Annotated in this window: 48 protein-coding genes and 1 riboswitch (1 of these 49 running past the window's edge); of the genes, 30 read left to right on the forward strand and 18 right to left on the reverse strand. The window is 40.6% G+C overall.

What is annotated here, in order from left to right; translation table 11 throughout:
• Window positions 1–262: 262 nt before the first annotated feature.
• From AAW12_RS07165 to AAW12_RS07190, 6 genes are all read left to right on the forward strand, one after another.
• Window positions 263–1576, forward strand: a complete 1314-nt coding sequence (locus tag AAW12_RS07165) for a PDZ domain-containing protein (RefSeq protein ID WP_084823099.1) — start codon at window positions 263–265, stop codon at window positions 1574–1576.
• 529 nt (window positions 1577–2105) lie between these two features.
• On the forward strand, window positions 2106–3497 hold the full coding sequence (locus tag AAW12_RS07170; RefSeq protein ID WP_046673025.1) for an RtcB family protein: 1392 nt from the start codon (window positions 2106–2108) through the stop codon (window positions 3495–3497).
• 5 nt (window positions 3498–3502) lie between these two features.
• Window positions 3503–4126 (forward strand): peptide chain release factor H, encoded by a 624-nt coding sequence (gene prfH / locus AAW12_RS07175; protein WP_046672933.1) that lies wholly within the window; start codon window positions 3503–3505, stop codon window positions 4124–4126.
• A 366-nt stretch (window positions 4127–4492) separates the two neighbouring features.
• Window positions 4493–5368 carry a methylisocitrate lyase gene (gene prpB, locus AAW12_RS07180; RefSeq protein ID WP_046672934.1) on the forward strand — a complete coding sequence of 292 codons (876 nt, stop codon included), beginning with the start codon at window positions 4493–4495 and terminating at the stop codon, window positions 5366–5368.
• A gap of 10 nt (window positions 5369–5378) precedes the next feature.
• On the forward strand, window positions 5379–6530 hold the full coding sequence (gene prpC / locus AAW12_RS07185; protein ID WP_046673026.1) for a 2-methylcitrate synthase: 1152 nt from the start codon (window positions 5379–5381) through the stop codon (window positions 6528–6530).
• Window positions 6531–6651: 121 nt separating this feature from the next.
• Entirely contained in the window at window positions 6652–8103 is a 1452-nt protein-coding gene (locus tag AAW12_RS07190) for a bifunctional 2-methylcitrate dehydratase/aconitate hydratase (protein WP_046672935.1), read from the forward strand.
• 201 nt (window positions 8104–8304) lie between these two features.
• Here the strand turns inward: AAW12_RS07190 and AAW12_RS07195 are convergent, their stop codons facing one another.
• Window positions 8305–10416 (reverse strand): 3-hydroxyacyl-CoA dehydrogenase NAD-binding domain-containing protein, encoded by a 2112-nt coding sequence (locus tag AAW12_RS07195; RefSeq protein WP_046672936.1) that lies wholly within the window; start codon window positions 10414–10416, stop codon window positions 8305–8307.
• Window positions 10417–10445: 29 nt separating this feature from the next.
• Window positions 10446–11621: an acyl-CoA dehydrogenase family protein gene (locus AAW12_RS07200; protein WP_046672937.1), complete on the reverse strand. Its 1176-nt coding sequence runs from the start codon at window positions 11619–11621 to the stop codon at window positions 10446–10448.
• 322 nt (window positions 11622–11943) lie between these two features.
• Between AAW12_RS07200 and AAW12_RS07205 the strand changes: the two genes are divergently transcribed.
• Window positions 11944–13122 carry a thiolase family protein gene (locus AAW12_RS07205; RefSeq protein ID WP_046672938.1) on the forward strand — a complete coding sequence of 393 codons (1179 nt, stop codon included), beginning with the start codon at window positions 11944–11946 and terminating at the stop codon, window positions 13120–13122.
• Window positions 13123–13245: 123 nt separating this feature from the next.
• Here the strand turns inward: AAW12_RS07205 and AAW12_RS07210 are convergent, their stop codons facing one another.
• Window positions 13246–13464 (reverse strand): hypothetical protein, encoded by a 219-nt coding sequence (locus tag AAW12_RS07210; protein WP_046672939.1) that lies wholly within the window; start codon window positions 13462–13464, stop codon window positions 13246–13248.
• Window positions 13465–13766: 302 nt separating this feature from the next.
• Here AAW12_RS07210 and AAW12_RS07215 point away from each other — a divergent pair, with 302 nt between their 5' ends.
• From AAW12_RS07215 to AAW12_RS07225, 3 genes are all read left to right on the forward strand, one after another.
• Window positions 13767–14507: a histidine kinase gene (locus AAW12_RS07215; protein WP_046672940.1), complete on the forward strand. Its 741-nt coding sequence runs from the start codon at window positions 13767–13769 to the stop codon at window positions 14505–14507.
• On the forward strand, window positions 14497–15219 hold the full coding sequence (locus AAW12_RS07220) for a LytR/AlgR family response regulator transcription factor (RefSeq protein ID WP_046672941.1): 723 nt from the start codon (window positions 14497–14499) through the stop codon (window positions 15217–15219). Before AAW12_RS07215 ends, AAW12_RS07220 begins: the two co-directional genes overlap by 11 nt.
• Before the next feature lie 177 nt (window positions 15220–15396).
• Window positions 15397–17664, forward strand: coding sequence for a cation:proton antiporter (locus AAW12_RS07225; protein WP_046672942.1), 2268 nt, complete (start codon window positions 15397–15399; stop codon window positions 17662–17664).
• A gap of 62 nt (window positions 17665–17726) precedes the next feature.
• On the opposite strand, the gene AAW12_RS07230 is transcribed toward AAW12_RS07225, so the two are convergent.
• Together AAW12_RS07230 and AAW12_RS07235 are read right to left on the reverse strand one after the other, a co-directional pair.
• Window positions 17727–18851 (reverse strand): DEAD/DEAH box helicase, encoded by a 1125-nt coding sequence (locus AAW12_RS07230; protein ID WP_046672943.1) that lies wholly within the window; start codon window positions 18849–18851, stop codon window positions 17727–17729.
• A gap of 186 nt (window positions 18852–19037) precedes the next feature.
• Window positions 19038–19229: a cold-shock protein gene (locus AAW12_RS07235; protein ID WP_046672944.1), complete on the reverse strand. Its 192-nt coding sequence runs from the start codon at window positions 19227–19229 to the stop codon at window positions 19038–19040.
• Window positions 19230–19803: 574 nt separating this feature from the next.
• Between AAW12_RS07235 and AAW12_RS07240 the strand changes: the two genes are divergently transcribed.
• Window positions 19804–21087 carry a Gfo/Idh/MocA family protein gene (locus tag AAW12_RS07240; protein WP_046672945.1) on the forward strand — a complete coding sequence of 428 codons (1284 nt, stop codon included), beginning with the start codon at window positions 19804–19806 and terminating at the stop codon, window positions 21085–21087.
• Window positions 21088–21169: 82 nt separating this feature from the next.
• Here the strand turns inward: AAW12_RS07240 and AAW12_RS07245 are convergent, their stop codons facing one another.
• From AAW12_RS07245 to AAW12_RS07255, 3 genes are read right to left on the reverse strand one after another with little or no spacing between them, the layout of a single operon-like run.
• Window positions 21170–21787, reverse strand: a complete 618-nt coding sequence (locus tag AAW12_RS07245) for an alpha/beta hydrolase (protein ID WP_046672946.1) — start codon at window positions 21785–21787, stop codon at window positions 21170–21172.
• A 23-nt stretch (window positions 21788–21810) separates the two neighbouring features.
• Complete coding sequence (locus AAW12_RS07250; RefSeq protein ID WP_046672947.1) at window positions 21811–22110, reverse strand: GNAT family N-acetyltransferase; 300 nt, start codon at window positions 22108–22110, stop codon at window positions 21811–21813.
• A 38-nt stretch (window positions 22111–22148) separates the two neighbouring features.
• On the reverse strand, window positions 22149–23075 hold the full coding sequence (locus AAW12_RS07255; RefSeq protein WP_046672948.1) for a ring-cleaving dioxygenase: 927 nt from the start codon (window positions 23073–23075) through the stop codon (window positions 22149–22151).
• 364 nt (window positions 23076–23439) lie between these two features.
• Here AAW12_RS07255 and AAW12_RS07260 point away from each other — a divergent pair, with 364 nt between their 5' ends.
• From AAW12_RS07260 to AAW12_RS07300, 9 genes are all read left to right on the forward strand, one after another.
• Window positions 23440–23925, forward strand: a complete 486-nt coding sequence (locus AAW12_RS07260; RefSeq protein ID WP_046673027.1) for an ester cyclase — start codon at window positions 23440–23442, stop codon at window positions 23923–23925.
• Window positions 23926–24055: 130 nt separating this feature from the next.
• Window positions 24056–24880 carry a glycoside hydrolase family 16 protein gene (locus AAW12_RS07265; RefSeq protein ID WP_053003562.1) on the forward strand — a complete coding sequence of 275 codons (825 nt, stop codon included), beginning with the start codon at window positions 24056–24058 and terminating at the stop codon, window positions 24878–24880.
• A gap of 162 nt (window positions 24881–25042) precedes the next feature.
• On the forward strand, window positions 25043–25621 hold the full coding sequence (locus tag AAW12_RS07270; protein ID WP_046673028.1) for a helix-turn-helix domain-containing protein: 579 nt from the start codon (window positions 25043–25045) through the stop codon (window positions 25619–25621).
• A gap of 183 nt (window positions 25622–25804) precedes the next feature.
• On the forward strand, window positions 25805–27145 hold the full coding sequence (locus tag AAW12_RS07275) for a DUF5690 family protein (protein ID WP_231585224.1): 1341 nt from the start codon (window positions 25805–25807) through the stop codon (window positions 27143–27145).
• Between the two features lie 32 nt (window positions 27146–27177).
• On the forward strand, window positions 27178–28332 hold the full coding sequence (locus AAW12_RS07280; protein ID WP_046672950.1) for a TIGR03364 family FAD-dependent oxidoreductase: 1155 nt from the start codon (window positions 27178–27180) through the stop codon (window positions 28330–28332).
• A 326-nt stretch (window positions 28333–28658) separates the two neighbouring features.
• Complete coding sequence (locus AAW12_RS07285; RefSeq protein ID WP_046672951.1) at window positions 28659–32582, forward strand: response regulator; 3924 nt, start codon at window positions 28659–28661, stop codon at window positions 32580–32582.
• Window position 32583: 1 nt separating this feature from the next.
• A complete protein-coding gene (locus AAW12_RS07290; protein WP_046672952.1) occupies window positions 32584–32937 on the forward strand; it encodes a response regulator transcription factor in 354 nt (117 codons plus the stop codon).
• A gap of 13 nt (window positions 32938–32950) precedes the next feature.
• A complete protein-coding gene (locus AAW12_RS07295) occupies window positions 32951–34018 on the forward strand; it encodes a HEAT repeat domain-containing protein (protein ID WP_046672953.1) in 1068 nt (355 codons plus the stop codon).
• Window positions 34012–37434 carry a sulfatase-like hydrolase/transferase gene (locus AAW12_RS07300; RefSeq protein WP_046672954.1) on the forward strand — a complete coding sequence of 1141 codons (3423 nt, stop codon included), beginning with the start codon at window positions 34012–34014 and terminating at the stop codon, window positions 37432–37434. The genes AAW12_RS07295 and AAW12_RS07300 overlap by 7 nt, the downstream gene beginning before the upstream one ends.
• Here AAW12_RS07300 and AAW12_RS07305 read toward each other — a convergent pair.
• The 8 genes from AAW12_RS07305 to thiS all read right to left on the reverse strand — a co-directional run bounded on the left by AAW12_RS07305 (window position 37431) and on the right by thiS (window position 44690).
• On the reverse strand, window positions 37431–38672 hold the full coding sequence (locus AAW12_RS07305) for a YaiO family outer membrane beta-barrel protein (protein WP_053003574.1): 1242 nt from the start codon (window positions 38670–38672) through the stop codon (window positions 37431–37433). The genes AAW12_RS07300 and AAW12_RS07305 overlap by 4 nt on opposite strands.
• A gap of 146 nt (window positions 38673–38818) precedes the next feature.
• A complete protein-coding gene (locus AAW12_RS07310) occupies window positions 38819–39526 on the reverse strand; it encodes a HesA/MoeB/ThiF family protein (RefSeq protein WP_046672955.1) in 708 nt (235 codons plus the stop codon).
• Window positions 39527–39530: 4 nt separating this feature from the next.
• Window positions 39531–40655 (reverse strand): 2-iminoacetate synthase ThiH, encoded by a 1125-nt coding sequence (thiH, locus tag AAW12_RS07315; RefSeq protein WP_046672956.1) that lies wholly within the window; start codon window positions 40653–40655, stop codon window positions 39531–39533.
• Between the two features lie 9 nt (window positions 40656–40664).
• A complete protein-coding gene (locus AAW12_RS07320; protein ID WP_046672957.1) occupies window positions 40665–41435 on the reverse strand; it encodes a thiazole synthase in 771 nt (256 codons plus the stop codon).
• A complete protein-coding gene (gene thiE, locus AAW12_RS07325) occupies window positions 41432–42049 on the reverse strand; it encodes a thiamine phosphate synthase (RefSeq protein WP_046672958.1) in 618 nt (205 codons plus the stop codon). The genes AAW12_RS07320 and thiE overlap by 4 nt, the downstream gene beginning before the upstream one ends.
• Window positions 42010–42627 carry a thiamine phosphate synthase gene (locus AAW12_RS07330; RefSeq protein WP_046672959.1) on the reverse strand — a complete coding sequence of 206 codons (618 nt, stop codon included), beginning with the start codon at window positions 42625–42627 and terminating at the stop codon, window positions 42010–42012. The genes thiE and AAW12_RS07330 overlap by 40 nt, the downstream gene beginning before the upstream one ends.
• Window positions 42624–44438: a phosphomethylpyrimidine synthase ThiC gene (gene thiC, locus AAW12_RS07335; RefSeq protein ID WP_046672960.1), complete on the reverse strand. Its 1815-nt coding sequence runs from the start codon at window positions 44436–44438 to the stop codon at window positions 42624–42626. The genes AAW12_RS07330 and thiC overlap by 4 nt, the downstream gene beginning before the upstream one ends.
• A 45-nt stretch (window positions 44439–44483) precedes the next feature.
• Window positions 44484–44690: a sulfur carrier protein ThiS gene (gene thiS / locus AAW12_RS07340; protein WP_046672961.1), complete on the reverse strand. Its 207-nt coding sequence runs from the start codon at window positions 44688–44690 to the stop codon at window positions 44484–44486.
• Between the two features lie 59 nt (window positions 44691–44749).
• Window positions 44750–44845, reverse strand: a riboswitch (TPP riboswitch).
• Between the two features lie 160 nt (window positions 44846–45005).
• On the opposite strand from thiS, the gene AAW12_RS07345 reads away from it, so the two are divergent.
• Window positions 45006–47648: an alpha-L-rhamnosidase gene (locus tag AAW12_RS07345; protein WP_046672962.1), complete on the forward strand. Its 2643-nt coding sequence runs from the start codon at window positions 45006–45008 to the stop codon at window positions 47646–47648.
• A 66-nt stretch (window positions 47649–47714) separates the two neighbouring features.
• On the opposite strand, the gene AAW12_RS07350 is transcribed toward AAW12_RS07345, so the two are convergent.
• Window positions 47715–49127, reverse strand: a complete 1413-nt coding sequence (locus tag AAW12_RS07350) for a PLP-dependent aminotransferase family protein (protein ID WP_046672963.1) — start codon at window positions 49125–49127, stop codon at window positions 47715–47717.
• A gap of 111 nt (window positions 49128–49238) precedes the next feature.
• On the opposite strand from AAW12_RS07350, the gene AAW12_RS07355 reads away from it, so the two are divergent.
• The 7 genes from AAW12_RS07355 to AAW12_RS07385 all read left to right on the forward strand — a co-directional run bounded on the left by AAW12_RS07355 (window position 49239) and on the right by AAW12_RS07385 (window position 54661).
• Window positions 49239–50129: a DMT family transporter gene (locus AAW12_RS07355; RefSeq protein WP_046672964.1), complete on the forward strand. Its 891-nt coding sequence runs from the start codon at window positions 49239–49241 to the stop codon at window positions 50127–50129.
• 139 nt (window positions 50130–50268) lie between these two features.
• Window positions 50269–50871, forward strand: a complete 603-nt coding sequence (locus tag AAW12_RS07360; protein WP_046673031.1) for a GrpB family protein — start codon at window positions 50269–50271, stop codon at window positions 50869–50871.
• Window positions 50872–50995: 124 nt separating this feature from the next.
• The gene (locus AAW12_RS07365) at window positions 50996–51424 is read left to right on the forward strand and encodes a DinB family protein (RefSeq protein WP_046672965.1); all 429 of its coding nucleotides are present in this window, start codon (window positions 50996–50998) and stop codon (window positions 51422–51424) included.
• Window positions 51425–51500: 76 nt separating this feature from the next.
• On the forward strand, window positions 51501–52355 hold the full coding sequence (locus AAW12_RS07370) for a GNAT family N-acetyltransferase (RefSeq protein ID WP_046672966.1): 855 nt from the start codon (window positions 51501–51503) through the stop codon (window positions 52353–52355).
• 202 nt (window positions 52356–52557) lie between these two features.
• Window positions 52558–53196, forward strand: coding sequence for a hypothetical protein (locus AAW12_RS07375; RefSeq protein WP_046672967.1), 639 nt, complete (start codon window positions 52558–52560; stop codon window positions 53194–53196).
• Window positions 53197–53369: 173 nt separating this feature from the next.
• Window positions 53370–53837: an SRPBCC family protein gene (locus AAW12_RS07380; RefSeq protein ID WP_046672968.1), complete on the forward strand. Its 468-nt coding sequence runs from the start codon at window positions 53370–53372 to the stop codon at window positions 53835–53837.
• A 53-nt stretch (window positions 53838–53890) separates the two neighbouring features.
• On the forward strand, window positions 53891–54661 hold the full coding sequence (locus AAW12_RS07385; RefSeq protein ID WP_046672969.1) for a hypothetical protein: 771 nt from the start codon (window positions 53891–53893) through the stop codon (window positions 54659–54661).
• A gap of 78 nt (window positions 54662–54739) precedes the next feature.
• Here the strand turns inward: AAW12_RS07385 and AAW12_RS25360 are convergent, their stop codons facing one another.
• Window positions 54740–55849 carry a serine hydrolase domain-containing protein gene (locus tag AAW12_RS25360; RefSeq protein ID WP_053003563.1) on the reverse strand — a complete coding sequence of 370 codons (1110 nt, stop codon included), beginning with the start codon at window positions 55847–55849 and terminating at the stop codon, window positions 54740–54742.
• A gap of 290 nt (window positions 55850–56139) precedes the next feature.
• Between AAW12_RS25360 and AAW12_RS07395 the strand changes: the two genes are divergently transcribed.
• A complete protein-coding gene (locus AAW12_RS07395; protein WP_046672970.1) occupies window positions 56140–56703 on the forward strand; it encodes a dihydrofolate reductase family protein in 564 nt (187 codons plus the stop codon).
• A gap of 102 nt (window positions 56704–56805) precedes the next feature.
• Window positions 56806–57671: the 5' portion of a spondin domain-containing protein gene (locus AAW12_RS07400; protein WP_046672971.1), read on the forward strand. 433 nt of this gene lie beyond the right edge of the window; the window shows 866 of its 1299 coding nt (coding positions 1–866); the start codon lies at window positions 56806–56808; its stop codon lies beyond the right edge, outside the window.

The raw sequence follows: 57671 nt of genomic DNA on the forward strand, positions 1-57671 counted from the left end.
ACTGAACAAGCACTGAACAAGCAGTGTCTAAAGAGTTAATACGATTGCTCTTTGATCCGAATTTGCTACTGTTAAAAATGAAAAGAGAAAAATGAAAGGAGCAATACTTATATCACAAAAAGGCGGCCGTTGTATGTGGTGTAATAAAAAGGGTAAATCGACTACCGTCAAATTTGGCAATACACAATATCAGCTTTTTTTTATAAACTTTCGTTAATCTGAATAATCTTGTTTAAATTGGAAATACCAAATATAAACTTGGATGAAAACAGTTTTTTTATCGCTGGCACTGTTGTGTTTTTTCATGACGCAGGGACAAGTGGGCTTTGTCTTAAACGAGAAAAAGAATGTTAAATTTCCTTTTCTTTTTGTCCATAACCTAGTCATTATACCTGTGCAGGTAAACGGATATATGATGAACTTCCTGTTGGATACAGGTGTTAAAGAAACCATGATATTTGGGGAAACATTAAAATCAATTGATAGCGCTGTTTTTGTTAACAAGTTTCAGGGCTTGGGTCGGGAAGAGGGGTTGGACGGCTATTTATCCGTCAGCAATCACGTGAATATTGCAGGCGTATATGAAGATTTAGATCAACCGATCTATATTCTTCAAAATGCTCATATTGATATTTCTACCCGGATAGGCGTGGAAGTGAATGGAATTATGGGTAGTCGTTTCTTTGAAAACCAATTGATCGAAATGGATTTTCAAAAACATCGCATCACCTTATATCCTCGGGCGAACAAGCCTAAGGGGCTTGAGAAGATGCAGCGTTTGCCCTTGGATATTTTAAACAGTCGTCCCTATACTTCGGTCGCTTTTAAACAGGGCGATGTGGCTATTGATGGTCGTGTATTGATCGATATGGGAAATAGCGATGCCTTAATGCTTATTCCTTCCAAGCTAAATAATTTTGATATTAAGCCACCATTTATTGATGACTACATAGGGCAAGGGTTTAACGGTGAGATTTACGGTAAAAGAAATCGAATCCGATCGCTCGAACTTGGGCCGTTTACAATGGATTATCCTCTCGTAGCCTATCCCGAATTGAGTTCGTTACAGCATGCAACATTTGTGAGCGAAAGGGTAGGGTCCATTGGAAATGAGTTGTTACGTCGATTTAAGGTCGTATTCGATTACCCCAACAAGTCCATGTATCTTCATAAGAATAAAGATTTTGATCGCTTTTATTATTTGAATATGAGTGGCTTAGAAATTATCCACGATGGCATTAAATACGAAAAAGAAGAAATACCCGTGGTGCTGCAAAAAGATGGCGGTACAGAGGTAAGATTGGGCAACAGCGTGCAGTATCGCTTTGTACTACGGAATATGTACAAAATTGCGACGGTTCGTGATGGTTCGCCTGCAGCAATCGCAGGACTAATGCCCGGAGATAAGGTCGTAAGGATTAATGGTAGACCTGCATCTTCATTTTCCCTGGAGTCGATCCACAATCTTTTTAAATCAGAAGAGGGAAAGGAAATGCGTTTCCGCGTAACCAGAGGCGGGAATACACGCGACTTTAAATTTGTGCTAAAGGATCCACTTCCATTTAACCCGAATTAAATTTTCGCAAATATGAAAAGTTTAAATAAAACTTATTTATCTTTGCTGTCAATAATAGTATTTTAACAATTAAACACGAAGAGATATGTTGGTCGCCAAGATTATAACACCGCAAGCTTTTAAGGCAAATGGATTTGCTGAAAGCAATCTTCGTGCTTTTTGTCATATTTAAGACATTCTTCAAAATTGGAGCACATCGCGTTTGTTCAATCCGTCGGAATGAATAATCGGATCGCTTCACTTCTTTTGGAAAACCAATTAATACAGATGAAAAAGCCGAAGTTCATTCGGGCTTTTTATTTTTCCGGATTTTCGTTTCTATTCATATAACTTAGACTCTTTAGGGGCATATGGCTTTCTGAAAAGGTGTTTGCAATCCGCTCTTTCGCAGTAATCAACTGTGCATAATGAAGAGCGTTTGTTTAATAGATTCGTTATCTCTAAAAGAATATTCCCGAAATTTTTTCAAAAAGGCTGCCGATTTCCACGATGGAATTGGGGGCTAATTATGTATGTTTTTTATAAAAAAATGGGAAGTAAACTATCTGGAAAAGACTTAATAAAAATAGGTTTTCCACAAAATAATATAGTTAACACAGCTTTAGGACTGATTACAAGGTATCGAAAGAAGGAGAATAAAGAAACCATTCTTCTTGAACTTGCTGAGCTGTTAGAAGCTCCGGAGCGATTTATGGAGCATAAAATATGGGGAAAGCTTTCTGAAGGGCTGGTGCAGCCCATAGAAATACGTGTCCGGGAGCTGCGCTCGCATGGTGCTCCATTTAATATATTTGGTGAAAATGAAATTGATGAGCAGGCGAAAAGACAATTGTACGATGCATTGCGTTTGCCTATTTCAAGGCGAGGTGCATTGATGCCAGATGCACATACAGGTTATGGGCTTCCCATCGGTGGGGTGCTGGCTACAGAAAATGCCGTTTTACCCTATGGTGTGGGGGTGGATATCGGTTGCCGGATGAGCCTGTCGATATTCGATTTACCTGGCAGTTATTTTAAAGGACGAGAATTTCAACTGAGAAATATATTGAAGGAAAATACCAAATTTGGTTTAACCGACACGCATCGTGAGAAGTCTGATCACGTCATTTTCAGCCGGACGGAATTTCAGGAAATACCGCTGTTAAAATCCCTGCTGGGGAAAGCTTATAGGCAATTCGGGACTTCTGGCAGCGGAAATCATTTTGTCGAAATGGGCATTGTTGAGCTTCATACCGTGCGGAACGAATGGGGGATGGATCCAGGGCAGTATTTGGGGATTTTATCCCATAGTGGTTCTCGCGGCCTGGGAGCACATATCGCTAAACATTATACGAGTCTGGCTGCCCAATTATGTCCATTACCTCGTCATGTGCAGCATTTGGCCTGGTTGGATTTAGCAACCCAAGAAGGACAAGAATATTGGATGGCAATGAATTTGGCAGGGGACTATGCCCAGGCCTGTCATACGGATATCCACCGACGTTTGGCTAAAGCACTTGGAGGTAACCCCGTGGTAACGATCGAAAATCATCATAATTTCGCATGGAAGGAATTCGTGAATGGTGAGGAATGTATCGTTCATAGGAAGGGAGCAACTCCTGCTGGAAAGGGTGTGTTGGGGGTGATTCCCGGCTCGATGACAGCACCGGGGTTCATTGTTGAAGGGAGGGGAAACCCCTTAAGTTTACAGTCGGCATCCCATGGAGCTGGGCGTGTCATGTCGAGATCTGCCTGCAAAAATAATTTAACAAAAAGCGCCATGTTGAAAGATCTGGAAGCATGTGGTGTGGAGTTGATCGGGGGCGCGTTGGATGAGTCGCCACGTGCTTATAAAGATATTCATCGGGTGATGAAATTGCAGGAGGAACTGGTGAATGTTCTCGGAACGTTTAGTCCGAAGATTGTGCGTATGGACAAATAAAGGTGATGGAAGAAAGGTATTTACAGGTTTCTTCGGGACGAGGTCCTAAGGAATGTAATATGGCTGTCAGGTTAGTCTTCGATAGACTCTCTATTGAAAGCCGTAAAGTTGGCGCAGAAATTAAGGAAATAGAAAGAGAAGACATTGATGGACTTCCTTGTTCGTTAATCGTCAGATTGAGCGGAAAAGATATAGATCAATTGATTGATCATTGGATTGGCACAATCTGTTGGGTGTGTAAAAGCCCCTTTCGTCCTTTACACAAACGGAAGAATTGGTTTGTCGAAGTTAAAATGTACCATCCTGGGGAAAAGGAAAAGCTGTTGGATTTGAAGGATGTATATTTCCAAACAATGCGGAGTAGCGGCGCAGGTGGGCAGCATGTCAATAAAGTAAGTTCTGGCGTCAGAGCTACGCATGCACCGACAGGGGTAAGTGTTCAGGTGATGGACACGAGATCGCAATTGCAGAATAAGGAGATCGCAATGCTGCGCCTGGCTGCACGTCTTCGGGATTTAGGGCAGGCCACATTAAACGCGACCAAAGTACAAAAATGGAAAGATCAAATCGAGGTGTCACGGGGACAGGCGAAACGCGTCTTTCATGGACAAAAGTTTGTTGAAAAGTAAGTTATTTTTACTGTTTTACTGAAGCGAAAACCCTTGCTAGTATTTTGGCAAGGGTTTCTTGTACGGTTAACTCGTTTAATAATGGATTGTAGTATTAGAAAAAAAACAATTCCAAAAAGTTGGGGCTTTTTGATTGCTGTTGTATTCTCTTTTACAACAAAGCCTATACGGTTGTCAAAGGTATTGCCGTATTTTCTTCTGTCATTGACCTTTTATGTAGAAAATAATTTGTTTTATTGCGGTGATAATTAGTATCTTTAAGAGGAAGGGCCGCAAAAGAATCCCTTCAGACTAAGTAAACTTAAGTAGCCGCGGTAGCCTGTATCTAAAGGAGGTTATAGGGCATGGAATTTCAAATTCGATATTATGATAAAATCCTCGGGCTTCCTTTTTAAGGAAGCGATCAAGAATGAAAAACCATTACAAATTGTTGGAGCGATCAATGCCAATCATGCTCTTTTGGCTGAACAGGCTGGTTTTAAAGCTATTTATCTTTCTGGAGGCGGTGTTGCAGCAGGTTCTCTTGGGATTCCAGATCTTGGGATTACAACACTTCAGGATGTTTTGATTGATGTGGATCGCATTACAAATGTGTGTAAACTTCCTTTGCTGGTGGATATTGACACTGGCTTTGGTCCTTCGGCGTTCAATGTGGCCCGTGCAATAAAGTCTTTAATTAAAGTGGGCGCGGCGGCGGTTCATATGGAGGATCAGGTGGGGGCTAAGCGTTGTGGGCATCGGCCTGGGAAAGAGCTTGTCTCCCGGGCTGAAATGGTTGACCGTCTGAAAGCAGCGGTTGATGCACGTACGGATCAGCATTTTGCCATTGGTGCACGTACAGATGCACTGGCTTCCGAAGGCCTTGAGCTTGCTTTGGAGAGGGCTGTGGCTTATAAAGAAGCTGGAGCGGATTTTATTTTTGCCGAGGCGGTGCATCATTTGGAGCAATACGTTCAATTTAGTGCGGCAACAGGTCTTCCGATTTTGGCGAATATCACCGAATTTGGCCAAACACCGTTGTTTGGCCTGGATGAACTGCGTCAAGCGGATGTTTCTATTGTCCTTTATCCGCTATCTGCCTTCCGTGCAGCTAATAAAGCAGCTACAACAGTTTATCGTCACATTCGGGAAGATGGGGGGCAGCTGAATGTGATCGACGATATGCAGACGAGAGAGGAGTTATACAGAAGTATCGATTATTATGCCTATGAAAATCGATTGGATCAATTGTTTAACAAATAATTATATTCAGATGGAAGAGACAAACAGCACAGGTTTTAAGCCTAAAAAAAGTGTAGCACTCTCCGGTGTAACAGCAGGTAATACGGCTTTGAGTACTGTCGGAAAAAGTGGTAATGATCTGCATTATAGGGGTTATGATATTTTAGATTTGGCACATCAGGCAAGTTTTGAAGAGGTTGCTTATTTACTTATTTATGGAAGTCTACCAACACAGGCACAGCTCGTCACTTATCAAAGTCAATTGATCAGTCAACGTGGCCTACCTATTACTGTTCAACAGGTCCTCAAGCAGTTGCCGTCTACAGCACATGCCATGGATGTTTTACGGACTTATGTTTCGTTTTTCGGTAGTGTATCGCCAGAAAAGGATAGTCATCCCATTGCTGGTGCACGGGATATTGCAACTCGTCTGATGGCATCGATGGCTTCAGCACTGTTGTACTGGTATCACTTTAGTCAGCATGGACGTGAGGTGCAGGTTGAGACCTCGGACTCCACTTTAGGCGGACATTTTTTACATCTCCTGCACGGAAAAGTCCCATCGCCGTCTTGGGTAAGAGCGATGCAAATTTCACTTAATTTATATGCGGAGCATGAATTCAACGCATCCACATTCACCGCTCGGGTAATTGCAGGAACGGGATCAGATATGTATTCCTGTATAGCAGGGGCAATAGGTGCACTACGTGGACCTAAGCATGGCGGAGCCAATGAGGTCGCTTTCGAAATTCAGAGTCGTTATGCAAATGCTGATGAGGCGGAAGAGGATATCCGAAGACGATTGGCAAATAAAGAAGTCATTATTGGATTTGGTCATCCGGTGTATACGATCTCGGATCCAAGAAATCAAGTGATAAAACAAGTTGCGAGAGAGCTGTCGGAAGAAGCAGGAGACATGACACTCTACCTGATCGCGGAGCGTTTGGAAAAAGTTATGTGGGAAGAAAAGAAAATGTTTCCGAACCTGGATTGGTACTCCGCCGTCTCCTATCACATTATGGGGATTCCTACGGAGATGTTTACGCCCTTATTTGTCCTCTCACGTATAACAGGCTGGTCGGCACATGTCTTCGAGCAGCGCCAAGATGGGAAAATTATCCGGCCGAGCGCAAACTACATTGGTCCAGATGACAGGCCTTTTGTACCTCTTTCCGAACGGTAAATTTGGATCGGAAAAAGGCTTTAAAAGGTGCTTTTGAACATAGGGCTTTGAGAGAGAACTTAGCTCAGAAAAAAAGATTTATATTAATAAATAGAACGACAGTCTTATACGAAATACACGAATGAGTTCAGCAATATCAAATGAAAGACCACAACCGGATCAGGTTTTAGTGGACATTGTGGACTATGTCCTAAGTTATAAAATTGAGGAAAAAGTCGCTTGGAATACAGCATTTTACTGTTTTCTCGATACCGTCGGCTGCGGCTTGGAAGCATTGACTTATCCTGCCTGTACTAAATTGTTGGGGCCAGTTGTGGCAGGGACCGTTGTACCGAATGGCGCAAGGGTACCGGGTACAAATTTTCAATTGGATCCCATTCAGGCTGCATTCAATATCGGCACGATTATTCGATGGCTGGATTTTAATGATACCTGGCTAGCTGCAGAATGGGGCCATCCATCCGATAATTTAGGGGGAATTTTAGCTGTCGCAGATTGGTTGAGCCGAACCAATATTGCGAATGGTCAAAAACCATTGAAAACTAAAGTGGTGCTCGAGGCAATGATTATGGCTCATGAGATACAAGGTGTTTTGGCGCTTGAAAACTCATTCAATAAAGTGGGTTTGGACCATGTTATTTTGGTTAAGGTTGCTTCAACAGCGGTGGTAGGTAGGCTCCTTGGTCTCACAAGAGAGGAATTGCTCAACGCGGTTTCTTTGGCTTTTGTCGATGGACAAGCTTTACGCACTTATCGGCATGCACCAAATACAGGTAGCCGAAAATCATGGGCAGCCGGAGATGCAACTTCACGTGCTGTTCGACTGGCCATGATCGCAAAAACAGGAGAGATGGGCTATCCATCTGTTTTGACAGCTCCAATCTGGGGATTCTACGATGTATCCTTTAAAGGAAGTGCATTTAAATTTCAACGTGCTTACGGATCATATGTGATGGAGAATATTCTTTTTAAGATTTCTTTTCCTGCTGAGTTCCATGCACAGACTGCAGCCGAAGCAGCAATGTTACTTCATCAGCAATTGAAGGAATTCGGAAAAAGTACTTCGGATATTGCCCGTGTTACCATTCGTACACATGAAGCGGCTATCCGGATTATCGATAAAAAGGGGCCTTTGCACAACCCTGCAGACCGTGATCACTGTATTCAGTATATGGTTGCTGTGCCGCTGATCTTTGGACGTCTGACAGCTGAAGATTATGAAAATCATATCGCTTCTGATCCAAGAATTGACGCACTGCGCGATAAAATTTATTGTATCGAAGATACTCAATTCACCCTTGATTATCACGATCCACAGAAGCGGGCGATATCAAATGCTTTGACCATTGAATTGACTGATGGAACCTTATTGCCTGAGGTAGTTGTCGAATACCCAATAGGTCATCCAAGAAGGAGGGCAGAAGGAATACCTAAGTTAATCGAAAAATACAAAACAAATCTTGCTCGGGTATTTTCTGAAAAACAGCAAAAGGAAATACTTGCAGCTACCTTGGACTACGATACTTTCCTCGAACAGGATGTTTCGCGTCTCATGGATTTGTTTGTGCGCTAATGATATAGCTAGGGCGATTCCCCCTATTTGTCGCCCTAGCTTTTGTTTATTACTTTATGACATCATTACGAAGTTATATAGAATATTTAGTTTTAAAGATGTAATCCTCTGTTTTGTAGTTTTTTAACTCTTTAATAGTTATCTATTGGGGTAGCATTTAATAGGTGCTAGACAACTTCTGCAGTTGAGCACAGGTCGGTTTTAAGACCAGTTTGAGTCGAAACCATTATAAAATCTGAAATCTTTATCTGCCAGCTCTCTTAAAGATGCTGGAATATCCCATTGTTCACCGTAGGGCTGAAATAGTTGACATTCCGAAACGAATAGAGGAAGTGTTGTGAGATCGATGTGACCGAATACCCCCCCGGTATGGCTTGCATAACCAACCCCTAAGATGGAACCAATATCGCCATCGATGGGTTGATGAAGTACACCTTCTGCGAGGCATCGGTAACTATCCAATGCCATAACATGCAATAAACGCTTACGGATAATTGTAGCTGTTATATTTTCCTTTACAGATGCAATTATAGGGTTTTTCCAAATTTTCTTCTTTTTGGTTTCAGTGTCATAATCGTAGAATCCGGCGCCTGATTTTTTTCCTTTTCTTCCTTGATCCACCATACCTTTGAGGTAATTGTATGCGCGCTTTTGGCTGGCATGTAGTTGTGGAAGTTGATCATATACATGGAGCATTAGCTCCAAGGAGATTTCGTCTAATACCGCTAAGGGACCTACGGCAAAACCTGCAGCTATCGCTTCCTCTTCAATAAGAGTTGGAGAGATTCCTTCCAATACCATTGTAATACCCTCCAGTATATAGTTGAAGAAAATACGCGAGGTGAAAAAACCTGGACCGTCTTGTACGACTATCGGAATTTTATTGAGGCGTAAAGCTGTGGCGAGTGCTTTCTCCAACGTTTTTTGCGCGGTTTGTTTACCACAGATGATTTCGACAAGAGGCATGCGGTCAACAGGAGAAAAGAAATGCATGCCGATAAAACTCTTAGGTTCGGTGCTTGCTTTCGCAAGCTCCGTAATGGGCAATGATGTCGTATTTGTCGCGAAGAACCCATTTTCACTTAAATAGGGTAAGCTTTCTTGTGTGACATCAGCTTTTAGGTGGAAATCTTCAAATACAGCTTCAATAATACAGTCAGATCCATTCAGATCACCGACTTGTTCCGTTGGTTTTATGCGTGCAAGCAATTGCTCCCCTTGGGATGCGGTCATGGTTCCTAAAGCCAGTGATTTTTCACAAACCTGCTTAGCATAAGCTTTGCCGCGTTGGGCTTGGGAAAGTGTAACGTCTTTTAAAGCAACTTTTATTCCCGCCCGGGCCGCCTCATAAGCAATCCCCGACCCCATCATTCCAGCACCCAGAATGCCTATTTTTTTTAGGCTATAATCCTCAAAATGGTTTATACTTTTGGGTGATTTCGCCAATTGGACACCATAATGGAGTGTACGGACCATGCTGAGTGGCTCGGGACGATTCAATACGTGCAGGTACAGGTTTGCTTCCTGCTCGGCGGCCTCAAACGGTGTAGATAATTGTTTTTTTTGTAATAATTCAATAACTGCATTTGTACCGGGGTATAAGCCGCGTGCTTTTTTTTGGATAGCGAGAATTGCTTCGGGGGGCAGTTCGTCCATTTGTTTTGTGTGTTGGTTGGCATCAATGCTGGGAGGATGAAGAATCCAGTTTTTTGCTAAAGATAGGCAATCGTCCGGCTTCTTCGCCAATTTATTGATTAACCCAAGTTGATGTGCTTCTTCACTGCTCACAAGTTTGCTTTGTGTCAGCAGACTTAGTGCATTTTCAGTACCTATCAATGCTGGCAAATAGATCGTTGCACCAAAAGCCGTAAACAAACCATACCTACTTTCCGGAAAGCCAAACTGAAGTTTTTCGGAGGCGATACGACAATTAGACCATAGCATAGTCGCTAGGGCAATCGCAGTACAATTGTTAGTGAAAAGAGAGACAATTGGCTTTTTAAACGTTTCCCAACGTAAAACTTTTGATGTAAGCTTGTATAAGTCCGAAGGGCTCGAATGGCTTGAAGAAAACTGCTCAAATAATTGCGCATAATCAATTTTTTCGTCTTGAATCGGACAGCTGTATACGACACCTATCGTATCTTCCCGTTCGAGAACGAACGTAACCAAATCGACAAATTGTGTGAGATAGTCTATCATATCCAACTGCTCGGGAGCTGCTGTGGATATAGGGTGGATTGTAATGATATGATGACTATCCTGTTCTACACGGAAGAGAGTGTGGGTTATATAAGATTTATTTTCATCCATTGTACTTGGTCCTGATTTTTAAAAGCTTTCTATTGTTTGGACTTTCCGGATTGATAAGTCACATGATCTATTGTCATTTTCGCAATAATTTCGAGCATGATTTCTGAGGTTCCTCCGATAATGGTGCCGACACGGACATCGCGATATAAACGTGCAATTTTATAATCTTCTGTAAAGCCATAACCGCCAAATAATTGGAGACATTGGTTCACGACATTGACGGCGAGCTCACTTGCCTGTAGTTTCGCTATGGAACATTCTTGGACTGCATATTCGTTTTGGTCCTGGAGATCACAACAATGGTGGACAAAGGCTTTCGTGGTAGCAATATTGGCTGCCATTTGTGCGATCCGGTGCCGTATGGTTTGAAATTCCTGGATTTTTTTTCCAAAGGCTTCCCGTTGTGCGATATAATCAAGCGTATACTGAAATGCGGATTCTGCGGTAGCGAGGCTATGAACAGCTGCGGTAAGCCTTTCCAACTGAAGTCCATCCATTAAATAGCGAAATCCTTCTCCGGCAATGCCGACGAGGTGAGAAATAGGGACTCGCACATTATTAAACCCTAGTTCGGCAGTGTCTGAGGCGTGCCAACCTAATTTATTGATTTTGCTTGAAGAGACTCCGCTTGCATTTCTGTCTATAATTAACAAGCTTATTCCTTTTGTTCCTTGGTCAGGAGCAGTTTTGACTGCTGTAATGAAGAAATCACCGTAGTAACCGTTGGTGATAAATGTTTTAGATCCGTTCACAATATAAAAATCTCCATCGCGGACAGCTGTTGTTTTGATCTGCTTTACGTCAGAACCAGCCCCGGGTTCAGTAATAGCAACAGCGCTGATCATATCACCAGCAATAACCGGTTTAAGATAGCGTGCTTTCAGATCTTCAGATCCATATTTCAGTAGGTATGGAGCCGACATAAACTGAATGACAAGCGCGGAAATGGTAAATCCGCCAGAAAAACAATGCGACAATTCTTCGCAGAGTATCAAGGAATAATAAAAATCGAGTTCTAGTCCGCCATACACTTCTGGATAATTGAGCCCCATAAATCCCATATCACCCATTTTCTTCCACACTTTCCGGTCGATCTCCCCCTGTTTTTCCCAATCATCGATGTAAGGTGTAATTTCTTTTCGAATAAACGCGCGAAGTGTATCGCGAAAAATCTGATGTTCAGCTGTAAACCGGATTGTCTGCATAATCGTTTATCTTGCTTCTGGTTATCTGATGTAAGGCGGCCTTTTGAATGCCCGTCTAGTAGGATGTTACCTAAACGAATTTAACGAAAAGCCTTGGCTTTTTACAAATTTTTATTCTTTATTTTTCGTTCAATAGATTAAGTAGGGATGTTTTTGCGTTATTTTTTTTCTATTTATTCTGTTTTAGCAAAAAAAATAAAACCCGACTTGTTGTGGGGTATCTGTTATATTTTCTATCTTTAATAGTAGAAAGGCTGTTGGGCATATGCTAGTGACAAGCCTTTAAAATTTTGAGCACAACAATTATAAACTTTTTTATATCATGTCAAAGAGCGTATTTATCGTTGCAGCGAAACGTACACCAATAGGAAGCTTTGGTGGGGCGCTATCCTCGATTTCAGCCCCAAAGCTTGCCGCTTGCGCTGTCCGGGCGGTTGTTGATGAAGCTGGAATTGCCAGTGATCTAGTCGACGAGATTATTATCGGTGCTGTTTTGCAAGCTGATTTAGGACAAGCACCGGCTCGACAGGTTGCCCGTTTCGCCGGTTTATCAGATCATACAACTGCAACAACCATCAATAAAGTATGTGCAAGTGGGATGAAAGCAATCGCTGTTGCTGCGCAGAGTATTCTGTTGGGAGATGCAGATGTTGTGATCGCAGGGGGGATGGAAAGCATGAGCAGGGTGCCTTACTATGCGGATGCTATGCGCTGGGGCGCGAAGTTTGGCGCTCAAGGCCTGAGTGATGGCTTGCAACGCGATGGCTTAAGTGATGCCTATTCAAATGATGCCATGGGAGTCTTCGCAGAACTATGCGCCGAAAAATATCATATTGGTCGTAAAGAACAGGATAGTTATGCAATAAGTTCCTATAAAAGAAGCCTCGATGCTTGGCAAAAAAATAAGTTTTTGAGCGAAGTCCAACCTATAACGGTGCAGAGTCGAAAAGGAGAGGTGCTTGTTTCGCGGGATGAAGAGTTTTCTCAGGTCAATTTTGACAAGATACCTGAGCTGAGGCCTGCTTTCAAAAAAGAGGGCACTGTAACGGCTGCGAACGCATCGACGATAAGTGATGGAGCTGCTGCGGTACTGCTCATGTCTGGTGAAAAATTGGAAGAACTTGGACTTGTCCCCTTAGCCGAGATTATTGCTTATGCTGATGCTGAACAAGCGCCAGAATGGTTTACGACAACGCCTAGTGTTGCCACAAATAAAGTATTAAAAAAAGCAGGCCTTACCATTGATGATATTGATTATTTCGAATTTAATGAAGCCTTTTCTGTTGTCGCTTTGGCAAATGCACAAATTTTAGGCTTACCCTTGAACAAAGTAAACGTCTATGGAGGAGCGGTATCTTTGGGGCATCCATTGGGATGTTCGGGAGCTAGAATTGTAGTAACACTGAGCAGCATCTTAAGACAGGAGGGGGGATCATTAGGACTGGCAGCGATATGTAATGGTGGCGGTGGTGCCTCTGCCATGATTATTAAAAAAATTTGATGCTTCTTCCAGCATAAGATTAAGGTACTCTTATGCTGGAAGAAGTTCAGTTTTATTGAATTCGGTTGTTATTAACCATTAAGCTTCCAAGAAACTTATTTTATTTGCTATCAAGTCGTTTGTCTACTCTTCATATAGACGACTTGCTTCGACGCCATGGAGCGCAAGCTCCGACTCGATTTCCGTCGGGTTTAATCGAATGCCTTCTATGGTTAACAGATTGTAAATAGAATCCAAGTCGATCTTCCATTCGTGGATGCCATTCAATTTTTCAACAGCTTGTTTGATTTTATCTACAAGACTGGGATGTTGTGCATTAGTTTCGAAAATGAGTTTTTCCATCGTGTTTCATATTAAGCCGGATAAAAAATCAGGCGGGTTTAACCAAAATAGCGTAGACAATCATTTGATCGGCTAATTACAATAGTATCAATATAAGGATAATAATCTTAAATTAATGCTTTAAAATGACTAAATTGTAATGAAACTGTTAATTTTTGTAATAAATACATGTGAATTTTACAGTGCTATATTTTGTTTAGAAGCACTCAAATTTCATTTTATCGTAAACGGATAAAGGGGCTGGTCGGCCGGATTTTCTGGAGGCTGTTTTTCGTTCATAATGAAATTTTAACTAAGTTTGGATGAACATGACGACTGAGATCTCGAATATTATTATTCTATTATTGCTGACAATTGTTGTTTTAATATTGGGTTTGTATCTATTGTTAAGACAAAAATACCGGAGACTTGAGATAGAGAATAGACAACAAAAGGAGCTTTTTAATCGTATGGACAATCAAAAGATAGCACATTTCCATCGGGCTCAATTAAATCCACATTTGCTTAAAAATTCGTTGAACGGAATACTTTCTCATGCTTATCAAACCTATTACACGATGGATAAGTTAGCCATGGTATTAGACTACGTTTTGTACGAAAGCGAAGATGAACTCGTTTCACCGAAGGCTGAAATTGAATTTGCCCGCAATCTCATTGAAATAAACAAGGTAAAACTGAGCCCTTTATTTGATATCCGTGTTAACTTTGACATTGATGAACTAAATGACTCCATGTTGAACATGCCGTCATTAGTCCCGCTGATGTCGGTGGATTTAATTGAAAATGCGTTTAAGCATGCAGATTTCCACGGTCCGGATTCTTTTATCGCTATCCTGTTGACCTTTAAGAATGGTCTATTCGAATTAGTTGTAAGCAATCGAATATCAAAACGTTCACCGCTGCAAAAGTCTAAAAGTGGGATAGGTAGCAAAACTTTGGAAGAGCGTCTCTTATTGTATTATCCAGGTAGACATCAACTACGCCGATTTGTAGAAAATGATGTCTATACTGCCCATCTTCAAATCAGATTGTATGTCGATTGAAAGAAATTTGAAATGTATTCTTTTGGATGATGAAATACCAAGCTTGAGATTTTTGAAAATGCTCTGTGAGCAGATCCCTGGCTTGGAGGTGGTTAAAACTTTTAATGACCCAGCTTCATTATTGAAGGAATACCGCAAACTGACTTTTGATTTTTGCATTCTGGATATTGAAATGCCAGAATTTAACGGATTTGACATAGCCAACGAGCTAAAAAACTATCCAATTGTCTTTTCTACTGCATATAAACAATATGCGAGCGATGCGTTTGACATCAATGCAGTAGATTATATGCGTAAACCACTATCCTTACAGCGTCTTCAACAAGCCATTATGAAGGTCGAGCAATTAATCAGCAAGCGATCTGAAACTATCTCTTTTGCGCAATTTAATACGAATAAAGGAAAAACAGTATTGTATTTCGAACAGATTAACTATGTTCAAATAGCTGAAGTAGACAGCCGGGATAAAACAGTTTATTTGGCGGATGGCTCGTTTATTTTATTGAAAAATATAAGCTTTGATAAGCTGCTGGAGATCTTGCCTGAACAGGATTTTATCCGTATCAATAAAAAAGAGATCATTGCAGCCAAGATCGTCAAATTTTTTTCGGCTGATGAAATTACAAGCACTTTGTTGGACGATCAAGATCTACCCCTTCTTTTTAATTTGGGCGAATCGTACAAGAAAATGTTTTTCGAGAAATTCAGTTGATTACAAAATTCTTTTGGTTCATTACATATTTTCTTAGACCTACCTGCTGAAAGGCATTAAAACTACAACAGAATTATATTTTTGTTGGGACCGTATTTGAAAAACCACTTGTTTAGGGAATATCGGTCGAGACTTAGTATGCTATTGTCATTATATTTATTTTAATTGCTATTGAAAATGAGGAAATATAGGAATACAATTTTCTATGTAGTTTTAGTTGGTACATTACTCGGTGTGATGTATTGGGTGATTCATTTGGGGACACAGCTGGAGGCTCCAGAGTTGCTGCGCGGGGAGAAAACAAGTCAAGGTGCCTGGAACGATTTTACATCAACCTTAATCCATAGCCTGCAACATCCGCTAGCCATATTACTGGCACAAATCGTGACAATTATTGTCGCTGCACGTATCATGGGCTGGATTTGCATAAAGATTAAGCAGCCTGTCGTCATAGGAGAGATGCTCGCCGGTATCATATTGGGGCCATCGTTGCTGGGACTCCATTTTCCCGAATTTTCGCATACACTTTTTCCTGTAGAATCGCTTAGTAACTTGCAGTTTCTGAGTCAAATTGGGCTAATCTTATTTATGTTTATCATTGGCATGGAGCTGGATCTGAATGTGCTGCGAAATAAAGCGCATGATGCTGTTGTCATTTCTCATGCAAGCATTGTGATCCCATTTACGTTGGGAATTTCACTGGCTTATTTTTTATACCTATTCCATCCACCCGCAAATGTAGAGTTTCTATCTTATAGCTTGTTTATTGGTATTTCCATGAGTATAACAGCGTTTCCTGTTCTTGCTCGAATTATACAAGAAAGGGGATTGCAAAAAAGTAAGTTAGGTGCAATGGCGATTACCTGCGCTGCTGCAGACGATATTACAGCTTGGTGTATTCTGGCTGTCGTGATAGCAATTGTCAAAGCGGGTGATTTCGCTAGTGCATTATATACCATCGGGCTGGCTGTTGCCTATGTGCTCATCATGATTAAGATCGTTCGTCCATTTTTGATGCGCGTTGGAGAGGTAAAAGGTAGTAAAGAAGCACTAAGTAAGCCTGTTGTTGCTATTTTCTTTATTGTGCTGTTATTGTCGGCTTATGCGACCGAAGTAATCGGAATCCATGCACTTTTTGGAGCATTTATGGCCGGAGCTATTATGCCCGAAGGGAGTCGATTCCGGACAGCATTTATCGAAAAAATCGAAGATGTTTCAACCTTATTACTATTACCTTTATTCTTTGTCTTTACAGGTCTCCGCACGCAGATCGGTCTGCTTAATGACCCTCAGTTATGGATGATTACCATTGGGATTATTTTGGTTGCGGTTATTGGTAAATTTGCAGGTAGTACGTTAGCGGCGCGCTTTGTTGGTCAAAGCTGGAAAGATAGTTTGAGTATTGGTGCCTTAATGAACACGCGGGGATTAATGGAACTTATCGTCCTCAATATTGGATACGATCTTGGCGTTTTAAGTGCTGAATTATTTTCGATGATGGTTGTAATGGCGTTGGTCACTACTTTTATGACGGGACCATCCTTAGATTTAATCAATTTCCTCTATCGACCTAAGAAAAATTCACTACAGGAAGATTTCTATGATAAATCAAAATTTAAGATTCTACTGTCTTTTGCGAAAAGTAACACGGGGATTTCACTATTATATCTGGCCGATGCTTTAACGTTGAAATCAAAAAAGAACGCTGAAATTACGGCATTACATATTGAGCCTGCCAACGAATTACATCATTATGAAGTGGAAATCCAGGAGCTGGATAGTTTCCGTGAAATTAAACAGGTGGCGATGCAGCTTGAGCAACCGATCCAGACAATTTTTAAAATCTCCAGTGATATTGACAGCGAGATTGTTCAAACTTCCAATGAGCGCAATCAGGACTTATTATTGTTGGGTGTCAGTGAATCAATTTATGAGGGAAGCTTACTGGGGCGTTTTTTAGACTTTACTACCCGGATTGTGAATCCCGAGAAGTTATTCCATACGGTTACAAATGCAGAGTCTCCTTTCATGACTTTCGATCGAAATCAGCAAATCAATGCTAAAGTAAATGCACAAGTAGGTATCTTAATCGATAAAAATTTTCTAAAGGCAAAGCGTGTGGTTGTCCCTGTTGTCTTAAAAAACGATGAATTTCTATATGAGATGATAAAACGCCTGATTCAGCATTCAGATGCTCAAGTCATCGTGTGGGATCTCAACCAAGTGCTGAAAACCAATGAAAGCTTCAAGGAGAAATTAAGGCAATTGGAACAGCTTGTTCCAAACCACCTTACAATAACTGAAAAAGAGTTAAACCGTGAGACCTGGCAGGAACAAGACTTAATGTTGATCAGCCTTCCCAGCTGGAACAAAATTGTCAATAAAAAAGTACATTGGCTTCCTTTCACGCCATCGACCCTGTTGATGGCAGATCGCAAACCGTAAATAAAATTAAAAGCCCCTAGATCTACTAATCCAGGGGCTTTTAATTAAGGTGTTCTAAAAATCTATTTATTGATCTTTTCTATCTTGATTTTTAATCCGATTAATTTTTCAATATCAGCTAAATATGGTCTTTCTTCTACATCGCAAAAAGAAATCGCTTTTCCTTCCTGACCAGCTCTTCCCGTTCTTCCGATGCGATGAACATAGGTTTCCGGTACGTTAGGGAGATCATAGTTAATTACAAGTGGTAGTTGTTCGATATCAATTCCTCTTGCAGCAATATCGGTAGCGATCAAAATTTTAAGATGGCTGTCCTTAAATTCACCTAAAGCTTTTTGTCTTGCATTTTGAGATTTATTTCCGTGAATGGCTGCTGCTCTTAAACCATTTTTTGCAAGCAACTTAACGATTTTATCTGCTCCGTGTTTTGTTCGCGAGAAGACGATAGTGCGCTCGTGCTTTAGCTTTTTTAATATGCTGGTCAATAATTTGATCTTATCTTTCTTTTCAACAAAAAATACAGATTGATTTACTTTCTCAGCTGTTGAGCTTACAGGAGTAACATCCACTTCAATAGGTTTATGTAATATGCCCTGTGCAAATTTACGGATATTGGGCGGCATCGTTGCCGAGAAAAATAATGTTTGTCTTTTTGACGGGACTTTGGTCAGGATCTTTTTGATGTCATGAATAAAGCCCATGTCCAGCATATTGTCCGCTTCGTCCAATATCAAGATCTCGATTTTATCTAGAGAGACTATTTTTTGATTCATTAAATCAAGTAAGCGACCTGGGGTAGCTACAAGAATATCAACACCCTTTTTAATTTCTTTGACTTGCTTTTCTTGGCTTACACCACCGAAAATAGTACAATAGTTTAGTTTTAGATATTTCCGGTATAGGTTTATATTGTCACCAATCTGAATGGCTAATTCACGTGTTGGCGTAAGAATCAAAGCCCTAATCGGCACGAGTTTTCCTGATGTCTTCGTCTCTTCAAGACGTTGTAAAAGTGGAAGTGCAAAAGCGGCCGTTTTACCGGTTCCTGTTTGGGCACAACCAATAAGATCGTTGCCTTGCAATACAATTGGAATAGCTTTTTGTTGAATTGCAGTAGGATGTGTGTAGCCTGTTTCTGTTATTGCTTTTAAAAGCGGAGCGATTAAACTGAGTTGTTTAAATTCCATAAATAGTATGTTCGAATTTGTCTTAAATAAAACCTTTGAGAATCCTTTTCATACTTTTTATTGAAAACTAAAAGTCTTCAACGGAAAAGTAAAAGATTGCCGAAAAATTGTAAAGGAAGAATAGGAAAAAGAAATGGGATAAGTCATTAAGAATTACCCCATTAACAAGAAAGTGTATTTTTTGGATTACGCCAATTTTACATTTGTAGCGCTGATCCCCTTTGGAGTTCTTTCTACATCATAAGTAACAACGTCGCCTTCAGATACTTGGTTTTTAAGCGCAGAAACGTGTACGAAAACATCTGCACTACCATCCTCTGGTGTAATAAAACCAAAACCTTTAGTTTCATTGAAAAATTTAATTTTACCTGTATTCATTATTTTTAATTAAGTGCGGCAAGGTAGGCATAATAAATGATTATTCCTTTATTTTTTTTAATGAATTATAAAATGTGTTGTGTAGCTGAGCCTATTTTTTGAAGGAGATGTTGATTGAGCCAGCGCTAGCGGAAGGAATTTATCGAACATAAATGTCTAATAAAACACAATCCTCCCAACCAATGTAACATGGTCAATTCATGATATTGTTGTAAATGGTATTATTAATTATTTAGATAAATATTTTTTTTAAAATGTTTGTTCTTCGTGAAATTTGTATTAACTTCAACTGCCCCTCCCAAGGGCATGTTTTTCATAGGTAGATGTATGGTCGAGTGACTCTAACTCGACCATTTTTGTTTTGTCCATAAGGTTCCGTAACAATTGTCGATATATATTTTACAATGCTTTTTGCGAGCACCTAAATTCATTTTTGTATTTTCATCGAAGCAATTTGTTTTTAATAATAAAGAACGTAATTCTTGTTAAATGGCATTCATCCAAGCATATGTAGTCCATTCGTATCTGATATTTAGATGATATCCGTTAAAAACAAAACTTAAACCAATATCCAATGAATAGAAAAGATTTTATCAAAACGTCTACTGTTTTAGCTGCTTCAACATTTTTTTTAAATGCGAAAGGTTCAACCTTTTTAGATCAATCCATCCGGGTTGGATTAATTGGTGTAAATGGTATGGGCTGGTCTGATTTGAATGCGTTGTTAAAGAATGATGGCTTGGTGTGCACGGCTCTTTGTGATGTGGATGAAAATATTCTTAAAAAGAGAGCCGAAGAACTTCAAAAAAGAAATATACATGTCGAAACATTTGTAGATTATAAGAAGATGCTGAATAGCGCGGTTGTGGATGCGGTCATTATTGCCACTCCAGATCATTGGCATTGCCTGCAAATGATCGATGCCGTAAATGCTGGAAAGCATGTGTATGTCGAAAAACCCATTGGTAACTCCATTCTTGAATGTCAATTAATGGTTCAGGCAGCAAAAAAGAATAAGGCTATTGTACAAGTCGGACAATGGCAACGGAGTCAGCAACATTTCCGGGATGCCATTGATTTTGTTCATTCGGGTAAATTGGGCAAAATAAGATTGGTGAAAGCTTGGTCTTATCAAGGGTGGAAAAGTGCTATCCCCGTTGTCCAAGACGAACCGGTTCCCGCAGGTGTACATTATACGGAATGGCTAGGCCCAGCACAAAAAAGACCATTTAATTCGAATCGATTCCATTTTAATTTTCGATGGTTTTGGGACTATGCGGGTGGTTTGATGACCGATTGGGGCGTGCATATGTTGGATTATGCTTTACTGGGGATGAAAGTTTCCGATCCAAAATCCATCATGGCCTCAGGAGGTAAGTTTGCGTTCCCGGACGACGCCGGCCAAACGCCCGATACGATGACTGCCGTGTATGAGTTTGATGGCTTCAATATTCAATGGGAGCACGCCAAGGGGATTGATCTCGGGCCTTATAACCGTAATCATGGTGTCGCATTTATTGGTAACAATGGTACGCTGGTGTTGAATAGATCGGGCTGGGAGGTCATTCCAGAAAAAGGAAGGATGGAGGCGGTCGCTATCCAACCTTCTTTAGATAATGGGTTGGATAAGCATATGGAAAATTTTGTAGCGGCCATTCGCGAACGTAATCCAGAAATACTTCATGCACCAATTGAAGTAGGTGCGCATATTGCCATCTTTTCTCAGCTCGGAAATATTGCGTTCAGAACTGCACAAAAACTCTACTGGGATAAAGATAAACAGCATTTTACTGATCAGAAAACAAATAAATACTTAGCTTCGGTTTATCACAACGGTTATAAATACCCAAAAGTATAATGCATTAAAATTGGTTGTTGATTAATCATTTTAATCAACAACCAATGGATCACTCTTTACCAATGAATCATTGCTTTATTTCTTAAAGAACAAATTCATTTGCAAGATCGATCTCCTCGCGATTGATGGAGTGGCCTGCGTTTTGATATACCATGAGCTTTACATTAGCATTCATGTTTTCCAAGATGGATACTGTAGCTTCAACCCGTTCAAGAGGAACATGGAAATCAGGATCGCTAGTGCCAATAAAAATAGGTGTTTGTGCGAAGTCACCCTTGTAATTATCTCTGTTAATTTCTTCACCGATTACTCCGCCAATAATTGCTATAGCGCCACCATAGCGTTGTGCATGCCGCGCAAGGTATTCCAGTGTTAAGCAGGCTCCCTGAGAAAAACCAAAAAAATAGATGTTTTCGGTGGGAATCCCATGGTCTAAAGCTCGTTTAACCGTATGATCGATCAGATCAATTGCCGAACTCAACCAGGGTTCATTCTCTTGTACGGGAGCAATAAAAGAATAGGGGTACCAACTGTGATGTTCTGCCTGCGGTGCAAGTAGTGCGAAATTATCGACATGAAGATAGGATGACATACCAAGGATGTCTTCTGCACTTCCTCCACGACCATGGATCATGATAATCGCTTTTTTTGCCTGTTCTAAATTTTGCCCAGCCGTTTTAATATTGATTGAATGACTCATTTTATCCTTTCATGTATGGTAATTTATACCGTTTTTTTAAACCACACGTCCTGATAGAGCTCTGGATGGCGATGAAACTGCGCATTTACATAAGGACATAAAGGAACAATTTTCATGTTGTTTTCGCGCGCATGAGAGACCAATTTCTCGAGGAGTATTTTTGCAAAACCCCGGCCTTCATAAGCTTCATCTACCTCCGTATGATAAACAACCAAATTACCGTCGATGATAGCGATGCTCATTAAACCTGCTTTGTGGTCGTCGGAGAATAATTGGAGCTCTCCACGTTGATTTTTGTCTAATACAATTTCAGTTCTTTCCATAATTTCCTCGTTTGAATAATGATGTTTTTATACTTTAATTAATTGATTTTTGGCAATGTTTGCTCAATCTGCGAACGATAGCTTTCATATTGCTTTGGCAATTTCAGTGCCGACCCTAAACTGGATAGCGGCTCGTCTACTGTAAATCCGGGATTGTCTGTCGCGATTTCAAATAAGACACCACCAGGTTCACGAAAATAGAGTGAGAAAAAGTAATCTCTATTTATTTTTTCTGTGATATTCAGCCCTGCCGAAAGCACCTTTTCGCGATACTCCATCAATACATTGTCATCCTTTACCCGGAATGCGATATGATGGTTTGTGCCAGCCGCATTTTTGCCATAGGGCAGATTTTTATCCGCTATTATGTCGACAATGTTTGCGGTTTCAATGCTGTCAGTTGTTAATCTATAGCGGTTGTCATCCTGCTGATGAAACGAATAACCTAAAATATCGGTCAATACGCGTATAGTTGGATCTGCTTCTTTTAATGAAAGCGTGACATTATGGAATCCTTTTAGTGCATGTTCCGCATTGACGTCGGTCGTTGTCCATGCCTTTCTAGGGTCGTTAGTTTCAATAAACTGAAGTTGTAATCCATCGGGATCATGAAATGAAATCAGCTTCTCTCCAAAAATCTCATTTTCCTGTAAACTAATCTGATGTTCCGCTAAGCGATTTTTCCAGAAATCCAAACTCCCCTGAGGTACGGCATAGCCAATATGAGTCGCCATTCCCGCTCCCGGCGTACCCTTTCCGATACCTTCCCAAGGGAAAAATGTAAGAATCGTTCCAGGTTCGCCCTGTTCATTACCGAAATAGAAGTGATAGGTCCCTGGGTCGTCGAAATTAACTGTTTTTTTGACAAGGCGTACACCCAGTACTTTCGTATAAAAATCAAGATTTCGCTTTGCATTGTCGGCTATCGCAGTAATGTGATGTAGTCCTAATATTTTATTTTCCATAGCTGATATTTTTATTTTCTTAACTGATGTAAAGTTACATCGTGCAATAAGAAATTTTATTGAACTAGATTAATAAAAGCGATAATTGGCCTTTTTGTTTTATAGCAATATTGATTTTCGAAAATATAAAAAAAACGCCTGAAGTTGGGAGCTTCAGGCGTTTAACCTAACCAATTATTAACCTAAATTTATGAAATGTATATTTCTGAATATTATACTATCAATGATAAATCCAATTATCATGCCAATATTTAATAGTGTAAAAGACCTCAGATAAAAGCAGTATATATTGTATAATTTAGGTAAATTGGATTGTGCTAAGGTGGGGTGTGAATCGATGACTTCAATTAAAATAGATTTAAAGATGAAAAATAGAACAATAGTTAGGGTCATGACTTTCTCTGTTTTATTGCTAACGCTGGGTTGTCAGCAATCTCCAACAAATGAATCCAAGGAAGCTGCGAAAAAACAACTTGACGAAAACAAAGAGAATAAAAGAATCGTTTTAGATTTTTATCAGCAAATGTTTGGTGATAAGGATATTTCTGCAGTTGACAAGTACATTTCTCCTCAGTATATCCAACATAATCCCGCTGTTGCGGATGGAGCAGCAGCGTTTAAGCTCGCTGCGACAAAGTGGTTTGAAGGGCAGCCTAAGACAAAGATTGATGTACAGCATATTGCTTCGGACGGCGATTTGGTCTTCATACACCTAAAAAATAAGAATCCAGATGGTAGCCTTAAATCGACAATCGATATCTTCAGATTGGAAAAAGGTAAAATCGTAGAGCATTGGGACGCGCAGCAAGATGTACCTAAGAACGCGGCAAATGCTCACCCTATGTTTTAAGGAGTTTGCGCAATCTCATTTTTTGCGTTTGAATCTTTGTTTCTATTAATTTTTAGCGGAGTTGTCGGTTATGGTAATTTATGTCTAAATTTAGGCCTAAATCATTTTTTGCGAAACCACTATTTTAATTATGAAGAGAGTCCTAAGCCTAAGTTGTTTTTTCTTACTGTTTTCTGCATGTAGTGTTCATTATAGTCCAAAAGAATATCCTTATGTGTATATGCAAAAGAAGGATCGTGAGCTTAAAGAATGGAAGCTGGTATGGGAAGAAAACTTCAATTCCCCAAAGCTAGATAGTAGTAAATGGTCCCGGATTCCAGCAGGGGAAGCCGATTGGAATCGGCATATGAGCATGGATGACGCCTGTTTTGGATGGGAAAATGGTGAGTTAATTCTTAAAGGAATAAAAAATGCAGACAAAAATAGCGATTCAAGACCATTTTTGACAGGCGGGATATGGAGCAAGGGGAAGTTTGCTTTTCAGTACGGACGCGTAGAAATCAAAGCCAAGCTTGGAAGTGCAAAAGGCGCATGGCCTGCCATGTGGATGCTGGCGGAGTTGGACAAGTATGGGAAATATCCTAGAAATGGTGAAATCGATATTATGGAGCATCTTAATTTTGACAATATCATATACCAGACCACGCATTCCTATTATACGTTGGATCTGGGGCAAAAGGAGAATCCGAAACATTTTGGTACCGCTTCGGTCAGCACTGAAGCATATAATATATATGGTATAAGTTGGTATCCCGACCGCATCGTATTTCAGGTGAATGGTGTTGATACCTTTACTTACCCAAGAATTAATGATGTCGACCCTTCTCAGTGGCCATACGATCAACCCTTTTACCTTTTGATTGACCAACAGTTGGGCGGAAACTGGGTTGGTGAAGTAAATCAAGACAAGCTACCCGTTGAGATGCGTGTTGACTGGGTTAAAGTTTACCAATAGTACTCACCAATGCTGAGCAAAATGAAAGATGAAAAATCTACTGTTATTGAACCACAGTTTTCCGGAAACAGTGAAATATTATAATTTTATAGGAGACCTATGATTAAGTGCTAAAAACTTAATATACGCGACATAGGAAAAATGTTTACTTTTGGCCAAATTATGGAAGATAATACGATATTCAAGATTAGTAATAAGATTAGGGAAATCCGAAAAGAAAAAGGAATTACGATACAGGAAGTTGCGGATAGAGCGGGGGTAAGCAAGGGACTTATTTCGCAAATTGAAAATAACAGAACAATACCTTCCTTACTCGTATTGATTAATATCATCAATGCACTGAATATTGATCTTAACGAGTTTTTTAAAGATTTTAATTCTGAATTGGATTCAGGCCCTGTGGTCGTTCGGAAAAAAGATACGTATAGTCCCTTTGAAAAAGAGTCGGCGATAGGTTTCCATTATAAACGAATTTTCACATCTGCGATAGATAGTTCGACCATGGACATTGTTCTTTTGGAGCTGCATCCTGATGCACAGCGACCTATGGTTGAGACCGAAGCCTATGAATATAAATATATCATTAGCGGACAGGTGGAGTATATCTTCAATGATCAAAAAATTAGCTTAGAAGAAGGCGATTCGATCTTTTTTAATGGACGATTGTCACATACACCACGCAATGTTGGAAGTGAAAAAGCGGTCATGCTAATTGTATATTTTTTTGAGAATAAGAAATAGTTCATAACAGGTTATGTATCAAAGCATCATTGAATCATTCAGTGATGCTTTTTTATTTTATACTTTTCGTATTGGAAATGGATAGTTATATTTGTTTATAAATACTTAACAAAAGTTTAGTCTAGTGTTAATTTCCAAAATTTACTTTTGATTGCGGACAATGAGGTCTGTTAACAAGTTTAAATGATGGAATTAAACCAACGAATAAAAAGACGCATAAAAGGGCTGGATGAGAAATCTGTGGCTATTATTCTAGCTATAACGGCATTTTTATGTTATACGAGTATGTATTCATTTAGAAAGTCATTTACGGCTTCTGCTTTTGCAGATGATACTATTTTTGGTGTCGATTATAAAGTTTGTATGGTGATCATTCAAATGCTGGGCTATTTGTTGTCAAAGTTTTATGGAATTAAATTTATTTCTGAAAGTAAACAACGTAATAGAGGACGGTATTTGATCGGTTTGATTAGTATTTCATGGTTGGGTCTTTTGGCATTTGCCCTTTGTCCAAGACCTTGGAATGTAGTTTTTCTTTTTATCAATGGTTTTCCGTTGGGAATGGTTTGGGGATTGGTATTTAGTTATTTGGAAGGAAGACGGTTTACAGAGATTATGGGGGCAGTGATGTCCGTGAGTCTGATTTTTGCTTCGGGACTGATAAAAACTGTTGGGCGGTGGCTGATGTCTTCTTTTCCTATTAACGAGTTTTGGATGCCATTTTTGACGGGTTTACTTTTTTTTCTGCCCTTTGTTTTGTGCGTGTGGATACTCGAAAATGCCCCGGGACCTACAGAAGAGGACAAGAAATTACGGACAGAGCGCATTGCTATGGATGGGAAAATGCGAAAACAATTTTTTAAAACATTTATGCCAGGTATTGTATTAACGATTATCGTGTACACGATGCTTACTATTTTACGCGACGTACGGGATAATTTTGAGGTAGAAATCTGGCAGATGTTACATGTAAAAGGAGCGGGTATTTTTGCAAAAGTTGATGGGACTATTTCCTTAATTGTATTGCTGTTGGTCAGTTGTCTTATCATGGTTAAAAACAATCTTAAAGCGTTTAAGTTGATTCACTATATGATCATTATGGGTTTCCTTACTGCAGGTATTTCTACCTATTTGTTTACGAGGCAATGGATTGATGGTTTAAGTTGGATGTTGCTCGTCGGTTTGGGGTTATATATGGCATACATTCCTTATAACGCTATATTTTTTGAAAGAATGATCGCTACATATCGTATGAAAAGTAATATCGGTTTTGTGATGTATATGGCTGATTCAATCGGCTATTTGGGTAGTTTTCTGATATTGGTGAACAAAGAGTTTATGCCAAATTCTGTTACTTGGGGCAATTACTTTATTCAATTGGTCTTTTTAGCGTCTGTTATCGGAGCGATTTTGGGCATCTTCTCCCTACTTTATTTTATTCGAAAAAAAGAACAGATGAAAGTAAGCGACGATGAGTTGTTGGCTCCTTGGCATGCGACAAAAGGAGAAGTACAAATTAGTTAACTATACTTTTTTATGATATTCTATTTATAAAGATGAAAACAAATACATATGATTTAATTATTGTTGGGGGCGGGATTTTAGGGACCTTTCATGCCTATCATGCGTTACAAAAGGGGTTACGTGTGCTCCAACTCGAAAAGGATAATTTTCCCGTGGGATCTACCGTTCGTAATTTTGGACAAGTTGTGCCATCGGGGATGGCCGGAGAATGGTTTGATTATGGTGTACGTGGACTTGAAATATATCAATCTATTCAGTGGGAGATGGATATATCCGTTAGAAAAAATGGTAGTATCTATATTGCTTCAGATAATGATGAAGTTCAGGTACTTCATGAGTTATCTAAGCATTATCAGGTGAAAGGATATGAACATGAACTTTGGTCGAAGGAACAGGTTTTATTGAAATATCCTGTGATGAATGCTAGTTATGTTAAAGAGGCTATCTTTTTTCCGCAGGAACTCAGTGTAGAACCCGAGTCAATGATTAGACAGCTGCATATTTATATGCAAAATAAGTTTGTGGACTATACGTTGAAATACGATACGACAATTGTGGCTTGCGAGGATAAAAATGATGCCGTTGTTGTCACAAGCAGTACGTTGCAAAACTTTGAAGGGAAGAAATTGCTTATTTGCAATGGATACGAGTTTAAAATTTTATATCGTTCCTTATTTGACAATAGTGGGCTTGAAATTAGCAAGTTGCAAATGATGCGAACGAAACCTTTGGCCCATATTCATTTGCCAGGGAATATTTTAACAGGACTGACCATTCGTCGATACGAGAGTTTTGAAGAATACTGCCCATCTTTTCAAACAATTCCGTTGCCTGATCACTATCAGGAGCTACGCAAGTATGGAATTCATATGCTCTTTAAACAGGCCACGGATGGTAGTATTATTATCGGTGATTCGCACGAATATGCAGCGGGCAACAGACTGGATGAATTGGGCTTCGCTGTGAATTCCTATATCAATGAATTGATGATTACAGAAGCCAACCGTATCATGCCGATGGAGCGTGCCTCGATTTCATCCTCTTGGGCAGGTTATTATTCGCAGCACAAAGATCATATTCTTGAAATCGACGTTAGCTCAAGGATACATGTTAGAACCGGTATCGGAGGGAAGGGAATGACAGCAAGTGCCGGCTATGCCGAACAGAGTATTGAAAAACTTTTTTAACTTATACCTATCGCAGAGCCCCGCTATCACATTTAGCGGGGCTCTTTCGTTTTTAAGCTATTTTCTGGATCAATTTATCCAAATGCACGGTAGAATTAAAGTTCCCGCTTTCTTAATAAGGTAAAAACGATATAAAATTCAATTAGTAAATAACTAAATTATGAAGAAGGCGTATGAATAATCTTTTTACTGCATCAACTATTTTTGCGGTTGATTGTTCTTTATAAAACATTTATCTGAGCAATATTTCCTTATTGTTTAGGCGTTAAACAATGTTTTTATTAACTTCACGGTCACAATAAACCAGATCTAAATAGTAGAAGTGAATGGCAAATAATGTTTTTCCTGAAAATGAGTTAAGAAGGATAGAAAAATTAAAGTCCTATGAGTTAATGGGACTCGGGAAAGACCCTGAGCTGGATGTTTTTGCGCAGGCGGCCTGTTTGATTACAGATTGTCCTGCAGCGTTAATTGCCATGATGGAGCAAGACACACAACGTATTCAAAGTTGCGTTGGTATGGAGCTGGATACCGTTGACAGGAAGAATACAGTCTGTCAATACACCATAATGAGTAAGGAGGTCCTCGTCATTGAAGATACTTTTGAAGACCCACGCTCATCTTCCAATCCATTGATTCGCGAGGGAAATATCCGTTTTTATGCCGGCGTTCCACTCCTGGATGACGATGGCGATGCGCTTGGAACGATCTGTGTTATTGATTTCCATCCGAAAACGCTTTCGGATAAACAAAAAGACTCGTTGGAGGAGCTGGGCAAGGCAGTTACCAAAATATTATTGGGAAAAAAACGAAAAGTTCAGGCTGGTTATTTCTCCGAAATTTTTCACTTGACCAACAATATTATTTGTGTATTGGATGAGGAGCGTAAGGTAAAAGAAGTTAACCCTGCATTTAGTAAAGTCCTGGGATTGTCCAGATCCAATAGTTTAGGTAAATCTATTTTTACCTTATTGGGAGATACTGAAAGGGAATTAGTGTCGGACTTAGGTCGAGTTGAGGAAACCAAATACGGCGTTCAATCGACGAGTAGGACTAAAATAGAGAATGGCCAAGTTGTTGAAATTGAATGGCATTTCAAATATGATCCGATAAATCATGACATTTTGGCTTTTGGCAGAAACGTAACAAAAGAGCGCGAAGAAAAACTCAAGTTGGAGAATTCCGAACGTAGATTCCGTAGCTTTTTTGAAAATGCGATCGGTCTGATGAGCATGCATGACATGGACGGTAATATTCTATCTGTCAATGAAAAAGGAAGAGAGATATTGCGGTATGCGAAAGAAGAGGTAAAAGGACTTAACCTCAAGCAATTGGTGCCGTCTCATCATGTCGGTCTGGTTGAAGACTATCTCAAACGTATTGCAAGCAACAAAGAGGACTCGGGAATGATGGTTCTTCAAACAAAAGATGGTGAAGACATTTCTTGGCTATACCACAATATGTTGGAAACCGATGAAAATGGACGATCTTATGTTGTCAGTACGGCCTTGAATATGACGGATCGACTGCGCCTTGAAAATGATCTTTTGCATACCAAACAAATCCTGGAGCAGACCAATGCTGTCGCTCAGGTAGGCGGATGGGAGGTCAACTTAGCTGAAAACAAGGTCTATTGGTCCGACTCCACGAAGTTAATTCATGGTGTGGATCCTGATTTTACACCTGATTTTGAACATGCAATCGGATTTTATGAGCCGGAAAGCCAGGTTATTTTGCGTAGAATTTTTGAAAACGCCGTTAAAACAAGAACACCCTATGATACCGAATTGCGTCTATTAAAACAAGACGGTGAATCAATTTGGGTGCGGGTAAAAGGTATTCCCGAATTTGAAAATGATGTGTGTAAACGTGTTTTTGGAATTATTCAGGATATTGATAAAAGTAAATCGCTATTCTTGGAACTGGAACGCAAAGAATCTATGTTACGGGCTTTTGTGGATTATGTTCCTGCTTCGGTTGCTATGTTTGACCGAGACTTTAACTATATTTCGGTGAGTAATCAATGGTTGGAAGATTTTCACGAAGGAGTAAGTTTGCCGCCAAATAGTAACTTTTTTCAATTGTTTCCAAATATACCGGAAAATAGAAAAAAAATCTACCTTGATGCGCTGGAGGGAATACCGTATAAGAATACGGATGAAGTCATACAGGCTGGTGGACTTGCCGAAGCACAACATTTCAATTGGGAAGTAAGACCGTGGCATCTCGCTGATGGAAGTATAGGTGGGATCATTATTTTTACACAAAATATCACTGAATCGGTTAAAATAAATGATGAATTAAAATTAGCGAAGGAACTGGCCGATCTGGCGAGTAAGGCAAAGTCCGAATTCCTCGCCAATATGAGTCACGAAATTCGAACGCCATTGAACGGTGTGATTGGATTCTCCGATTTGTTATTAAAAACACCATTAAATGACACACAGTTACAATACTTAGGCTATATCAATGAATCTGGAAATAGCTTACTCAATATTATTAATGATATTTTAGACTTTTCAAAAATCGAATCCCGTAAGCTTGAATTATTTGTCGATAAGTATAATGTATATGATGTCGCGAATCAGGTTATTAATGTTGTTCTCTATCAAGCACAACGCAAAGAAGTCGAACTGCTTTTGAACATTGAACAGGGGCTGCCGGCTTTCGTTTGGATTGACGAGGCACGTATTAAGCAAGTGTTGGTGAATCTATTAGGTAACGCCGTTAAGTTTACGGAAAAAGGTGAGATTGAATTTAAGATCAGTAAACTTCGCAACGATGAGGATAAATTAACCTTACGTTTTTCGGTTAGAGATACGGGGATAGGAATTCCACCAGAGAAACAACAACGCATCTTTGATGCCTTTACACAAGAAGATAGCTCCGTCAGTAAACGGTACGGCGGCACGGGACTAGGCTTGACAATCTCCAACAACCTGTTGAAATATATGGGTAGTAAATTAAATCTGGTAAGTGAAGTGGGCGTCGGATCGACCTTCTATTTTGATATTGAGGTCCGATGTGAAGAAATGGAGGATGAAGATACCGCTTTGCCTTTAAATCGTGTCCTCGTTGTCGATGACAATGCTAATAATCGAATTATCCTTCAACATATGTTGGCCTACAAAAACGTTGAGTCTGTCCTCGCAGAAAACGGTATGGAAGCCTTACAGTTGCTAATGAAAGGTGAACGATTCGATGTGATTTTAATGGACTATCATATGCCTATCTTATCGGGTCTGGAAACGATAGAAAAGATTAAGGAACTCTTTAGAAAACAAGAGGAAGGCATCCCATTGATCGTGCTGCACACCTCCTCAGAAGAGCATGAGGTGATTTCAGCGTTTAGACAAGAGGAACGGTCATTCTGTCTACTTAAGCCCATTAAATCTGAGGAACTTTATTTGACCTTGCGGAGAGCCATACAACAAAATAGGGAAGATGCCGTGCAGTTAAAAGCAAATGCAAACTTATCGTTGTCATCGGATTCGTATGGTGAAGACATTCAGGTGCTCTTGGCAGACGACAATGCCGTTAATATGGCGCTCAATTTACGCATGATGGCTAGCATCATGCCTAGCGCCCAGTTAACCGAAGTTTCTGACGGAGCCCAAGCCATTCGTGCTTGCAAAGAAAAACAATTTGATTTTATTTTGATGGATGTTCAGATGCCCGAGGTCGATGGTATTGAAGCAACCAAACAGATCCGGCAAATGTCAGCTTATGCTGAGACACCTATTATAGGTGTTACTGCCGGTAATATTTCGGGCGAAAAGGAACGCTGTCTGGAAGCGGGAATGTCAGACTTTCTAGCTAAACCTATTCGTCAACAGGATTTATTCAAGGCCTTGGAAAAAGCCATGTTATCGGTAAAGCCTAGTGCCGCCGACGCTTCGGATCTAGAGGATTTGGACGAGCATCTGGATATGCGACGCCTGGAAGAACAGGCTGGTGATGATCCTGCATTTTTAACCTTTTTTCTGGATTTGGTGGTCCGGGAAATAACGGGGTCTAGAAAGCAGTTAAAGGAGGCCATTGATACAAATGATATTGTACGTATCAAAGAGCTCCTTCATAAGTTGCGGGGGACTTCATCGACAGCCGGACTTATCAAGCTGGCCCAAATGACCAAAGACCTCGAGACCAGCCCAACGATTGAAACAGACCTTGCGATCGCTTTTGTGGCAATCGAGCAAGAAATGGATATCGGATTGGAATTAATTACAAAAATCTTAAATAAAGAATGATATGTTGATTTTAATAGCGGAAGACGACGAATTGATACTGCGTACTGTTGAACACAAATTAGTGAAAGAAGGACACGAAGTGGTGCTGACCAGAAATGGCCGTGAAGCCATCGAAAAAATTAATGAGCTGGATTTGGATTTAGTTGTAACGGATATTATGATGCCCTTTGCTTCTGGTATTGAAATTCTTTCGGCAATAAAGAGTATCGGAAAGAAAATCCCGGTTATTGTATTATCGAGTATGGGCCAAGAAGAGGTCGTGGTCGATGCTTTTGATTTAGGCGCATCGGATTTTATGGTTAAGCCATTTAGTCCAAACGAACTGATTCTTAGGATAAAACGCTTGATAAAATAAATAAAGTTAAATTATGCATCACCACATCGAGCTACATGAGCTTATTCTGGCGATTGTTATCGTATTGATTTTAGTACTATTGTTGATTATCACGGTACTTGGATACAGCTTTTATAGCTATAGAATCCTGCACAATAGGCAATCGTGGAGACAGATCATCGAGTACAAAATTATGGAAACTATTGTTGGCGGCGATGAGAATAGCGATCGAGATCTGGAGTTTGCTAAATACCTGAAGGAACCTTCTTTTCGGGCTCTTTTTTTGGATGTTTTAGTTGACTCCGATAGAAAATTTTCTGGTGGGGCAAAACAATCGATCAATAGGTTGTTTCATGATTTTAAATTGGAAGATGAAGCTTGGCGAAAGCTTCGGCATAGAAAAGCTTATTTGGTTGCCGGTGGGGTTCAAGAGCTTGCTGCGATGAATGTCGAACCGGCAATCCCTGAGATAACAGCCAAGCTTAATGACTCCCGCACTGCAGTATATCAAGAAGCACAATATGCAATCGTGAGTTTTAAAGGGTACGAAGGGCTTGGTTTTTTGGATCATTTTGATCGTCCCTTATCAGACTGGCAACAATTACGTTTATTGTTTTCTATTCATGAAATACCCGAGCTTTCGGAGTTACATGTGGATACCTGGCTTAAGAGTTCAAATGATTCTGTCGTCGTATTTACGTTGCGCTTGATCCGAAAATTTAGATTGATGACTTTTTATACGGAAGTTTTTAACTTATTGGATCACCCATCTACGAAGGTCCGTATACAAGCCATACGAACATTGCAGGCAATTGAGAACAGTGGGACAATTCAGCAATTTATACAAAATTTTGATCAGCAACCAATCGAAGTTCAGATTGAAATCCTTAAAGCGATGAAGATTGCCAAAAGTAAAGAAAGTGAATATTTTCTGAAGGATCAACTGTGGAATCATACCCAGGTGTCAATTAAAATTTCTGCCGCAGAAGTACTCGTTGTACTGGGCGAAGAACAGTATTTGCGCGAGATTTCACAACGTGAAGATACATACGACGAACTTACACAAATTATTAAACACGCTTTGCAAGAGAAAAAATGTTAGAGTTTTCCCATATCGTATACGAAATTATAGTTTGGTTATTTTTGCTTTATTCGGCAGCAGTATTCATTATCTATACTTGGATAGGGCTATACGCTTATGGAGCGGTGTTTCGTTACAAACACAATAATACATTTACGGATTATAGTATTATTGCCACCAACCCCAACGCGCCAACATTCAGTCTGATTGCGCCAGCATACAACGAAGGGATGACCATCGTTGAAAACGTACGTTCATTATTGTCGCTGTATTATCATAATCTGGAAATCATCATCGTTAATGATGGTAGTAAAGACGACTCAATTTTGAAATTGATAGCTTCTTATGAACTTGAACCAACGTCCTTTTTTGTTCAGGGAACTATTGAAACCAAGGATATAAGAGGAATCTATAAGAGCAAAAATCCAGCTTTTAAGAAGCTGATTGTCGTTGACAAGGAAAACGGCGGCAAAGCTGATGCGCTCAATGTTGGCGTTAATATTTCTTCGGGAGATTATATCGTTTGTATTGATGTGGACTGCATTTTGGAACAGGATGCTATTCTGAAATTAGCAAAGCCGTTTTTGGAGCAGACCGATAAACGCGTTATAGCCTGTGGCGGAGTTATACGTTTGGCTAATAACTGTAATGTCGTGAACGGTTCGGTGGTCGACGTTAATCTTCCAAAATCATGGTTGGGACGTACGCAGGCTTTGGAGTATATCCGTGCTTTTATTTTAGGCCGAATGGCTTGGTCCAGGGCTTCGGGATTAATTCTTATTTCTGGGGCATTTGGCGCTTTTGACCGAGAGATCGTATTAGCGTGCGGGGGCTATGACCGAAATACGGTGGGAGAAGACATGGAGCTTGTTGTTCGTATGCGCCGCTATATGGAGGAGCAAAAGCAAGCCTACGAGGTGGTCAACATTCCTGATCCATTGTGCTGGACTGAGGTACCTGAGTCAAAAGAAGTGTTACGTAAGCAGCGCAATCGTTGGATGCGGGGCACGATGGAAACCTTATGGAAACATCGTAAACTCATGTTCAACCCCAAATATGGCCGTTTTGGTATGCTCAGTATGCCTTACTGGTTTTTCTTTGAATTCTTAGGACCCATTGTCGAATTTACGGGCTATATTGTTTTTCTGATCTTTTTTATTCTGGGAATCATCAATTGGCCATTTTTCGTTGCGCTATTTGCTTTGGTAATTGCTTCCGGAATTTTGTATTCGATCTATGCCATCTTAGTTGATCTTGTTAGTCATCAGGTTTATTCGAAGAAACGAGATCTTTCCACGCTGATAACTACGGCGATACTAGAACCTTTGTACTTTCACCCAATCGTTGTTAAAGCTGGGGTACAGGGGGTTGTTGATTACTTTCGCAAGCAGCACGGCTGGGGAGAAATGACACGACAAGGCTTTCAACAAAAAGATGCGAACGAGTCTGTCTGGAAATACCTCGGTCAGCGATTGAATCTGTCGTTACAGAGCTTAGGACCTGTTATGTTGGTGTTCTTTGCCTTGTATATGTTATCCGTTGGCGTAGAATGGTGGTGGTACGGCCGTCGATTTGTTCAGCTTTCGGAGTCACATGCCGGGAAATACCTGTTCTTGGATAACATCTTGTTTCTCTTTCAATCCTTAGCCTGTTTGGGAATCGGCTATTTATTGCTTCAGTTCATAAGCAGTTTTTGGGCGAGACTTCTTATGGTCATATCGTTTGCGTTTATTGTCGTTATGCAATTCATCTTATTCCTGTATTTTGGCGAATCGAGAAATTTGCTTGGGGCTGATATGTTCTATTACAGTTCGGAAGAGATGAAGCAAATTCTGCAGGCTAGCGGTATGTTGAGTTTTACCAATATTGCCTTGCTGCTGTTATTGATCGTAATTTCTTGGGTTCCCCTTTGGGTTGCCAATAAACAGACATTCAAAAAGGCTTATGCGAGTATTGCACTGTTATCTTTGGGGATCATATCGTTTTTTGTCTCCTCGGCTTCGCTTTTGGGGGGGAGCTCCGAAAAAGATGAATTCGTCGCCAATGCAAGCCGGAGTAAGTGGCGTTATTTTTTCGATTCCAATTTCACTAATTACGTGGATGAGCACCCTGGGATGCTCGCTATGTTCAATAAAGACGAAGATGATGCAAAAGTGGTAGATACTAAATTTCCCTTTTTGAAAAAAGAGGATACTAAAGATTTCCTAGGGGCATACATGCAGAAAACGGCGAAAGTACCCAATTTGGTCATTCTTGTTATCGAGGGTTTAGGACATGCCTATAGTGCTGAAAATGGCTATATTGGCAACTTTACACCTTTTATAGGTACATTGAAGCAACAGTCTTTGTATTGGGATAATAATATGAGTTCCTCGGGTCGGACATTTTCCGTTTTGCCGACCATAACAGGTTCGTTGCCTTTTGCAACACATGGATTCCTGGAACAAGACACCTTGCCTGACAACTTTAATCTATTTAATATTCTGAAGAGTAATGGATTCAATACTGGGTTTTTCTATGGCGGTCATTCTAATTTTGATTTCATGAAAAAGTTCATGGATTATAATAAAATAGATATGCTCATGGACCAAGCCGCATTCGGACCTCCTTATAAAAAATTACCCGAAAAGGGTGGGGAGAGCTGGGGATATGAAGATCAAGCTGTCTTTAGCAAACTTCTTGAAGTACAGAAGGTACAGGAACACCCTTATTTCCATGTTCTTTTGACACTATCAACCCATAATCCGTTTTTGATTAATAATGCGGCTCATTATGAGCAACTATTTGATCAACGTATCGCAACATTGAACCTTACACCCGAACAAAAAAAGTGGGCTTTGGAAAACCGTACCCAGCTTGTTTCGGTGCTGAATCTAGATGATGCGATGGAGCAGTTCTTTAATGAATATAAAAAGAGACCAGATTTTGCAAATACTATTTTTGTCATAACTGGGGACCACGCGATGCCTGAGATACCCTTGCAAAGCAAAATCGATCGTTATCATGTTCCACTGTTGATTTATTCACCACTTTTGAAAGGGCCAAAGACTTTTCATAATTTTGTTAGCCAATTTGATGTCGCGCCTTCCATATTGGCCTACTATCGCGAGAATTTTGGTATGAAAACTCCTACACAAGTTACCTGGATCGGTCAGGGCCTTGACAAGGGCACTTCAGCTCAGGGAGATGGCATTGCCATGATGCAGAGTAAAAATCAATTGATTGATTTTGTAAAAGGCAGTTACCATCTTTCCGATGGACAACTGTATAAATTGGATGGAATACTCAATGAAGATGCCGCCTCGGATAATGCAAGAGAAGAATTGTCCAAGCGCTTTGAACTATTTAAGCGCAAGAACAAACTCTTTTATACCCAGAAGCGACTTCTTCCAGACAGTGTGTATACAAATTACTTTAATAGAACAAAGAAGAACTAGAATTTTCGAATATAACCAAGGATGATGTCCAATTGATTTCCTTTCTCTTTTGGCCTGAATTCTTGGTTATAATAGGTGCCCGAAATTGAAAATAGGTTACTTTGTTTCACCGAGAAGTTATACTCGGCACCTACTTTGAATGTCTTTAATTTATAGGAAGCGTTGTCCAATAGATTATTTCGGTTTTCTTCGGGGCTCAGACCCGTTCCGGCACTAAATCCGAAGTAATCGTTTGCTCCTTTTGTATAATAGCGGACTGTTCCGGTATAGGATTGGGAAATATTCTTTTCGCCCGGTGTAAGATAAGTCCTCAGATTGAACCAAAAGTTTTGGTAATATTTTCCTACTGAAGCCGTGTACATCCAGATGTTGTCACTAAAATAAAGCTGACGATATCCGATCTCTCCCTCAAAGCTGTTCGGAAGATTGGCATAGAGAGACACGCCAGTTCTATATTTCGCAAAAATCCCCACATTATTGGAGTATCCAGCACCCACGTAGAGGTAAAATATCTTTGAAAGACGAGGATAAGCCTCCATCTCGAATTGTACGCCATTTTCTGCAAATTTATTTGCATAGTTGGTCCTGAAAATAACTGACCCTATAGGTGTTGCCCGCTTATAACTTAAGCCGACAATGTGCCAATTATGATCAAACTGTTTGTCAAAATAGACAAAGTTGTAGGTCAGACCGATTGCGTTTTTAGCCGTATATTCTTCAATACTTTTTGCCAGTGCTCGAGCTTCTGTGTTTTTAGGATTAATTGCCAATAAACGATGAATTGCCTTTTCGGCAGCTTCATAATGATCGTTGCCGTAACTAATTTTACCTTTTAACAGCAATAGATCCTGCGACTGCGGATGTAGGCTAAGTCCTTTGTCTGTAATTGCAATAGCTTTGTCAGTCTGATCATTCCAATATTCCAATGAGGCATAGGCTAAAAAGAAATCTTCATCACTTGTATTCTTTTTGTCCAGTTCTGTGAAGATGGTTCTTGCCGAATCAATTTTATCCGACCAGGTATAAAGCCGCCCGAGAAAGATGCTAATATCGGTGTAATCCGGTGCTTGAAGTAGCGCCTGTTTGGATAATTGAATGGCTTGCGGATAATCTTTTGAATCAAAGGCTACCTTTCGCGCTTTTACAAAGAGATCATCAGCAGTGAGTTTCGTCTCTTGCGCAATTGAAAATAAGGGTAATAAAGAGAGGGAGAGTAATGGATAAATTACTTTTTTCATTCCAGATCGTAAAGTTGACATTTAAGCTTGCTAATATATAAACTAAAATTAGCAAATTTTGTTTGTCTGCTTTTGTTTTAAAATAAATTTTTGAGCTCTTTTAAAGCGTTCTATCTCTTTTTGCGGAACGCCTTCCGAAATAATCCTTAGAAGGAGAGTTTCGAAAAACGCCAATGGAATGTGTCAACAACCGTTAACTGGTTGCTGTCTACGGGTAATCCGGTTATTATTTTAAGCACCTGCATGGCCATCATACTGCCGATAATACCGGGTAAAGGACCCAGCACCCCATTTTTATCGCAATTTGGAACCTGTTCCGGATCGGGGGGCGTTGGAAAGATATCCAATAGGTTTTTACTACCCTGATAGTTAAAGACAGCCAGCTGTCCTTCAAAACCATAGATGCTACCGTACACCAAAGGTTTATCGAGTTGTAGGCACGTATGATTAAGCAGGTAGCGTGTTGTAAAGTTATCACAGCAATCGACAATGATATGATAGGGAGCGAGCAATGCTAGCGCGTTGTCTGCATCTATTTTTACCTGAAAGGGCTCAAAATCAATTGTACTATTGTGTTGCCGTATATAGGCTGTGGCACTTTCTGTTTTTGCCTGGTGTATATTATCTTCGGAATGAATGATCTGTCTATTTAGATTGTGGATTTCAACCCTGTCAAAATCAACCAGGCCAAGTTTGCCTATACCAGCCGCGGCTAAATATTGAACGACAGGGCTCCCGAGTCCCCCTGCACCGACGACCAATACCTTGGCATCCATAATCTTCCGTTGTCCGGCAACGCCGATCTCTTCAATAAAAATCTGTCTGCTATAGCGATCAAAAATGTTATTTTTCATGTATTTAACGTACTATACCGGCATAATTGCTCTCCCAGTCTTTCATCACTGGAGAATAGCCCATCTTTCTGATTTGATTTTTTATTGTTTCCATATCTCTTTCATCACTTACTTCAAATTGTTCCAAAGCTTGCGGATCAACAACATAGCCTCCCGGATTGGTCTTTGAAGCGGCACTCATGGTCGTTACGCCAATAGGTATGATATGATCCCTGAAGGTTTCGTTCTCTCGGGTGGAAATGGAGATTTCTAAATTTTCATTCCACAGGCGGTATGCACAGATCAACTGCAGTAGATCGCGGTCTGCCAAATGAAAATTTGGCTCAACAGACCCTGCGGCTGGTCGCAGGCGTGGAAAGGAAATCGAATAGCGTGTTTGCCAATATTGTTTTTGTAAATAGGCGATGTGTGCCGCGGTGAAAAAGCTGTCCACCCGCCAGTCCTCCAGCCCAAGTAATACGCCCAGTCCGATTTTATGGATTCCCGCCCGGCCTATACGGTCAGGCGTATCCAAACGATAGTCAAAATTGGACTTTTTTCCTTTCGGGTGATATTGTTTGTAAACTTCGCGATGGTAGGTTTCCTGATAGACCAATATTGCATAGACTCCGGCCGCCTGCAGTAATCGGTACTCGGATTCTTCCAGTGGCTGTACTTCAATGGATATCTGTGAAAAATGAGGTTTTAAAAGCCGAATAGCATTTAGGAAATAAGTGATCTCGACAGTTTTGTTGGCTTCTCCGCTGACCAGTAAAACATGGTTGATTCCCATGGCTTTGAGTGCCATTGCCTCTAGTAATAGTTCGGAGTTGCTCAGGGTTTTGCGTTTGATTTTATTGTCCATGCTAAAACCGCAATATGTACAGATGTTTTGGCACTCATTGCTCAGGTAAAGCGGGGCATAGAGCTGTATGGTTTTACCGAAGCGACGTTGCGTGATTTGTTGGGTTTTTTGTGCCATTTGCTCCAGATATGGTGCTGCAGCCGGTGAGATGAGCGCTCTAAAGTCAGAGAGCGTTAAATGGTCTTTTTCTAACGCATGTTGTACATCCTGATCCGTAGCGTCATAAATCTGTGCATGGACCTCATCCCAGGAGTATTCATCGCGTATCATTTTGAAATCTGTCATAGTGAATCATCAATCAAATAAAAATGAAGTTAGGGGGCTCGAAGCGATTGCTTGGGAGCCTATCTTTCCCAATCCGGCCTCATAAGCTTTCCGTCCAGCGATAACGGCCTCTTTGAAAGCTTCGGCCATACGTATCGGATTATTAGAGACTGCAATTGCCGTATTGACAAGCACCGCATCAGCTCCGATTTCCATGGCTTTAGCGGCATCGGAAGGCGCTCCGATTCCAGCGTCTACGACCACTGGGACATTACTTTCCTCAATAATAATCTCGAGAAAGTCCAAGGTACGCAGCCCTTTATTGCTACCAATAGGGGCCCCTAAAGGCATAACGACAGCTGTACCTGCATTTTCTAAACGTTTGCAAAGTACCGGGTCTGCGTGAATATAGGGCATGACGACGAAACCCAATTTAGCAAGTGATTCGGTGGCGCGTAAGGTTTCAATAGGATCGGGCAGCAGATAACGCGGGTCGGGATGAATTTCCAATTTAACCCAGTTTGTTTCCAGTGCTTCGCGAGCAAGTTGAGCCGCGAGTACTGCTTCTTCAGCCGTTCGTGCTCCCGAAGTATTGGGAAGCAAATGGATTGCCGCGAGATCGAGCGCACTGATGAGACTGTCGTCTGAGTCGGTCTGGTCGATTCTTTTGAGGGCGACGGTGACCAATTGGGAGGCCGAAGCCACAATGGCAGCGCTCATTTCCGTGAGATTACCGAATTTGCCCGTACCGAGAAATAATCTGGATTCAAATACGCGATCGGCTATATGTAGGTTGCTCATAGTAAAATTTTATTGATGGATGAAACAATGTTTGGAGTCTTGGTTACGATTCCCGAGAGTGCTACACCGTAGACGCCAATTTCTAATAGATGTTGGATATCTTCAAGTTGGCTTATACCGCCAATTGCGAATATTGGAATAGGGGTTAGGCCTTCTCGGCGGACTTGTTGGATGATGTTTTCATATCCTGCAATCCCCAGTAGGGGACTTAGTTTTTGCTTTGTCGTGGTATAGGTGAATGGCCCGAGCCCGATATAGTCACAACGTTCACTTATTCTTTGTTTTACATCCGCAAAGCTATTGGCTGTACCGCCGATTATTTTTCCTGCACCCAATAGGTGCCGGGCAGCTGTTACACTGCAGTCGTCCAGTCCCAAGTGCACCCCATCAGCGTCTACGGCCGCTGCAAGCGAAGGATGGTCATTGATGATACAGCTGGCACCAAATTCGGTACAAACCTGCCTGATCTCTTGGGCGAGCGCATAAAGATCTTTTTCCTCGGCTTCCTTCCATCGGATCTGTATCCATTTGGCCCCAGCATCCAGCGCTTTCAGCATGTTATTTTTTTGTTCCCTTAAAGTTTTGCCTTGTGAGATATATTGGAGTCTTTCCATAGTTTTTGTTTGCATGCAATAAAATTTTGAATAGGATCCCGATGTTTCCATAAAGTGCCATATAAGGCAATTCCATCTGCACCTTGCTGCATCGGAATAAGACAGTTGTCTTGGTTTATCCCTCCAAGACCGATGAGACGAACAGCAAAGTTGGTACGTGACGGGATTTGACCGAGTCTTGCATTATGCGTTCCATACCCCACTTTTGAGATGCTCGGAAATAATGGACTGAGAAAAGCATAGGCCCAACGTTCATCAAGGCTATTGAATTGATCAATATCATGCACAGATGTTGAACAGATTGTTGTAGGCAATAGTTGATTTGCAGGTCCATGCAGTCTACTTTTATCGTTCAAGTGGATGCGTGCAAACCCAAGCTCAGCCGATAGATGCGGATGTGAGTGTAAAACCAATCTGTCGCGGTATATAGGAGCTATAGTTTCTATATATCGCGACATTTGTAAGTCTGTAAAATGATACTTACGCAAATGCAGAATATCAAGCCCTTCCTTAAACAACGCTGCTATAATCGCCTGTTCAGAACGAATTGTTTCTGCTGCTGTCAATGCAATAATCATGAATAGATCTCTTTTCCTTGTGCGATGAATTCCTGCGATTTTTCCAGCATTCCCTGGGCGGCACTATCCCTGATTTCCTGCGTTATTTTCATTGAGCAAAATTTGGGACCGCACATGGAGCAGAAGTGCGCCACTTTAGCCGCGTCTGCCGGCAATGTTTCGTCATGATATTCTCGTGCGGTATCTGGATCAAGGGAAAGGTTAAATTGATCTTCCCATCTGAATTCGAATCTCGCTTTACTCAAGGCATTATCACGATATTGTGCACCAGGGTGTCCTTTGGCCAAATCGGCCGCATGGGCAGCTAGTTTGTAAGTAATTACACCGTCTTTAACGTCCTTTTTATTTGGTAGGCCCAGGTGTTCTTTGGGGGTCACATAGCAAAGCATTGCACAGCCATACCAACCGATCATAGCCGCTCCGATGGCGGATGTGATATGGTCATAGCCTGGAGCAATATCTGTTGTTAAGGGACCTAAGGTATAAAACGGCGCTTCGTCGCAACAGGCCAATTGCTTATCCATATTCTCTTTGATCAATTGCATAGGGACATGGCCCGGCCCTTCGATCATCACCTGAACATCATGTTTCCAGGCGATTTTGGTGAGTTCGCCCAAGGTTTCGAGCTCCGCAAATTGAGCTGCATCGTTTGCATCTGCAATAGCTCCGGGGCGAAGACCGTCGCCAAGTGAAAAAGCCACATCATATTGTTTCATAATTTCGCATATTTCCTCAAAATGGGTATAGAGAAAATTTTCTTTGTGATGAAAAAGACACCATTTGGCCATGATAGAGCCGCCTCTGGAGACAATTCCAGTAACTCGGGATGCCGTGAGATGGATATAACGAAGCAATACGCCGGCGTGTATGGTAAAGTACGAAACACCCTGTTCGGCCTGTTCAATCAAGGTATCTTTGAATATTTCCCAGGTTAAATCCTCGGCCACCCCCTTTACTTTTTCGAGCGCCTGATAGATCGGTACTGTACCGATTGGGACTGGCGAGTTACGGATAATCCATTCGCGGGTTTCGTGAATATTTTTGCCAGTGGATAGATCCATGATGGTATCAGCCCCCCAACGACAGGCCCATACCGCTTTCTCAACTTCTTCCTCTATGCTTGAACTTACGGCGCTGTTGCCAATATTGGCATTGATTTTAACAAGAAAGTTGCGTCCGATAATCATAGGTTCACTTTCAGGGTGATTAATATTATTGGGTATGATTGCTCTTCCAGCGGCGATTTCTTCACGGACAAATTCGGGCGTAATAGCCTTGTTGGGAGTTCGGGCTCCAAAATTTTGCCCCCGATGCTGATGATCCATTCCAGGGGTACTAGCTTCCAACTGCTCAATACGTTGGTTTTCCCGGATAGCAACATACTCCATTTCCGGGGTAATGATGCCTTGCTTTGCATAATGTAATTGGGTGACATTCTTGCCGGCAGAGGCTACTTTCGGTTTGTGGCTATAGGCAAATCGGAGTTCGTCCAACGTTGGATCAGAAAGTCGTTTCTGTCCATATTCAGAGCTGATGCCAGTCAATTGTATGACGTCCTGACGATCCAAAATCCACTGTTCGCGAAGGCGTGGGAGCCCCTTTCGGATATCGATCTGGACGGTGTCATCCGTGTAGGGGCCAGAAGTATCATAGATTGTTACCGGCGGATTAATTTCGATCTGTCCATTCGTTAATTTGGTTGGGCTCAAGGAGATTTGACGCATAGCGACTTGAATAGGAAATAGTTTTCCGGCTACAAAAATTTTCTTTGCATTTGGAAAGGGGGATTGCGTAATTGTTTCAGCTGTCATTTTTTCTGTATTGTGGTGAATTACTCGGTTGATTTTTTTGAAAGGCTATCCGCCCTGAGATGCGGTGATTAAGATAATCTGATCATAAGGCTTAACTGTCGTCGTAGCCCAGTCCTTTTTGGGGATGACTTGGTTGTTGATGGCTACAGCCACACCCTGGGTTTTGCCAGATAATTCCAAAAGTAACAAGCCTTCAAGTGAAGTAAGTGCGGGATCGAAAAATCGAATTTGATGGTTTATTGTAAGTTCCATTCCTTAATTTTTTTGGTAAAACTTTAGGAATGGCTGCACAAAGGCGCAGCAATGCACCTTGTAGACAGCTCACTTTTCCCTACGCCAGTATGATCCGGATCAGGTTCTAAGGGTAAAATCTCAGCCTGCATGAGCAGACACCCCTAAAGTTGCGACTAATATAAGGTTATTTTTATGAAAGTTGCAAGAAATTTATTTTGCTGTCTGAGGTATATCGTGCAGGAAAGGACAGGTCACTATGTGGAAAATATTTGATATATTAGATTTTTAAATCAGCTAAAACAATTTAACAACCACCAAGAATAGTACCTTTTCATGCGTAGGATTTTATTAACAATACTGTTGTGTATAGCGAACAACACTTATGCCCAACCTAGAAGCAACTGCATCGCCGTACAGTTGACGTGCGAACATCTGGTCAATCCATTGGGTATCGACGCAACCCAGCCGAGACTTAGCTGGCGCCTTGAGGACCAACGTAAAGGTGCGGTACAACAGGCTTATCAGATCCTTTTAGGGCAAGATTCGCTGGCACTACTGAAGGAGACGAAAAATAGCTGGGATAGTGGCAAACAGCTCAGCTCGTCCATGTTAGTGCCCTATAACGGCGTACAGTTAAAGCCACAGACCACGTATTTCTGGAAGGTTAAGGTCTGGGATAAGGATGGTATATCAACAAGTTCTAAAATAGCATCGTTCGAAACTGGAATGATGGGAATGGACCTTTGGAAAGGAAAATGGATTAGCGACAATAAGGATATTCATGCGCGAGAAGCGCCTTATTTTAGAACAGAATTTAAGATAAATAAGCCGATAAAGTCTGCGCGCGCGTATATTGCCACTGCAGGGCTATATGAGCTTTCCATGAATGGTCAACGCGTAGGAGACCATCGCCTGGATCCAATGTATACTCGATTCGACCGGCGTACATTATATGTCGTGACGGACGTAACCCGGCAGCTCCAACAAGGAGAGAACGCTATTGGCGTTGTTTTGGGGAATGGCTGGTATAATCACCAACCACTAGCGGTTTGGAACTTTGATAAAGCACCGTGGCGGGCCCGACCAACATTCTGTTTAGAGCTGAAAATCGTTTATACAGATGGTACAGTAGAAACTATTGTTTCAGATAAGCAGTGGAAAACAGCTTCGGGACCAATTAATTATAATAATATTTACACTGGTGAGCATTATGATGCAAGACTGGAAATACCCAACTGGGACAAACCTAAATATGATGATTCAACTTGGCAGGCTGTTCAGTATAGAAATGCGCCATCTGCACATATCGTTTCCCAACAGATGGTACCGATTCGGCTCGTGAAGTCCTATAAGCCCAAATCAGTGACAAAGATAGACCAACGTACTTATGTTTTCGATATGGGCCAAAATATGGCTGGGATTACAAAAGTTAAAGTCAAAGGAGCTGCAGGGACTATGCTACGTATCAAGCATGGTGAACGATTGTCGGCAGATGGGCGTCTTGACCTGTCCAATATCGATGTTTATTATCGGGGCGATAAGGAAAAGGAACCCTTTCAAACGGACATTCTGACCTTAAGCGGTCGTAATGATGAGTTTATGGCAAAGTTCGGTTACAAAGGGTTTCGTTACGTCGAAATTAGCAGTAGTGCGGCAATTGCATTGGATAGTTCGGCTGTGACCGCTTATTTTATGCATAGTGATGTGCCCTCCATTGGACAGCTCAAGACGTCATCAGCGTTGGTCAACAAACTATGGGAAGCGACCAACAATGCCTACTTGTCCAATTTGATGGGCTATCCGACAGACTGTCCGCAGCGCGAAAAGAACGGTTGGACAGGGGATGGCCACCTTGCGATTGAAACAGCTTTGTACAATTTTGACGGGATAACAGTTTATGAAAAATGGATGGCGGATCATCGTGATGAGCAACAGGAGAACGGTGTCTTACCCGATATTATTCCAACTGGGGGATGGGGTTATGGTACAGCGAATGGTTTGGATTGGACAAGTACCATTGCCATCATTCCTTGGCAGATCTATCAGTTTTATGGAGACCCACGTGCATTAGAAGAATGCTATCTTAATATCAAACGCTATGTCGATTATGTCGACGGAATTAGCCCATCTGGGTTGACAACGTTTGGGCGTGGAGACTGGGTGCCAGTGAAGTCACAGTCCAATCTGGAGTTGACCTCCTCGATTTATTTTTATGTGGATGCGACCATCTTGGCTGCTACGGCTAAATTGTTTGGTCACACAGCAGATCAACAAAAATATGAACTGCTGAGCAGAAAAATTAAGACGGCCATCAACGCTAAATTTTTAGATGCTTCCAAGGGTATTTATAGCAATGGAACACAGACTGAACTGAGTGCTCCACTCTATTGGGGTGTGGTACCTGACGAAATGAAAGCCCGGGTTGCAGCCAACCTGAATAAGAAAGTGGAAGAGACCAACTTTCACTTGGATGTCGGAGTATTGGGTGCAAAAGCATTATTGAATGCGTTAAAAGATAACGGTTATGCAACGACAGCCTATAAGGTTGCGGTACAAGATACCTACCCGTCTTGGGGATGGTGGATTGTAAATGGCGCGACAACATTGTTGGAGAATTGGGATTTAAAAGCAATCCGTGATATTTCAGACAACCACATGATGTTTGGCGAAATCGGTGGTTGGTTTTTTAAATCTATCGGTGGGATTCTGCCGGATCCTAAACAACCTGGATTTAAACATGTGCTCTTAAAACCCATCTTCCCCCAAGAACTGAAAGAATCTTCTATTTCTTATGATTCACCCTACGGTAAAATTGTTTCCGAATGGAAGTTAAAGGATAAAAAGATTGTTTATGATATCCAAATACCCGCAAATGCCACGGCGACATTTTATCCGCCGGATAATGTTAGCATTAGCAGTAGGGATGTCGTCCAATTGGACGCTGGTAAACATAGGCTGGAGCTGGAACTCAAGTAATCATAGGCTCCGATCTGTTGTTTCATTGCCCCGACCGTTGGTATTATGCTCTTATCATGTTATGTATTAGAGTGCTGTCGCGAGTTTGCCCAGCTGTTTTAATTTTAAAGCGAGTTCATTGCTCCAGGGCAAACCAATACAGAGACGCATGCAATGGTGAAATTGATCCTGTAAGGTGAAAATCCGCCCCGGTGAAATGCTAATCTGTAGTTTAAGCGCATAGTTATATAGCTTGCCTGTATCGATGTGTTTTGGAAACTCGACCCATAGGGCAAGTCCACCCTGTGGACGGCTAATTTTAGTGCCTTCCGGAAAATGGTCCGAAATGATAGCAGCGTAGCGCTGGTAGTTTTCCGTTAATGATCTACGAAGTTTACGCAGGTGGTTTTCATACTTTCCAGTTAATAGAAAATTTCCAACCGCCTCATTGATGATCGCCGTAGATGACAGGGAATGGATCAGTTTTAGTTTGATAATCTGTTCTTTGTATTTTCCAGGAGCAACCCATCCGACACGGAAGCCTGGAGCCAACGTCTTTGAAACGGATCCACACCAGAGGACATTGCCATCCCGGTCAAAAGATTTGCAACATTTGGGGCGTTGGGTGCCAAAATGGAGGTCGCTGTAGGTGTCATCTTCGATTAGCGGAATTTGGTGTTTTGACAGCAATGCCACAATTTCCCGCTTGTGCTCATCCGGCATGCAATAACCCAAAGGGGTGTTAAAATTGGGTACCAGTAAACAGACTTTAATTTGGGGCAACAGATTTTTGAGGGCTTCAATGTCTATTCCTATGATGGGGTCCGTAGCTATTTCCAGCACTTTAAGCCCTAGACTGACGGCAAGTTGAAGGATACCCGGATAGCAGGGGCTTTCCAGAGCCAGTGTATCTCCAGGTTTGGTTAAGGCCATCAGACACAAAACTAAAGCATTCATACAGCCGTTGGTGGTAACGACATCATCTTCATTTAGATTTCCACCCCAGGCCAATGAACGTACGGCCACCATACGACGTAATTTTATATTGCCTTGCAAGGGTTCATATGCTGTGCCACCATCGCTGAGCTCCCGTGTAGCGAGGACGATTTCTTTTTTTAATTTTGCGGTAGGTAGGAGACTTCCGGAAGGAACACCGATTGAAAATAAGGTTAAATCACGACGACCCATGGTTGAATACACCTTATTCATCAATTGATCCGGTTCTCGGTTGTTGGCGATTGGAATAGGTTGACTGGCTGCCGTCAACGGAAGCTGCAAATAGTTTGGAGGACTAACGAAGTAGCCGGATTGGGGCTTGGACTGTATAAGAGAACGTTCTTCCAATGCTAGAAATGCCCTTTTTGCGGTATTTATACTGATACCGTGTTCAGCGCTTAGGTTCCTCACCGAAGGTAGTTTTTCGCCAGCTTTTAAGACGCCTGATTTAATCTTATTGGCAATATTGTCTGCTATTTCATGATACAAATAGTCTTTTTTCATCAAATAAGGATTAGTGTTCGTCTTCAAAGGTAACTGTGTCCATTGAATTATCAAAAACTGTGACTGTGCTTAATTCTTGTAATGGACGAACTTTGTGTAAAAGATTGATACATGGCGCAATTAAGTATAAGTAAATTACAGGAAAATACAACAAGCGGTTGGTTAAATGGTTTTATTGGTGTGGTATTATTTAGTGGTTCGTTGCCGGCAACACGCATGGCCGTTTTAGCGTTTGACCCTGTATTTGTTACACTAGCAAGGGCTTCCATTGCAGGCATATTGGCACTGATAACATTGATGGTTTTTAAGGAAAAACGTCCAGAAAAAAAGCAATTGGGGTCGCTATGCATCGTGGCAATAGGATGTGTCGTTGGATTTCCCTTACTAAGCGCTTTGGCTCTGCAGCACATCACGTCCGCGCATTCCATCGTTTTTATCGGTATTTTGCCCGTATTGACAGCCGTATTTGGTATTATACGCGGTGGCGAGCGTCCGAAGCCAATCTTTTGGCTGTTCTCTGCTTTAGGGAGTCTGCTGGTGATCGGCTATGCGCTGGCACAAGGACTAACAGCCTCACCTTTAGGCGATGTTTTAATGATTTTATCGGTCATTCTCTGTGGTTTGGGCTATGCTGAAGGTGCAAAATTGACCAAGACGCTAGGGGGCTGGCAGGTCATTTCCTGGGCCTTGGTTTTGTCGCTGCCGTTGATGTTGCCACTTACCTTTATCTATCTTCCATCGTCTTTTGACACTGTGCCTATCGGCGCCTGGGCCAGTTTAGCCTATGTGTCCATGTTCAGTATGTTTATTGGCTTTGTTTTTTGGTATAAAGGACTCGCCCAAGGTGGCACGGCGACCATTGGGCAGTTACAGTTACTACAGCCTTTTTTCGGTCTGGCTTTAGCCGCCGGGCTTCTTCATGAACAAGTCGGTGTTGGCATGCTGGCCGTAACAGTTGCTGTTATTCTTTGTGTCGTGGGAACGAAGAAATTTGCCCGATAAATGCATTAGAAAAAAGAGCACTGGATTATAGGCTCTCTCGGAAAGCGATAAATTTATTAACTTTAACTTTTAGGGTATCATTCGAGGCGTATTTGATCGAATGATGTGTATTTATCTTGTATTGGCAAAGAAACAGCGTATGATTTTACCGTTTGAACCTTATAATCCGATATGGAAAGCGAATTTTGACAGTATTCAACATGAACTTTTTACGTTGTTGAAACCAATAAGGTCGAGGGTTGATCACATAGGCAGTACGGCCGTTGAGGGATTGTCTGCCAAACCAATCATTGATATATTGATCGGTTTAGAGGAAGAAAACGATCTTGATCGCATTCCGCTCCTGTTGCGGGACAAGTGCTATGTATATTATGAAAAATACAATGAGGATATGCCTTACAGACGTTTTTTTATCGCCCTGATTGATCGTCCTGAAGTATTAGGATTACCAGAGCAAATCGCACCTGGCGATGAAATTCCAGCACGATTGCATGACCATTCGTTACGAGTAGCACATATCCATAGCATACCCTTGCAATCAAAACATTGGTTGCGCCATATAGCCTTTCGCGATTACCTGCGTGCGCACGACAATGTAAGAGATCGCTATCAGGCACTCAAAGAAAAGTTGGTACTGCAGCAATGGAAAGATGGTAACGATTATAATGATGCGAAAGATGAATTTTTGAAAGAGCATGAAGCAAAAGCTGTGGAATGGTACAATAGTGGAATGGTACAATAGTGGAATGGTACAATAAAGGTTGCGGAACAATAGAATCGTATTACAATGAGAACCTTGGACAAGCAGCGTGGATGCATCGGATTAAATTGGTAAGAAATTAAGGTTATACTAGCTAGATTTAGGTATGAATACATTATTGGAAGAATTTGAGCATATTATTCAGAAGTTTTCTTCGCAAATTTTGGAAATAAATGATGACGATTTTAATCGCAAATTAGAACCAGATAAATGGAGCAAAAAAGAGATTCTGGGTCATCTAGTCGATAGCGCTTTTGTTAATTACCAACGGTTTATAAGAGCTCAATTTGAAGAAAATCCAAAAATATACTATGATCAGGTAGCCTATTGTGCATCTGCAGGTTACCAACATGCTGAGACCGAGAAATTATGCAATCTATGGCGATCGGTAAACGAACAATTGTTGTTTTTGTTTAAGCAGGTAATTGCGAACAAATTGATTCAAAGGACTTGTAATGACCATAGCCTCGAATTTTTAATGCTTGACTATGTGGTGCATTTGAAGCATCACAGAAATCAGATTTTGTCCGAATGAAAAAATTTAGGAAAGGATAGCATGAGAGCTCTTTGTTCAGGCATCAGTAAATTTAATAGTCCATAAAAAATAAGGGATGGAGATACGAAAATTGAAAGCGGGAGATAGTGCTGACTTATTAAATGCAATTAATGGAGCTTTTGCCGACTATATTGTACCATTTCAGTTAGACGCATTGCAATTGGAGTCGAAGATCAGAGGCGAGGATATTTTAATGGACTTGTCAGTTGGTGTTTTTGACGGAATACAACTGGTAGCTTTTATCATGCATGGCATGCGAGAAATTGAGGGTAGTAAAGTGATCTACAATGCTGGTACAGGTGTTTTGCCCGCCTATCGGAACAGCGGATTAGTCGGTGAAATGTACAGATTTATGCAGCCATCCTTCAGAGAGTATCGCGTGAAAAAATTGCTATTGGAAGTGATAGAAAGTAATCGACGTGCTATTCGGGTATATGAAAAAAATGGTTTTGTTAAAGGCCGTAGATTACTGTGCTTTGGAGGAGAACTTCATGTAAAGATGAATGCTTTATCTGGCAGAACACAGCCCATCCGTATACAGTCTATCCATGACTTTTCTTGGGATATTTTACAGTCTTTTTGGGATGTTGAACCCAGCTGGCAAAATAGAAGTGAGCGTAGTGAATTAATTCAGCTTAAAGGGTTGGGGGCATTTATTGGCTCCGATTTGGTGGGATATATCTTGTTCAATTCGTCCAATAGGCGGATCTACCAAATTGCTGTAGCACAGCAGTATAGGCGGAAAGGTATTGCAACACAGCTTTTATCCGAGCTGAAAGTGTTTGTGTCCAGCGCAAAGGTACAAATTACTAACGTTGATGAAAAAGCCAAAAACTTGCAACTATTTCTACAAAGACAAGGCTTGGTCAACACAATCAACCAGATTGAAATGGTCAAGATGATTTTCTGATAATATCAATTAAAAATTAAAGTATTTCATTTACAATCAATAATTGTGAAAACAAATGTTGTTGTAAAAGTGTTGTTTAACAAAAGGTTAGATAGGATGTTCTATTAAACTGTCCATTATAATTCTATTTACTGGTGTAATTTTACCATCCCTCGGAAAAGACGCTCTTCAACAATTTAAACGACACTAATTTTTAAAACATATGAAATCGAAGTCATTTTTAATCGCAATTGTCTCAAGCTTATTGTTGTTGGCTTGTAGCACTTCAACAAGGATAACAGATATCTATAAAAATAGAGACCTTACTCCCAAACAATACCAAACAATATTCATTATTGCAATGACAAACCACGCTAAAGCAAAGGAGGTCATTGAATCCAATTTGGCAGAAGCAGCTTCCATGCATGGCTACAAGGCTATTAAAAGCAGCGACGTTTTTAAACGGACGTTTACCAAAGACGAAAGTCAAAACAAAGATTTAGTAATGAAAGCAGTACACAGTTTGAGTGCAGATGCCATTTTCACTGTTACCCTGATCGACAAAGCCAGCGAGACCCGATATGTACCGGGAAATGGGCCTTATATGCCTTATCCGAGATTTGGTTGGTATGGTAATTTTTGGAGCTATTACTCCCATTGGTACCCCATTGCATACGATCCTGGTTATTACACGACGGATAAAATGTACTATCTGGAAAGCAATCTATATGATGTTAGCTCCGAACAACTGCTTTGGAGTGTACAGTCTGAAACGATCAACCCTTCCAGCTTAGCAGATTTTTCTAAAAGTTATACAAAGGCGCTCGTAAAAGCATTGGAAAAGGATATTGCTGCTAAATAGCCATTGATAAAAAGTATGCTTTAAAAGCTAGCTTCAATTTAAACAATGTATTTGTGTAAAAATATTCTTTATATCGCCTATTCAGTACCTCGTAAGGTATTTTATGGTGTAATAATAAACTAAATTGCATTAATATTGTTATATTGGCAAGCAATAAAGTTAGCTCAAGTCAGATGAGGTACAAATTATATAGAGAACAGCAATTGACCTGCGATATGGATACCGCATGGGCATTTTTTTCCTCACCCATGAATCTTTCAGAAATTACTCCAAAAGATATGGGTTTTGTAGTCACCTCAGACTGTGATCAACAAGAAATTTTTGAAGGAATGATCATCGATTATTTGGTATCTCCGATTCTTCGGTTTCCGCTGAAGTGGAAGACCCAAATAACGCAGGTGGAAAAGAATAAAAGTTTTACTGATTTCCAACTAAAAGGACCTTATGCCTATTGGAATCATTTTCATGAATTTATTCCAAATGAAAATGGGGTGCTCATGAAAGACAGGGTTGATTATGAATTGCCTTTGGGGATTCTAGGCACAATTGCGCATGGAATTTTTGTTAAAAGGAAGTTGGAGCGAATCTTTGATTACCGTTATCAGGTTTTAGAAAAATTATTTAATCAAACTCAGAATTAGTGGTAACGAATCTATTGCAGTTCACGTGACCGAAAAGAAAGAAGTAGTCTACAATGAAGAAATTTTATCAAATAAGCAATGGAGTTGCTTTGGTCATCACGGTGATCATTAATTACCTATCCAATACGGGGATTTTTAATGGGGAGACCATGGCAACAATTTCTGCTAAATATCAAAATCTATTTACACCTGCGGGATATGCCTTTTCCATATGGGGTCTCATTTATTTGGGGTTGTTTGGATTTGTAATTTATTTTGGTCCTTTTGTCAGACAGACAAATGAAAAAGATAAAGTAGTTTTAAAAGTCGGATGGTGGTTCTTGATTTCTTCTCTAGCAAATAGTCTATGGGTCATTACCTGGTTGTATGACTATACCTTTTTAACTATTTTATTGATGGTCTTACTTTTTGTCTCGCTATTAACGATAATTTACCATACACAAACTATTGCGTTTCATGCTGCACGCAGCAAGCGTATATTTCTTAAGATCCCTTTTCAACTTTATGCAGGGTGGATTTCTGTCGCTTTGATAGCCAATATTGCAGCCTATCTGACGAAGATAGGCTGGGACGGCTTTGGATTATCAGCTACCATGTGGGCTATTATCATGTTTGCAATTGCATTAATCCTTCACTTATTGATGATCTGGCAACGTCATTTGCCGGTATTTGGACTTGTCGCCGTATGGGCTTTAATAGCTATTTCAGCTGCTAATAAATTAGTTAATAGCACTGTATATGCAGCGGCTATAATGGCAGCCATTATTGTTTTGCTAAATGTAATTGTGTACTTTATTCAATATCGTAAGCGACAGCCTTTCTAGTGCTTACCTAATAAAATACATGATTCTGGTTGGCAATCGAAGTTTAAACTTTCCATAGTAATGCAGCAAAGCCAACTATTATTTTATTGCTGATTTTGCAATCAATAGCTTTTGAAATTCTTTTCCGATAAATGGATTGATGACGTGCTGAAATCCTTTTTGCAATGTAAAGACAGTGATAGTCGCATCAGACTCCGGCGAATAGATCACATCTGTTCCCCACCAACCCCCATGATAGTAAGCGTTGAATCCCATGTCAAAATGATAAATTCCCAAACAATATTTGGATTTATCTGGCGGCAAAACGTAGGTATGCATCGCTTTCAGAAGTTGTTTATCCTGGATAATTTTTCCGTCAAATAGGTATTGAAAAAATAAGGCTGATTCTTTGGCTGTTGCTGCGATTCCGCCGCCTCCGTACAGATCCCAGGAAGGATCAATAGCATAAGAGTCCCAGTTGTATTTGTTAGCGTATTGATGGGCGAGTGGCAAGGTGCTTTCAGGATAATGCTCTAAGTTTATAAACCATGTCTTTGTAAGATTTAATTCTTTGTATTTCAGTAAATTTCGAATAGCTGTATAAAATGGCAGATGCGTTTTTTGCTCAATAATCTCGGTGAGGAGCAAATAATTAATATCAGCGTAACTAAATATTTCACCGACAGGCTGAGGGCTCCCGATATCGATGGATCTTCTGATCTGCTCGTCTTTTTTCCATTTATATTTAGGATGCTGATTGACGAATTCAAAATAAGCTTCATCTACATAATCTTGAATTCCCGAAGTATGCGACAGCAAGTTCTTTATAGTAATTCCCGCTAGATTATAGCCATCGCTTTCAAATAGGTGACGTGTTTTTTTTGATAATAAATTGGCAATCGGTTGATCAATAGAAAATTCACCTTTTTCTACCAATCTTAGCATTGCTGCAGCAACATAAGGTTTTGTGTTGCTAGCAATCAAAACAGGCTGTTGGTCTTCCAGCGCTTGGTTCGTGCTGGTATCTGCTACTCCTCTTGCATAACTCCAGGAAATATTGTGTTTCGGTGCTTCTACATGAACAATAATCCCGATTGCATCCTTATTTTTATCATAAATAGAATCTACTTTATGCTTAAAAACTGGCTGTAATTGAGCCCATCCGATTAATGGAATAAACATTGTGTTTAATAACACGATTTTTTTCATATGTTCTTTTCTAAACGTGTATCTCAGATCCAGAAACTTTCTGAGCATTGCTAAGTATATTTCTTTACTACTACACTAACAGACGCCACTGCACCTGCGAAAGCATTGATCCTACAGCAGGGGTAACGGATTTTGCTTCCTGTTGCGCTTGTGAAAATAAGAATTAAAATAATAATCTTGATGGTGAAAAATGTAAAATAGTACATCAGTTTTATTTCTTGTCGTATGCAAAGTCTTTTCAATATATAAAATGTTAGATTTATGGTGTAAAAGAAGCTTATCGTAAGGATATGAGAAAAGTAATTGCAGCATTCAATATGACCCTTGACGGGTTTTGTGATCATACAGCAGGCATTCCCGATGAGGAAATACATCTTCATTATACGCATCTATTAAATAACGCTGATGTCATTTTGTATGGTAGGATTACCTATCAGCTTATGGAATATTGGCGGCCTTTTGTGAAAAGTCCCTCAGGTGAAAAATCAATGGATGACTTTGCATTGGCTATCGATAAAATTCCAAAAGTTGTTTTTTCAAATAGCCTGAAAAATATAGACTGGGCAAGTGCAAAATTGGCCGATGGTATACTTAAAGATGAATTATTGAAATTGAAACAGCAATCCGGTAGGGATATTTTGGTTGGGAGTCGAAGTTTAATTGTACAGTTGTTGAATCTCAATTTGATCGACGAATTTCAACTGTGCATTTATCCAGTTGTTGTAGGACAGGGGCTTTCACTTTTTGAAAATATAATCGATAGAAAAGTTTTTAAATTGTTAAAAACAAAGCCTTTTTCTGGCGGATCAGTCCTCTTGTACTATCAATACAGTCCAACACCTACTTCCCTATAAACTATTCCATCGGGAAATATCGGCAACACAGCGGGAAATCCAGATACCTGCAGCTCCTCTGATGAAATTTACATTTGTAATGTAATTTAAAAAGAATTCATTATGAAATATAAACATTCAATTTTGTGGGCTATAGCAGCATTCCCCTCGCTAATTACCGCTTGCAAAAAAAATGATGCTATGCCATCGATGTCGGAAACGACCATCACGATAGAAAATGTATTGGATTCGAAACCATTGGTCGAGTCTGGTCGTTTTAAAAACAATGGTGCTTCGCCAGTGATTATGCCTGGTGAAGCAATTTCAATTAAGTTTTCTGCAGCCAAAGGACAAGCGCTTAGCTTTGCAACGATGTATGGTTCGTCGAATGACTTGTTTTTTGCCCCCGAAAATCCTGGCATAAAGCTGTATCAGGACAATGGAACTCCGGTTGAGGGCGATGTTTCGGTACAGATCAAATTATGGGATAATGGTACTCGTATCAATCAGAAACCAGGCGCAGCTGTAATGCACCCGGGAACCACAGAAACTGCTCCAAAAGCTATTAGCGAAGTAAATGGAACCGATGCACAGGGCAATACTTATGCTGCAGCTTCTACCTTAATGAAGGCAACACTTCATTATGAAGGGGATTCCAATTTTACACTTATAATCACTAATACCTCTGGCGATACGAGCAATCCGACTCCCTTCAGTCCCGGAGTTTGGGCGATTTCATATATCGCAGGAGGCAAGCTGATAAATTCTAATCCATTATTTGAGGCAGGAAAACCAAGTGCAAATGGAATGACAAATATTGCGGAAATGGGAGACAATAGCGTTTTAGGAAATTATATCAATACACAAACAGGTATTTTTACACCATTATCTCCGGTTTTGGTGGTGTTGTATAAAGGTATCGAAAACCCGATATATAAAACCGGTGAAAATGACCGTGGAAAAGGACTGAAAGAATTAGCGCAAAAAGG

Source organism: Sphingobacterium sp. Ag1, assembly GCF_000988325.1.
Classification (GTDB): Bacteria; Bacteroidota; Bacteroidia; order Sphingobacteriales; family Sphingobacteriaceae; genus Sphingobacterium.

Coding starts and splice junctions, on each gene's coding strand:
- AAW12_RS07165 (WP_084823099.1), top strand. CDS start 263: ATGAAAACAGTTTTTTTATCGCTGGCACTGTTGTGTTTTTTCATGACG.
- AAW12_RS07170 (WP_046673025.1), top strand. CDS start 2,106: ATGGGAAGTAAACTATCTGGAAAAGACTTAATAAAAATAGGTTTTCCA.
- prfH (WP_046672933.1), top strand. CDS start 3,503: ATGGAAGAAAGGTATTTACAGGTTTCTTCGGGACGAGGTCCTAAGGAA.
- prpB (WP_046672934.1), top strand. CDS start 4,493: ATGATAAAATCCTCGGGCTTCCTTTTTAAGGAAGCGATCAAGAATGAA.
- prpC (WP_046673026.1), top strand. CDS start 5,379: ATGGAAGAGACAAACAGCACAGGTTTTAAGCCTAAAAAAAGTGTAGCA.
- AAW12_RS07190 (WP_046672935.1), top strand. CDS start 6,652: ATGAGTTCAGCAATATCAAATGAAAGACCACAACCGGATCAGGTTTTA.
- AAW12_RS07195 (WP_046672936.1), bottom strand. CDS start 10,416: ATGGATGAAAATAAATCTTATATAACCCACACTCTCTTCCGTGTAGAA.
- AAW12_RS07200 (WP_046672937.1), bottom strand. CDS start 11,621: ATGCAGACAATCCGGTTTACAGCTGAACATCAGATTTTTCGCGATACA.
- AAW12_RS07205 (WP_046672938.1), top strand. CDS start 11,944: ATGTCAAAGAGCGTATTTATCGTTGCAGCGAAACGTACACCAATAGGA.
- AAW12_RS07210 (WP_046672939.1), bottom strand. CDS start 13,464: ATGGAAAAACTCATTTTCGAAACTAATGCACAACATCCCAGTCTTGTA.
- AAW12_RS07215 (WP_046672940.1), top strand. CDS start 13,767: ATGAACATGACGACTGAGATCTCGAATATTATTATTCTATTATTGCTG.
- AAW12_RS07220 (WP_046672941.1), top strand. CDS start 14,497: ATGTCGATTGAAAGAAATTTGAAATGTATTCTTTTGGATGATGAAATA.
- AAW12_RS07225 (WP_046672942.1), top strand. CDS start 15,397: ATGAGGAAATATAGGAATACAATTTTCTATGTAGTTTTAGTTGGTACA.
- AAW12_RS07230 (WP_046672943.1), bottom strand. CDS start 18,851: ATGGAATTTAAACAACTCAGTTTAATCGCTCCGCTTTTAAAAGCAATA.
- AAW12_RS07235 (WP_046672944.1), bottom strand. CDS start 19,229: ATGAATACAGGTAAAATTAAATTTTTCAATGAAACTAAAGGTTTTGGT.
- AAW12_RS07240 (WP_046672945.1), top strand. CDS start 19,804: ATGAATAGAAAAGATTTTATCAAAACGTCTACTGTTTTAGCTGCTTCA.
- AAW12_RS07245 (WP_046672946.1), bottom strand. CDS start 21,787: ATGAGTCATTCAATCAATATTAAAACGGCTGGGCAAAATTTAGAACAG.
- AAW12_RS07250 (WP_046672947.1), bottom strand. CDS start 22,110: ATGGAAAGAACTGAAATTGTATTAGACAAAAATCAACGTGGAGAGCTC.
- AAW12_RS07255 (WP_046672948.1), bottom strand. CDS start 23,075: ATGGAAAATAAAATATTAGGACTACATCACATTACTGCGATAGCCGAC.
- AAW12_RS07260 (WP_046673027.1), top strand. CDS start 23,440: ATGAAAAATAGAACAATAGTTAGGGTCATGACTTTCTCTGTTTTATTG.
- AAW12_RS07265 (WP_053003562.1), top strand. CDS start 24,056: ATGAAGAGAGTCCTAAGCCTAAGTTGTTTTTTCTTACTGTTTTCTGCA.
- AAW12_RS07270 (WP_046673028.1), top strand. CDS start 25,043: ATGGAAGATAATACGATATTCAAGATTAGTAATAAGATTAGGGAAATC.
- AAW12_RS07275 (WP_231585224.1), top strand. CDS start 25,805: ATGATGGAATTAAACCAACGAATAAAAAGACGCATAAAAGGGCTGGAT.
- AAW12_RS07280 (WP_046672950.1), top strand. CDS start 27,178: ATGAAAACAAATACATATGATTTAATTATTGTTGGGGGCGGGATTTTA.
- AAW12_RS07285 (WP_046672951.1), top strand. CDS start 28,659: ATGGCAAATAATGTTTTTCCTGAAAATGAGTTAAGAAGGATAGAAAAA.
- AAW12_RS07290 (WP_046672952.1), top strand. CDS start 32,584: ATGTTGATTTTAATAGCGGAAGACGACGAATTGATACTGCGTACTGTT.
- AAW12_RS07295 (WP_046672953.1), top strand. CDS start 32,951: ATGCATCACCACATCGAGCTACATGAGCTTATTCTGGCGATTGTTATC.
- AAW12_RS07300 (WP_046672954.1), top strand. CDS start 34,012: ATGTTAGAGTTTTCCCATATCGTATACGAAATTATAGTTTGGTTATTT.
- AAW12_RS07305 (WP_053003574.1), bottom strand. CDS start 38,672: ATGAAAAAAGTAATTTATCCATTACTCTCCCTCTCTTTATTACCCTTA.
- AAW12_RS07310 (WP_046672955.1), bottom strand. CDS start 39,526: ATGAAAAATAACATTTTTGATCGCTATAGCAGACAGATTTTTATTGAA.
- thiH (WP_046672956.1), bottom strand. CDS start 40,655: ATGACAGATTTCAAAATGATACGCGATGAATACTCCTGGGATGAGGTC.
- AAW12_RS07320 (WP_046672957.1), bottom strand. CDS start 41,435: ATGAGCAACCTACATATAGCCGATCGCGTATTTGAATCCAGATTATTT.
- thiE (WP_046672958.1), bottom strand. CDS start 42,049: ATGGAAAGACTCCAATATATCTCACAAGGCAAAACTTTAAGGGAACAA.
- AAW12_RS07330 (WP_046672959.1), bottom strand. CDS start 42,627: ATGATTATTGCATTGACAGCAGCAGAAACAATTCGTTCTGAACAGGCG.
- thiC (WP_046672960.1), bottom strand. CDS start 44,438: ATGACAGCTGAAACAATTACGCAATCCCCCTTTCCAAATGCAAAGAAA.
- thiS (WP_046672961.1), bottom strand. CDS start 44,690: ATGGAACTTACAATAAACCATCAAATTCGATTTTTCGATCCCGCACTT.
- AAW12_RS07345 (WP_046672962.1), top strand. CDS start 45,006: ATGCGTAGGATTTTATTAACAATACTGTTGTGTATAGCGAACAACACT.
- AAW12_RS07350 (WP_046672963.1), bottom strand. CDS start 49,127: ATGAAAAAAGACTATTTGTATCATGAAATAGCAGACAATATTGCCAAT.
- AAW12_RS07355 (WP_046672964.1), top strand. CDS start 49,239: ATGGCGCAATTAAGTATAAGTAAATTACAGGAAAATACAACAAGCGGT.
- AAW12_RS07360 (WP_046673031.1), top strand. CDS start 50,269: ATGATTTTACCGTTTGAACCTTATAATCCGATATGGAAAGCGAATTTT.
- AAW12_RS07365 (WP_046672965.1), top strand. CDS start 50,996: ATGAATACATTATTGGAAGAATTTGAGCATATTATTCAGAAGTTTTCT.
- AAW12_RS07370 (WP_046672966.1), top strand. CDS start 51,501: ATGGAGATACGAAAATTGAAAGCGGGAGATAGTGCTGACTTATTAAAT.
- AAW12_RS07375 (WP_046672967.1), top strand. CDS start 52,558: ATGAAATCGAAGTCATTTTTAATCGCAATTGTCTCAAGCTTATTGTTG.
- AAW12_RS07380 (WP_046672968.1), top strand. CDS start 53,370: ATGAGGTACAAATTATATAGAGAACAGCAATTGACCTGCGATATGGAT.
- AAW12_RS07385 (WP_046672969.1), top strand. CDS start 53,891: ATGAAGAAATTTTATCAAATAAGCAATGGAGTTGCTTTGGTCATCACG.
- AAW12_RS25360 (WP_053003563.1), bottom strand. CDS start 55,849: ATGAAAAAAATCGTGTTATTAAACACAATGTTTATTCCATTAATCGGA.
- AAW12_RS07395 (WP_046672970.1), top strand. CDS start 56,140: ATGAGAAAAGTAATTGCAGCATTCAATATGACCCTTGACGGGTTTTGT.